The 57,671-nt window shown below is 56.0% G+C and carries 53 protein-coding genes and 1 other annotated feature (2 of these 54 only partly in view); of the genes, 17 read left to right on the top strand and 36 right to left on the bottom strand.

From position 1 onward, the window contains the following. Positions 1–500 carry the 5' portion of a response regulator transcription factor gene (locus G6L01_RS18515; RefSeq protein ID WP_070163450.1) on the bottom strand. It extends 169 nt beyond the left edge of the window, so 500 of the gene's 669 nt are visible here — the first part of the coding sequence; it begins with the start codon at positions 498–500; its stop codon lies beyond the left edge, outside the window. 247 nt (positions 501–747) lie between these two features. On the opposite strand from G6L01_RS18515, the gene G6L01_RS18510 reads away from it, so the two are divergent. Both G6L01_RS18510 and G6L01_RS18505 read left to right on the top strand, forming a co-directional pair. Further along, complete coding sequence (locus tag G6L01_RS18510) at positions 748–1,242, top strand: hypothetical protein (protein WP_070163520.1); 495 nt, start codon at positions 748–750, stop codon at positions 1,240–1,242. 101 nt (positions 1,243–1,343) lie between these two features. Further along, complete coding sequence (locus tag G6L01_RS18505) at positions 1,344–1,736, top strand: hypothetical protein (RefSeq protein ID WP_070163449.1); 393 nt, start codon at positions 1,344–1,346, stop codon at positions 1,734–1,736. Between the two features lie 82 nt (positions 1,737–1,818). Here G6L01_RS18505 and G6L01_RS18500 read toward each other — a convergent pair whose 3' ends face one another. Further along, positions 1,819–2,766, bottom strand: coding sequence for an AraC family transcriptional regulator (locus G6L01_RS18500; protein WP_070163448.1), 948 nt, complete (start codon positions 2,764–2,766; stop codon positions 1,819–1,821). Positions 2,767–2,956: 190 nt separating this feature from the next. On the opposite strand from G6L01_RS18500, the gene melA (G6L01_RS18495) reads away from it, so the two are divergent. The 6 genes from melA (G6L01_RS18495) (at position 2,957) to melA (G6L01_RS18470) (ending at position 11,900) form a co-directional block, all read left to right on the top strand. Further along, the gene (gene melA, locus G6L01_RS18495) at positions 2,957–4,429 is read left to right on the top strand and encodes an alpha-glucosidase/alpha-galactosidase (protein ID WP_070163447.1); all 1,473 of its coding nucleotides are present in this window, start codon (positions 2,957–2,959) and stop codon (positions 4,427–4,429) included. A gap of 114 nt (positions 4,430–4,543) precedes the next feature. Next, the gene (locus G6L01_RS18490; protein WP_070163446.1) at positions 4,544–6,631 is read left to right on the top strand and encodes an ABC transporter substrate-binding protein; all 2,088 of its coding nucleotides are present in this window, start codon (positions 4,544–4,546) and stop codon (positions 6,629–6,631) included. Positions 6,632–6,704: 73 nt separating this feature from the next. Continuing rightward, positions 6,705–7,718 (top strand): ABC transporter permease, encoded by a 1,014-nt coding sequence (locus tag G6L01_RS18485; RefSeq protein WP_070163445.1) that lies wholly within the window; start codon positions 6,705–6,707, stop codon positions 7,716–7,718. Beyond that, the gene (locus G6L01_RS18480) at positions 7,715–8,833 is read left to right on the top strand and encodes an ABC transporter permease (RefSeq protein ID WP_070163444.1); all 1,119 of its coding nucleotides are present in this window, start codon (positions 7,715–7,717) and stop codon (positions 8,831–8,833) included. Before G6L01_RS18485 ends, G6L01_RS18480 begins: the two co-directional genes overlap by 4 nt. 12 nt (positions 8,834–8,845) lie before the next feature. After that, complete coding sequence (locus G6L01_RS18475) at positions 8,846–10,513, top strand: ABC transporter ATP-binding protein (protein ID WP_070163443.1); 1,668 nt, start codon at positions 8,846–8,848, stop codon at positions 10,511–10,513. 25 nt (positions 10,514–10,538) lie between these two features. Beyond that, positions 10,539–11,900 (top strand): alpha-glucosidase/alpha-galactosidase, encoded by a 1,362-nt coding sequence (gene melA, locus G6L01_RS18470; RefSeq protein ID WP_070163442.1) that lies wholly within the window; start codon positions 10,539–10,541, stop codon positions 11,898–11,900. 145 nt (positions 11,901–12,045) lie between these two features. Here the strand turns inward: melA (G6L01_RS18470) and greA are convergent, their stop codons facing one another. Together greA and G6L01_RS18460 are read right to left on the bottom strand one after the other, a co-directional pair. Beyond that, positions 12,046–12,531 carry a transcription elongation factor GreA gene (gene greA / locus G6L01_RS18465; protein ID WP_070163441.1) on the bottom strand — a complete coding sequence of 162 codons (486 nt, stop codon included), beginning with the start codon at positions 12,529–12,531 and terminating at the stop codon, positions 12,046–12,048. Between the two features lie 180 nt (positions 12,532–12,711). After that, positions 12,712–13,617, bottom strand: coding sequence for a LysR family transcriptional regulator (locus G6L01_RS18460; protein ID WP_070163440.1), 906 nt, complete (start codon positions 13,615–13,617; stop codon positions 12,712–12,714). Positions 13,618–13,801: 184 nt separating this feature from the next. Here G6L01_RS18460 and G6L01_RS18455 point away from each other — a divergent pair, with 184 nt between their 5' ends. From G6L01_RS18455 to G6L01_RS18440, 4 genes are all read left to right on the top strand, one after another. Then, positions 13,802–14,626: an aldo/keto reductase gene (locus G6L01_RS18455; protein WP_070163519.1), complete on the top strand. Its 825-nt coding sequence runs from the start codon at positions 13,802–13,804 to the stop codon at positions 14,624–14,626. A gap of 74 nt (positions 14,627–14,700) precedes the next feature. Next, positions 14,701–15,480, top strand: a complete 780-nt coding sequence (locus tag G6L01_RS18450; RefSeq protein WP_070163439.1) for an SDR family NAD(P)-dependent oxidoreductase — start codon at positions 14,701–14,703, stop codon at positions 15,478–15,480. Between the two features lie 409 nt (positions 15,481–15,889). Beyond that, a complete protein-coding gene (locus G6L01_RS18445; RefSeq protein WP_420359861.1) occupies positions 15,890–16,726 on the top strand; it encodes an alpha/beta fold hydrolase in 837 nt (278 codons plus the stop codon). 134 nt (positions 16,727–16,860) lie between these two features. After that, on the top strand, positions 16,861–17,598 hold the full coding sequence (locus tag G6L01_RS18440) for a gamma-glutamylcyclotransferase (RefSeq protein ID WP_070163518.1): 738 nt from the start codon (positions 16,861–16,863) through the stop codon (positions 17,596–17,598). 4 nt (positions 17,599–17,602) lie between these two features. Here the strand turns inward: G6L01_RS18440 and G6L01_RS18435 are convergent, their stop codons facing one another. The 9 genes from G6L01_RS18435 to G6L01_RS18395 all read right to left on the bottom strand — a co-directional run bounded on the left by G6L01_RS18435 (position 17,603) and on the right by G6L01_RS18395 (position 29,228). Beyond that, positions 17,603–18,502, bottom strand: coding sequence for a LysR family transcriptional regulator (locus G6L01_RS18435; protein ID WP_070163437.1), 900 nt, complete (start codon positions 18,500–18,502; stop codon positions 17,603–17,605). Positions 18,503–19,029: 527 nt separating this feature from the next. After that, a complete protein-coding gene (gene paoC / locus G6L01_RS18430; RefSeq protein WP_070163436.1) occupies positions 19,030–21,228 on the bottom strand; it encodes an aldehyde oxidoreductase molybdenum-binding subunit PaoC in 2,199 nt (732 codons plus the stop codon). A 3-nt stretch (positions 21,229–21,231) separates the two neighbouring features. Then, the gene (locus G6L01_RS18425; protein WP_070163435.1) at positions 21,232–22,182 is read right to left on the bottom strand and encodes an FAD binding domain-containing protein; all 951 of its coding nucleotides are present in this window, start codon (positions 22,180–22,182) and stop codon (positions 21,232–21,234) included. After that, complete coding sequence (paoA, locus tag G6L01_RS18420; protein WP_070163434.1) at positions 22,179–22,817, bottom strand: aldehyde dehydrogenase iron-sulfur subunit PaoA; 639 nt, start codon at positions 22,815–22,817, stop codon at positions 22,179–22,181. The genes G6L01_RS18425 and paoA overlap by 4 nt, the downstream gene beginning before the upstream one ends. 281 nt (positions 22,818–23,098) lie before the next feature. After that, positions 23,099–23,779 carry a permease gene (locus G6L01_RS18415; protein ID WP_070163517.1) on the bottom strand — a complete coding sequence of 227 codons (681 nt, stop codon included), beginning with the start codon at positions 23,777–23,779 and terminating at the stop codon, positions 23,099–23,101. Positions 23,780–24,077: 298 nt separating this feature from the next. Beyond that, a complete protein-coding gene (locus G6L01_RS18410; RefSeq protein ID WP_070163433.1) occupies positions 24,078–24,881 on the bottom strand; it encodes a transglutaminase-like domain-containing protein in 804 nt (267 codons plus the stop codon). Between the two features lie 94 nt (positions 24,882–24,975). Continuing rightward, positions 24,976–25,869: a transglutaminase family protein gene (locus G6L01_RS18405; RefSeq protein WP_070163432.1), complete on the bottom strand. Its 894-nt coding sequence runs from the start codon at positions 25,867–25,869 to the stop codon at positions 24,976–24,978. A gap of 194 nt (positions 25,870–26,063) precedes the next feature. Further along, the gene (locus G6L01_RS18400; protein WP_234891898.1) at positions 26,064–27,449 is read right to left on the bottom strand and encodes a sensor domain-containing diguanylate cyclase; all 1,386 of its coding nucleotides are present in this window, start codon (positions 27,447–27,449) and stop codon (positions 26,064–26,066) included. Between the two features lie 582 nt (positions 27,450–28,031). After that, positions 28,032–29,228, bottom strand: a complete 1,197-nt coding sequence (locus G6L01_RS18395; RefSeq protein WP_070163429.1) for an aminotransferase class V-fold PLP-dependent enzyme — start codon at positions 29,226–29,228, stop codon at positions 28,032–28,034. Between the two features lie 99 nt (positions 29,229–29,327). On the opposite strand from G6L01_RS18395, the gene G6L01_RS18390 reads away from it, so the two are divergent. Next, the gene (locus G6L01_RS18390; RefSeq protein ID WP_420359858.1) at positions 29,328–30,152 is read left to right on the top strand and encodes an IclR family transcriptional regulator; all 825 of its coding nucleotides are present in this window, start codon (positions 29,328–29,330) and stop codon (positions 30,150–30,152) included. 11 nt (positions 30,153–30,163) lie between these two features. Here the strand turns inward: G6L01_RS18390 and G6L01_RS18385 are convergent, their stop codons facing one another. From G6L01_RS18385 to G6L01_RS18360, 6 genes are read right to left on the bottom strand one after another with little or no spacing between them, the layout of a single operon-like run. Further along, entirely contained in the window at positions 30,164–30,655 is a 492-nt protein-coding gene (locus tag G6L01_RS18385; RefSeq protein ID WP_070163427.1) for a RidA family protein, read from the bottom strand. Between the two features lie 39 nt (positions 30,656–30,694). Next, positions 30,695–31,906 carry an amidohydrolase/deacetylase family metallohydrolase gene (locus tag G6L01_RS18380; RefSeq protein WP_070163426.1) on the bottom strand — a complete coding sequence of 404 codons (1,212 nt, stop codon included), beginning with the start codon at positions 31,904–31,906 and terminating at the stop codon, positions 30,695–30,697. Between the two features lie 2 nt (positions 31,907–31,908). Continuing rightward, on the bottom strand, positions 31,909–32,790 hold the full coding sequence (locus G6L01_RS18375; protein ID WP_070163425.1) for an ABC transporter permease: 882 nt from the start codon (positions 32,788–32,790) through the stop codon (positions 31,909–31,911). After that, on the bottom strand, positions 32,790–33,731 hold the full coding sequence (locus G6L01_RS18370) for an ABC transporter permease (RefSeq protein ID WP_070163424.1): 942 nt from the start codon (positions 33,729–33,731) through the stop codon (positions 32,790–32,792). Before G6L01_RS18370 ends, G6L01_RS18375 begins: the two co-directional genes overlap by 1 nt. A 24-nt stretch (positions 33,732–33,755) precedes the next feature. Further along, complete coding sequence (locus tag G6L01_RS18365; protein ID WP_070163423.1) at positions 33,756–35,084, bottom strand: GH1 family beta-glucosidase; 1,329 nt, start codon at positions 35,082–35,084, stop codon at positions 33,756–33,758. A 51-nt stretch (positions 35,085–35,135) separates the two neighbouring features. Further along, positions 35,136–36,677 (bottom strand): ABC transporter substrate-binding protein, encoded by a 1,542-nt coding sequence (locus G6L01_RS18360; RefSeq protein ID WP_070163422.1) that lies wholly within the window; start codon positions 36,675–36,677, stop codon positions 35,136–35,138. A 377-nt stretch (positions 36,678–37,054) separates the two neighbouring features. On the opposite strand from G6L01_RS18360, the gene G6L01_RS18355 reads away from it, so the two are divergent. Next, the gene (locus tag G6L01_RS18355) at positions 37,055–37,765 is read left to right on the top strand and encodes a GntR family transcriptional regulator (protein WP_070163421.1); all 711 of its coding nucleotides are present in this window, start codon (positions 37,055–37,057) and stop codon (positions 37,763–37,765) included. A 50-nt stretch (positions 37,766–37,815) separates the two neighbouring features. On the opposite strand, the gene G6L01_RS18350 is transcribed toward G6L01_RS18355, so the two are convergent. Then, on the bottom strand, positions 37,816–38,307 hold the full coding sequence (locus G6L01_RS18350; protein ID WP_070163516.1) for a nucleoside deaminase: 492 nt from the start codon (positions 38,305–38,307) through the stop codon (positions 37,816–37,818). Between the two features lie 2 nt (positions 38,308–38,309). Continuing rightward, positions 38,310–38,543, bottom strand: coding sequence for a hypothetical protein (locus G6L01_RS18345; RefSeq protein ID WP_071205620.1), 234 nt, complete (start codon positions 38,541–38,543; stop codon positions 38,310–38,312). On the opposite strand from G6L01_RS18345, the gene G6L01_RS28135 reads away from it, so the two are divergent. Beyond that, positions 38,499–38,723 carry a LysR family transcriptional regulator gene (locus G6L01_RS28135; protein WP_234891899.1) on the top strand — a complete coding sequence of 75 codons (225 nt, stop codon included), beginning with the start codon at positions 38,499–38,501 and terminating at the stop codon, positions 38,721–38,723. The two genes, G6L01_RS18345 and G6L01_RS28135, sit on opposite strands and share 45 nt — an antisense overlap. 68 nt (positions 38,724–38,791) lie before the next feature. Here the strand turns inward: G6L01_RS28135 and G6L01_RS18340 are convergent, their stop codons facing one another. From G6L01_RS18340 to G6L01_RS18300, 9 genes are all read right to left on the bottom strand, one after another. After that, positions 38,792–39,640 carry a fumarylacetoacetate hydrolase family protein gene (locus G6L01_RS18340; RefSeq protein WP_070163420.1) on the bottom strand — a complete coding sequence of 283 codons (849 nt, stop codon included), beginning with the start codon at positions 39,638–39,640 and terminating at the stop codon, positions 38,792–38,794. Positions 39,641–39,650: 10 nt separating this feature from the next. Next, positions 39,651–40,547, bottom strand: a complete 897-nt coding sequence (locus G6L01_RS18335; RefSeq protein ID WP_070163419.1) for an acetoacetate decarboxylase family protein — start codon at positions 40,545–40,547, stop codon at positions 39,651–39,653. A gap of 268 nt (positions 40,548–40,815) precedes the next feature. Next, positions 40,816–42,135 carry a carbohydrate porin gene (locus G6L01_RS18330; protein WP_234892414.1) on the bottom strand — a complete coding sequence of 440 codons (1,320 nt, stop codon included), beginning with the start codon at positions 42,133–42,135 and terminating at the stop codon, positions 40,816–40,818. A gap of 371 nt (positions 42,136–42,506) precedes the next feature. Next, positions 42,507–42,791 carry a hypothetical protein gene (locus G6L01_RS18325; RefSeq protein WP_070163417.1) on the bottom strand — a complete coding sequence of 95 codons (285 nt, stop codon included), beginning with the start codon at positions 42,789–42,791 and terminating at the stop codon, positions 42,507–42,509. Between the two features lie 200 nt (positions 42,792–42,991). Next, positions 42,992–43,891, bottom strand: a complete 900-nt coding sequence (locus G6L01_RS18320; RefSeq protein ID WP_012653509.1) for a VOC family protein — start codon at positions 43,889–43,891, stop codon at positions 42,992–42,994. Between the two features lie 43 nt (positions 43,892–43,934). Beyond that, positions 43,935–44,453 (bottom strand): flavin reductase family protein, encoded by a 519-nt coding sequence (locus G6L01_RS18315; protein ID WP_070163416.1) that lies wholly within the window; start codon positions 44,451–44,453, stop codon positions 43,935–43,937. Between the two features lie 113 nt (positions 44,454–44,566). Then, positions 44,567–45,937 carry an MFS transporter gene (locus G6L01_RS18310; RefSeq protein WP_070163415.1) on the bottom strand — a complete coding sequence of 457 codons (1,371 nt, stop codon included), beginning with the start codon at positions 45,935–45,937 and terminating at the stop codon, positions 44,567–44,569. 447 nt (positions 45,938–46,384) lie between these two features. Further along, the gene (locus G6L01_RS18305) at positions 46,385–46,912 is read right to left on the bottom strand and encodes a nuclear transport factor 2 family protein (protein WP_070163414.1); all 528 of its coding nucleotides are present in this window, start codon (positions 46,910–46,912) and stop codon (positions 46,385–46,387) included. Between the two features lie 4 nt (positions 46,913–46,916). Continuing rightward, entirely contained in the window at positions 46,917–48,221 is a 1,305-nt protein-coding gene (locus tag G6L01_RS18300; RefSeq protein WP_070163515.1) for an acyl-CoA dehydrogenase family protein, read from the bottom strand. Between the two features lie 377 nt (positions 48,222–48,598). Between G6L01_RS18300 and G6L01_RS18295 the strand changes: the two genes are divergently transcribed. Both G6L01_RS18295 and G6L01_RS18290 read left to right on the top strand, forming a co-directional pair. Next, positions 48,599–49,234: a TetR/AcrR family transcriptional regulator gene (locus tag G6L01_RS18295; protein ID WP_234891901.1), complete on the top strand. Its 636-nt coding sequence runs from the start codon at positions 48,599–48,601 to the stop codon at positions 49,232–49,234. Positions 49,235–49,720: 486 nt separating this feature from the next. Next, entirely contained in the window at positions 49,721–51,415 is a 1,695-nt protein-coding gene (locus tag G6L01_RS18290; RefSeq protein WP_071205614.1) for a tetratricopeptide repeat protein, read from the top strand. Positions 51,416–51,584: 169 nt separating this feature from the next. On the opposite strand, the gene G6L01_RS18285 is transcribed toward G6L01_RS18290, so the two are convergent. The 6 genes from G6L01_RS18285 to G6L01_RS18260 all read right to left on the bottom strand — a co-directional run. After that, on the bottom strand, positions 51,585–52,787 hold the full coding sequence (locus tag G6L01_RS18285) for an MFS transporter (RefSeq protein ID WP_070163411.1): 1,203 nt from the start codon (positions 52,785–52,787) through the stop codon (positions 51,585–51,587). A 106-nt stretch (positions 52,788–52,893) separates the two neighbouring features. After that, positions 52,894–53,748 (bottom strand): universal stress protein, encoded by an 855-nt coding sequence (locus G6L01_RS18280; RefSeq protein WP_070163410.1) that lies wholly within the window; start codon positions 53,746–53,748, stop codon positions 52,894–52,896. An 11-nt stretch (positions 53,749–53,759) separates the two neighbouring features. Continuing rightward, positions 53,760–55,250: a SulP family inorganic anion transporter gene (locus tag G6L01_RS18275; protein WP_070163409.1), complete on the bottom strand. Its 1,491-nt coding sequence runs from the start codon at positions 55,248–55,250 to the stop codon at positions 53,760–53,762. Positions 55,251–55,344: 94 nt separating this feature from the next. Then, positions 55,345–56,601 carry a cyclopropane fatty acid synthase gene (locus G6L01_RS18270; protein WP_070163408.1) on the bottom strand — a complete coding sequence of 419 codons (1,257 nt, stop codon included), beginning with the start codon at positions 56,599–56,601 and terminating at the stop codon, positions 55,345–55,347. A gap of 215 nt (positions 56,602–56,816) precedes the next feature. Next, positions 56,817–56,869: a sequence feature (sul1 is cis-regulatory element that is thought to sense ions involved in sulfur or methionine metabolism; They are found in Alphaproteobacteria), on the bottom strand. 141 nt (positions 56,870–57,010) lie between these two features. Further along, positions 57,011–57,406: a nuclear transport factor 2 family protein gene (locus G6L01_RS18265; protein WP_070163407.1), complete on the bottom strand. Its 396-nt coding sequence runs from the start codon at positions 57,404–57,406 to the stop codon at positions 57,011–57,013. A 113-nt stretch (positions 57,407–57,519) separates the two neighbouring features. Next, positions 57,520–57,671, bottom strand: partial view of a nitroreductase family protein gene (locus tag G6L01_RS18260; protein WP_081343942.1) — the 3' end only. 448 nt of this gene lie beyond the right edge of the window; only the last 152 of its 600 coding nucleotides appear in the window; its start codon lies beyond the right edge, outside the window; it ends in the stop codon at positions 57,520–57,522.

The following is a 57,671-nucleotide window of genomic DNA, read 5'->3' as shown; positions in this document are numbered from 1 at the left end:
ATCTCCTTCCTGAGCATGAGGCACGACAGCACCCGCCATTCCAGCGCAGTCAGTTTGACTGGAAGCCCATTCAGCTCAAATGTGCCGAGTTGGGCATCAAACATCAACGCGCCACAGCAAATGCGTGAAGAAGCATGGCCGGTTGCCCGGCGCACCAAGGCACGCAGCCTAAGCACCAGCTCTTCGATTTTGAACGGCTTTGCAAGGAAGTCGTCCGCGCCGGCCTTGAAGCTCGAGACCTTGTCCGGCCAGCCGTCACGCGCAGTCAGGACAAGGACGGGGAGATTGCGTTCGCTTTCACGCCACCCTTTCAGAACCGTGACCCCATCGATCTTCGGTAACCCGAGATCAAGCACGGCAATATCGAACAGCTCGGTCAGTCCGGCATGGAGCGCGTCCTCGCCATTGCGAGCGATGTCGACCACGAAGTTTTCCGACCTAAGCGCAGTGGCGATCCGGCCACTCAGGTCGTCATCATCTTCGACGAGCAGTACGCGCATGAGAACTGACTTTCATTTGCAAGGACGAGATCCAGATTTATCGAAAATGGCTGAACTGAATCTGAACCAGAAGGTTCAGCGGGGTAACGGCAGAGGACCTGTAGATTGCCCTGGAGTTTGTAAGGGGAAGTGGAAACCGGTTTTCCCGAAAGACAAACGAACACTACAGACTCTAAGGCAGTTCCAACACAGTATGCAGCGGTTTTGCATTCGGACATGCTCTGGTCAACACCAAGGAGAATGAATGATGACGGTCGAACATCCTAGCGACGAGCATCCGGAAAAAGCCGGTAGGCCTTCTCCTCCGCACGAACGACGGAAACGATACTGGATGGCTCTTCCCGCAATCGCCGTGGCGCTCGCTATCGGCGCGGTTGGGGGAGCCGGTGCAATGAAGCTGGTGCGTCCCGCCCCCGAAATGGCTCCAATGTCTCCTGTTGCTATCTCAACGATGCCGACATCAAGCCTGGTCACCATCAAGGGAAAAGTCAGCGAGATTTACGGCAACAAGTTCATCCTGCAAGACGACAGCGGCAAGGCGCTGGTTGAAACCGGACCGGCTGGAGACGGTGGCGGCCTTGTCACGAAGGATGACGTCGTGACCATCCAGGGTCGGTTTGACGATGGCTTCGTGCATGCGAGCTACCTTGTCGATGGCAGCGGGAAGACAGCGGCTCTTGGCCCGCCAGGCCCGCCGCCGCATAGACCGTTTGGTGACTTCGCCAATAAACCTGCCCCCTGAACTGCCTGGATCATCAGCAACCTGAACCAATAGTCGCCTGAACCAATAGTCGTTTGTCACGTTAAGTGATGCGCTTTTCAACGCACCAAAGGATAAATCCTATGAAACGATACATTCTTTCCGCCGTCGCTCTTGCTGCATTGGCCGGAACCGCATTTGCCCAGCAGCCGCCAGCACCGCCGCCGCCGCCAGCACCACCCATTGCGGGCGCCATGGCTCCCGACGCCGATGCCGCAACCCCGCCGCCGCCACCAGGCATGCCAGCCGGGCCGGAAGAGCGTGCAGGGCCGCCTCCGCGTGGCCCAGAAGGCCCGCTGGGTCCCCGTGGCCATCGCCCACCACCGCCGCCGCCACCTTCAAAGGCAGCCCATTTCCGGGTTGAGGATGGCGACACCAGGATCGACATCAAATGCGCTGACGATGAGCCGATGAAGGCCTGCGCCGATATCCTGCTTCAGGTTATTGATCGGTTGAATGGACCTGCGCATCCCTAAGCATTGACGATCCTTGTTGTCGCACGGGCCGGTAGCCGTGCGACAACAAGCCCCGACGGCAATGGTGTAAAACGCCTGCACCTCATGGTTCCTGCACGTCCGGCATATGAAATCGAGCCGGTTTTGTCTCAGCCTCAACAACGCTCTTCACCATGCTTGAGTACATTCCGGTCGTTCTAAACTCGGTCGGACTGGCTCCGAAATGCCGCCTGAAAACCTTGGAGAAATAGTTCGGCTCTTCGAAGCCGCACATCGTCGATATCTCCTTTACGGAAAGATGCGAGCCCTTTGTCAGCAGTTTGACCGCTCTTTTCAGACGTTTGTGCAGCACGAATTCCGCTGGCGGCATGCCTTCGCTCGCAGCAAAGACCCGTGAGAAATGGGCTCGGCTGAGACCGGACACTGCCGCCAGTTGCTCAACGGAAAGAGACTGATCCAGATTGGCCGAGATATGGTCGATGACATGCTGCATTGTGCGATATTCCGCGCTCAAGGTCGGATGTGAGCCGAAAACATCATCATAAAGCGCCATGGCGGCCTCATAGGCGATGGCAGAGGCCCGTCCCGGCGTGTCCGCGCCCCCGGCAATGAGGCGTTGGCTGCAATCGGCAAGATGCTCGACGGTCTGCTGGTTCAGATTGATAATCGGTCCCATGGCCGTGAGGATCGCGTTATGGATTCGCAGCGCTTCCTCGCCATTCATCGAGATCCAGAAGAACTCCCAGCGCCCGCCGGGCTCCAGCCAATATCGGTGATTATGCGGCACCAGGACCAGCAATGTCTGGCCCGGCATGACCCGATAGGTGCTGTTTTCATAGCGCAGGTTTCCGGCGCCCGAGATCGTGTGCTGAAGAACGGTAAACGGTGTTTGCCCGCGCTTCCTGCCATCCCAGTCATAAGTGGCATCGCTGCGCACTTCATAGCCTGTGCTTGTCGGCATGGTATGCAGACTATGGCGCCCCCGAGGCAGCGAAACGGTGCGCATGATCGGCCCAGCGTCAATCATCGTCTTTAGCACAGAATTACCCATAAAAGCATAATACCTCTCTGGTGGTCTGAACGATTTTACAGATAATGCCGCCCAAGAGGAAAATATACATTGATCGCGGCAATATTCGCAAGCAATGCGACCGGCATCGACGGGGCGCTTCATGTCGCCTGTGCGAATCAATTTTACCCTCTCGAGACAAAACGGCCTAACACCTGTGGAGGAGCATTGTATGAGCAGCTTCAAGATCGCCATCATCGGGGCTGGCAGCGTCGGCTTTACCAAGAAACTTTTCACCGACCTTTTGAGCGTGCCGGAGTTTCACGATGTGGAATTCGCCTTGGCGGATATCAGCCAGCACAATCTTGATATGATCAAGACAATTCTGGATCGAATTGTCGAGGCAAACAGGCTTCCTGCCAAGGTGACGGCGTCTACGGATCGCCGCGACGCCATTGCCGGGGCGCGCTATATTATCAGCTGCGTGCGCGTCGGCGGTCTTGGGGCCTATGCTGATGATATCCGCATTCCACTGAAATATGGCGTCGATCAATGTGTGGGGGACACGATTTGCGCAGGCGGCATTCTCTATGGCCAGCGCAATATTCCGGTCATTCTGGATTTCTGCAAGGATATCCGCGAACTGGCCGAGCCGGGCGCAAAATTCCTCAACTACGCCAACCCCATGGCGATGAATACCTGGGCGGCGATTGAATATGGCAAGGTCGATACGATCGGGCTTTGCCACGGTGTGCAGCATGGCGCAGAGCAGATTGCCGAGATTTTGGGGGCGGGTCCGGGCGAGCTGGATTACATTTGCTCTGGCATCAACCACCAGACCTGGTTTGTCGATGTGCGCGTCAAGGGCCGCAAGATTGGCAAGCAGGAGCTGATCGATGCGTTTGAGGCCCATCCGATATTCTCGCAGCAGGAAAAACTGCGTATCGATGTTTTGAAACGCTTCGGGGTGTATTCGACCGAGAGCAACGGCCATCTGTCGGAATATCTGCCATGGTATCGCAAGCGGCCGGAAGAGATTACCCGTTGGATTGATATGTCCGACTGGATTCACGGCGAGACCGGCGGTTATCTGCGCTATTCGACCGAGACCCGTAATTGGTTTGAAACCGAGTTTCCGCAGTTTTTGGAAAGTGCGGGCAAGCCGCTGGACCCGGCCAAACGCTCCAATGAACATGCCAGCCATATTCTGGAAGCGCTGGAAACCGGGCGGGTTTATCGCGGCCATTTCAACGTGAAAAACAATGGCATCATCAACAATCTTCCCTCGGATGCCATTATTGAATCGCCCGGATTTGTCGATCGCTTCGGTATCAACATGGTGGCGGGTATCACCCTGCCGGAAGCCTGTGCAGCCACCTGCATTTCCTCCATCAATGTCCAGCGGATGTCAGTGCACGCGGCTATTTCGGGGGATATCGATCTTCTGAAACTCGCAGTGCTGCATGATCCGCTGGTGGGGGCGATCTGCACGCCGGAAGAAGTCTGGCAGATGGTGGATGAAATGGTGGTGGCTCAGGCCGAATGGCTGCCGCAATATGCCCATGCCATTCCGCAGGCCAAAGAACGCCTGAGCCGCGCCACCGTCAAGACACGCGACTGGAAGGGCGTTGCCCGCCGCGATGTGCGCTCCATTGATGAATTGCGGGCCGAAAAACAAGCGACAAAGCTGAAGGCAGCAAGCTGATCCAGACAAAAGCATGACATCCGGTTTCTGAGGAGGGACTGGATGCCATGACCCGCAAGGGAGCGCCGCGCATTTTGCGGCACAGCTATAAGAAGTGAGGAGGGAACAACCATCATGAAAAGCGTCATCCATACCGGAAAGTCCGCTGCCCTGTTGCTCGGCGTGTCGGTTTTTGCTGTTGCAGCCTTTGCGTCCGAGCCGACTGTGGTGCCCGAGGCTCCGCCCTTTCCGGGGCAAGGCAAGATCACCTATGTGCCGCGTGACTCCATTGAGGAGTTCAAGGCCTTGCCGAATTACAGCGAGCCGGATTGGGTGACGGAGAAATTCGTCAAAACCGGCAAACTGCCGCCGGTGAAGGAGCGGCTGCCGAAAGAGCCTCTGGTGTTCAAAACCGGCAATATGCCCGACGGCATCGGCGTCTATGGCGATACCTTGCGCCACGTGATTGGTGGCAGGCCCGAGGGCTGGAACTATTCGGCGGGCCAGACCCAAGGCTGGGGCGGTATCGATATTGCCATGTCCGAATGCCTGACGCGTACAGCCCCGCTGTTTCAGGTGAAGGCCGATGATGTCGAACCTTTGCCTAATCTCGCCAAGAGCTGGGATTGGTCTGCGGATGGACACAAGCTGACCATGCATCTGATTGAGGGCGCAAAATGGTCGGATGGGGTACCGTTTACCTCTGATGATGTGATGTTCTACTGGAATGACAATGTGCTGGACAGAAATGTCACGCCCTTGAATGGCGCAACGCCCGAAACCTTTGGTGAAGGCACGACACTGAAGGCCATTGATGATTATACCGTCGAATGGACCTTCAAGGAGGCATTTCCGCGGCAATATCTGTTCGCCATGGCTTACGGAACATTCTGCCCCGGCCCGGCCCATATCCTCAAAACCAAACACCCGAAATATGCCAAGGACTTCACCTATGATCAGTATAAAAACGGCTTTCCGCCTGAATATATGAACATTCCGGTGATGGGTGCCTGGGTGCCCGTGTCCTATCGTTCTGATGATATGATCGTGCTGCGCCGCAATCCCTATTACTGGAAGGTGGATGAGCAGGGGCATCAACTGCCCTATATCAATGAGATTCACTACAAGCTCTCGACATGGGCCGACCGCGATGTGCAGGCCATTGCCGGCTCTGGCGACCTGTCCAATCTTGAGCAGCCGGAGAATTTTGTTGAAAGCCTGAAGCGGGCGGCGCAGCCATCGGCCCCTTCCCGCCTTGCCTTTGGCGCGCGTCTGATCGGCTATAATCTGCGGCTCAACTATTCGGCCAATGGCTGGGGTGATCCAGATACGCGCGGTCAGGCGGTGCGTGAGATGAACCGCAATGCCGATTTCCGCAAAGCCATTACCATGGCCCTTGATCGTAAGAAGATCGGGGAATCTCTCGTCAAGGGACCGTTCACCGCCATTTATCCGGGCGGATTGTCGTCAGGAACGAGCTTTTATGATCGCCAATCGACCGCTTATTATCCCTTCGATCTCGCCGGTGCCAAGGCGCTGCTGGCCAAGGCCGGGCTGAAGGATACCGATGGCGACGGCTTCGTCAACTTCCCGGCAGACGTGGCGGGTGGTCAGGATGTGCAGATCGTTCTGCTCTCCACTTCAGACTATGGAACCGATCGCAACCTTGCCGAAGGTGTGATTGGCCAGATGGAAAAGCTTGGCCTGAAAGTGGTGCTGAACTCAATGGATGGTGTCAAACGCGATCAGGCCAATTTTGGCGGTCGGTTCGATTGGATGATCCGCCGCAATGATCCCGACATGACATCAGTGGTGCAAAACACCGCGCAACTGGCGCCGACCGGGCCACGCACTAGCGGGCATCACCGCGCGGGGAAGGACGGCACGGTTGATCTTATGCCCTATGAGAAGCAGTTGGTTGACATCGTCAACAGGTTCATTTCCTCTCAGGACAATGTCGAGCGACGGGATTTGATGAAGCAGTATCAGAAGATCGCCACCGAAAATGTCGATACCATCGGACTGACGGAATATCCGGGTGCGCTGATCATCAACAAGCGGTTCTCCAACGTTCCGGTGGGCGCTCCGATCTTCATGTTCAACTGGGCGGAAGACACCATCATCCGCGAACGCATGTTTGTCGCAGCAGACAAGCAGGGTGATTTCGAACTGTTCAAGAACCAGCTTCCCGGCAAGCCCGGTGAAAACAAACCTCTCAACTGATCAGCAGCGCTTCAGCCTGTGAATTCTGCGCAGGCTGAAGGCAACTCCCTGAAACACAAGAGAGCACGTTCCCATGTTCCGATTTCTGCTTGTGCGCATTGCCTCTGCCATTCCTGTGCTGTTTGTTCTCAGCGTCGTGACTTTTGCCATCATCAAGGCCCCTCCGGGGGATTACAGCGACTACATCCGCTCCCAGATGATCAATCAGGGCGGCGCGTCGTTTGAAGCTGCCGATGCGCAGGCGCAGGCCTATAAGATCGCCAATGGGCTGGATAAGCCGATCCCCGTTCAATATATCAACTGGATCACCGGCATCGTCACCCGGGGCGATTTTGGCCACAGCCTGTTCTACAACAAACCCGTGTCGGAAGTGGTGGGCGAGCGCTTGCCCCGAACGTTGGCGCTGGCGCTGGTCTGCCATATCCTCGCCTCCGTCATCGGCATCACCTTCGGCATTCTGGCGGCAACCCGGCAATATACCTGGGTGGATAGTCTGCTGTCCGGAGTTTCATTTCTGGGCATGACCGTGCCACGCTTCTTGATGGCGCTGATCATCGTCTACATCATGGTGTTCCATTTCAACGTCACGGAAATCAACAGTTTCAATTCCGCCAAATATGGCGGAGCGCCTTGGTCCTTTGCCAAATTCGTAGACCTGTTGCAGCATGTGTGGCCGGTGATTGCCATCGCAACCTTTGGCGGGCTGGCCTATAATATGCGCGTCATGCGCGGCAATCTGCTGGATACACTGAACGCGCAATATGTCGAAACCGCCCGCGCCAAGGGCCTCAGCGAGCGGCAGGTGATCTTGCGTCATGCGGTGCCAAATGCGCTGCATCCGCTGATCATGTATCAGGGCGTGGTACTGCCCTATATGCTGACGGGCGAGATTGAAACCGCGATTATTTTTGCCCTGCCAACCGTCGGCCCAGCCATTGTCGGCTCGATGTGGGTCGGCGATGTCTATGTCACCGCGACCTTCATGCTGGTTCTCTCTGCCACACTGATTGTTGGTAATATCATTGCCGACATGCTGCTGGTGCTTCTTGATCCCAGAGTTCGGTTAGGCGGAGGGGCGCACGCATGAAAGCCGATGTTCAAACCATAACCATGTCCTCTTCTGCCAACACTCACGGCAATGAGACCTATCTGGCACTGGTCTGGCGACGTTTGCGGCGCTCATGGACCGGAATGATGGGCCTGGTGCTCGTCTGCCTGCTGATGCTGATGGTGGTGTTTGCCGAGTTTTTCGCCCCCGTCGATCCGAAACTGACCGGCACCGCCTTTGCGCCACCGCAGACTATCAGCATCACCGACCAGCAGGGCAATCTCGTATGGCCCCGCACCTATCCGCTCGGGGAAAGCACGGCGCTTGACCCTATTACCTTCCAGCCCATTTCAGGGCCAGACTTTGAAAACCCCGTCAATCTCGGCTTTTTCGTCAAGGGTTTCAACTACAATCTGTTCGGTCTTTTGCCCACAGATTGGCATTTCTTCGGCGCAACGGATGGCACGCCGGTGAATTTTCTCGGCACCGATAAATTTGGCCGCGATGTGCTGTCGCGCATCTTTTACGGCTCCCGCGTGTCCTTGATGATCGCATTGACGGTGGTGTTTATCGTCACCGTGGTGGGCACAACGGTTGGCATGGTCTCCGGCTATTATGGTGGCCGCTTCGATATCTGGATGCAGCGTTTTGTCGAGCTGGTTCTGGCCTTTCCGCAATTGCCGCTTTATCTGGCACTGACCTCGCTGATCCCGGTCACCGCTCCCACCAACGTGTTTCTCGGCTTTGTCATCATCGTCATGTCGGCGCTGGGCTGGGCGCAGATGTCCCGCGAAGTGCGCGGCAAGACATTGGCGCTGGCCCGCATTGATTATGTGCGGGCCGCCATGGCCATCGGGGCCACGGATCGGCGCATCATCCTTCAGCATATTTTTCCCAATGTGATGAGCCATGTCATCGTGTCCGTGACGCTGGCCATTCCAAGCGTGGTGCTGTTGGAATCCTTCCTTGGGTTTCTGGGCTTTGCGGTGAAGCCGCCGTTAATTTCCTGGGGCCTGATGTTGCAGGATACCTCGACCTATTCCGTCATCGGGTCCTATCCGTGGATCCTGTCTCCCGTGGCTTTCGTGCTGATCACCGTGTTTGCGTTCAATGCGCTGGGCGATGGTCTGCGCGACGCCGTTGACCCCTATTGAGGAGGCCAAGTCATGCCAAACACCACCAATGCATTGGCGCCTGATCGGAGGCACGATCACACCAGCCTTCTGGGCACGCCGATTATCGACGCCCGCCAACTGGCCGTCTCCTTCAAGGTCGAAGGTGGCACGGTGGAGGCGGTCAAGAACGTCTCCTTCCAGCTTTATAGAGGTGAAACCATTGCTGTGGTTGGCGAATCTGGCTCTGGTAAGTCGGTCACGGCCCGCAGCATCATGGGGCTGTTGACCAAGCGCGCAACTTTGTCGGCCCGCTCCAGTATTGCCTATGATGGGCAAAACATCCTGAAGTTTTCGGATCGTCAGCGCCGGGCGCTGCGGGGAAATCGCATCTCGATGATTTTTCAGGAGCCGATGAGCTCGCTCAATCCGGTCTACACCATCGGCACACAGATCGCGGAAGCCATCCGCGTGCATCAGAAAATGAGCAGCAAACAGGCTTTTGCCCGCGCTTTGGAGCTGTTGCGGCAGGTGCAAATCCCGGAGCCGGAGGCCCGTCTCAACCAATATCCGCATCAATTGTCGGGTGGTCAGCGCCAGCGCATCATGATTGCCATGGCGCTGGCCAATAACCCGGATGTGCTGATTGCCGATGAACCAACCACGGCGCTGGATGTGACGGTGCAGGCGCAGATTCTCAACCTGATCCGCGATCTGCAAAAAAGCCTGGGCATGGCGGTGATCCTGATCACCCACGATCTCACGGTTGTTCGGCAGTTCTCAGACTATGTCTATGTGATGCAGAATGGCGAAGTGAAGGAGCACAACACCACAGCGGCGCTGTTTGAACATCCGCAGCATTCCTACACTCGCCATCTACTGGCCTCGGAACCCAAGGGCATGGCCAATCCCATGCCGGTCGGCTCTGCCACCATTCTGGAAGGCCGCGATGTGCGCGTGTCGTTCATGCTCAAGCATGGTGGTTTTTTCAAACCACAGTTGAAAGAGCTGGTGGCCGTTAACAGCCTTTCCATCACCCTGCACCGGCATGAAACGCTGGGTCTGGTGGGAGAGAGTGGTTCCGGCAAAACCACCTTTGGCCAAGCCCTCGTCAAACTCATGAGCGTTGATAGCGGCCAGATCCTGTTTGACCGCCAAGCGATAGAGAACAACAGCCGCGAACAGATGCGGCCCTTGCGCTCCCGTATGCAGGTGGTGTTTCAGGACCCATTTTCCTCGCTCAACCCGCGCATGTCGGTGGGCCAGATCATTGAGGAAGGGCTCGTCGTCAACAATATCGGTGCAAGCCGCAGCGAGCGGCTGGACCGCGTGCGCGAGGCGCTGATCAGCGCCGGAATGCCCGGCAATATCCTGTCGCGTTTCCCGCACGAATTTTCCGGTGGTCAACGCCAGCGGATCGCCATCGCCCGTGCCGTGGCGTTGGAGCCGGAATTCATTCTGCTGGATGAGCCGACATCGGCGCTCGATTTGTCCGTTCAAGCCCAGATCATCGACCTGTTGCGCAAGTTGCAGGACGAAAAGGGCCTGAGCTATCTCTTCATCTCCCATGATCTCAAAGTTGTTCGTGCCCTCTGCCACCGGGTTGCGGTGATGCAGCACGGGCAGATCGTCGAGCAGGGACCTGTTGAGGACATTCTCAGCCATCCCCAAACCGCCTACACCCAGCGGCTCGTCAGAGCTGCTTTCAACGTCGCCACATAATCCCTAAGACAGCGAGACCCCTATCATGACAAAACAGCCCAAAATCACCTTCATTGGTGCCGGTTCCACCGTGTTCATGAAGAATATCATTGGCGACGTTCTGCAACGTCCGGCACTCTCAGGTGCGCGGATTGCGCTGATGGATATCAATCCGCAGCGTCTGGAAGAAAGCGAAGTTGTTGCCAGAAAGCTGATTTCCACCTTTGGCGCATCCGCCACGGTGGAGACCTTTTCCCATCAGCGTCAAGCGCTGGAGGGGGCCAACTTCGTGGTCGTCGCCTTTCAGATCGGCGGTTATGAGCCTTGCACCGTCACCGATTTCGAGGTGCCGAAGAAATATGGCCTTCGCCAGACCATTGCCGACACACTGGGTGTCGGTGGCATCATGCGGGGCCTACGCACCGTGCCGCATTTGTGGAGCATTTGCGAGGACATGATGCAGGTCTGCCCGCAAGCGATCATGCTGCAATATGTCAACCCGATGGCCGTCAACACCTGGTCGATTGCCGAGAAATATCCGGCTATAAAACAGGTTGGCCTGTGCCATTCGGTGCAGGGCACGGCGATGGAATTGGCGGAAGATCTCTCCATTCCCTATGAGGACATCCGCTATCGCTCGGCTGGCATCAACCACATGGCGTTTTACCTCAATTTCGAGCACCGCCAGCCGGATGGCTCCTATCGTGATCTCTATCCTGATCTGTTGCGCGGCTACCGGGAAGGCCGCGCGCCCAAGCCCACCTGGAACCCGCGCTGCCCCAACAAGGTGCGCTATGAAATGCTGACGCGCCTTGGCTATTTCGTCACCGAAAGCTCGGAGCATTTTGCCGAATACACGCCGTATTTCATCAAGGAAGGCCGCGAAGACCTGATCGAGAAATTCGGCATTCCACTGGATGAATATCCCAAGCGCTGCATTGAGCAGGTGGAGCGATGGAAAGATCAAGCCGCCGCCTATCGTTCCGCAGACAAGATCGAGGTCAAACCATCGAAGGAATATGCCTCCTCGATCATCAACTCAGTCTGGACGGGTGAACCCTCGGTGATTTACGGCAACCTGCGCAACAACGGCTGCATCACCTCGCTACCGGACAACTGCGCCGTGGAAGTGCCCTGCCTTGTCGATGATAACGGCATTCAGCCTACCACCATCGGCGCCCTGCCACCGCAACTGACGGCCCTGATGCGCACCAATATCAACGTGCAGGAACTGACGGTGGCTGCCTTGATCAACGAAAACCCCCAACACCTCTATCACGCCGCGATGATGGACCCGCATACGGCAGCCGAACTCGACCTCGACCAGATCTGGTCATTGACGACGGACCTGTTGAAGGCTCACGACCAGTGGATTCCACAATGGGCCCGCATCGGTGGGGTAGCTTAACGACGACAGCCTGTCAGGTTCAGATGGAACCTGACAGGCTCTAGCGAAAACCGGTGTCCACTTTTCGCTGGTGCGATCGTTCAATTCTGTCTCATCAGCGCTGATACCGGCAACCGATGACCCATCGTTTTGCATTCGCTCCAGATCACGGCGAGATAGCCGTGATCTCAAGCTCTTGATCACCAAGATTGACGACATCACCGACAGCCTTGCCGATAAGCACCCTTGCCACCGGGGAGACATAGGAGATCGATCCCGCTTTTGGGTCTGCTTCGTCTTCGCCGACGATACGATAAGTTTGGACGCGCCCATCATCCCGGGTGAACGTCACGGTAGTCCCAAAAGCAACATGATCTGCGGCGGTCGGATCGGGCATGACCTGAGCCGTGTGAAGCCTCTCTTCAAGGTAGTTCAAATCCCGAAAAGGGCCGGCCATCTGCCGACGACGTTCATTGACGTCTTCAATTGCCCGTGCGGCATCATAGGCCTCACGTGCTTGCAAACGTTGCCGTTCCAGCGCTTTTAATCCCGATTCCGTCACAAGATTCGGATGTGGCGAAATCGGGCGCTCGGGCAGTAGCGTTTCAGCTGCCGTTTCCGCACTGTCTTCCTTGGTAAATGCAACACTCATATTCGATCTCTATTCAAAACTTTATAAGCCCCTACCGTCCAGGAGGTTCCACGTTTCCCAAGGCAAACTCTAACGGCCAATGCCGAACCCGAGGACACCGAAAAAACAACCGCGCAGCGATCACCGTACGGGACATTCTAGCGTGACACGCTGTGTACTCGTAACGCCCTCAGCAGAAAACTATCGCTGTTGCAGGAAACCTTGAAGGCGCGGTGCCATGAAATCGAGAAAGACACGGACGCGATGCGCTAGGCGGCGTCCTCCGAGATAGAGGGCGTTGATCTCCTCCTCGTCACCTTCCACCGCCGAAGCAAGAACCTCGACCAGACGTCCGGCTTCCAGATCGGCGCGGACGTGGTAATCGCCGAGGCGGGCGAGCCCGACGCCTGCAATCGCCATGCGTCGCACCGTCTCTCCGTTGTTGGCAACGAGCGATCCATGGACGGCGCGATCGACGATCCGGCCACTCTCCCTCAAAGGCCACACTGGTGCTATCCTGCGGAAGTTGAACCCGAGACAATTATGCTGCCCGAGATCCTCGATGGTTTGGGGCATGCCGTGGCTCTCAAGATAGGCGGGGGCTGCGACGATCTTGCGGCGGGCGACGCCGATGCGACGCGCCATCATCGTCGAATTCTGCAAACTGCCCACCCGGAAGGCGACGTCGGTCCGCTCCATATAGAGGTCGATGATGTCATCGGACAGCGACAGGTCGACAATGATGTTGGGATGGGCTTGCCAGAAGGCGGGCAATAAAGGTTCGAGACCAAGCACGCCAAACGCAACCGAGGCATTGACCCGCACCGTTCCGCCTGCACTGGCCGCACCCTTAGACAGTTCCTGCTCGATATCGTCGAGGTCGGCCAGCAAGACCAGACTGCGTTCGTAATAGATCTGCCCCTCGTCGGTCAGCGACAGTCGGCGTGTCGACCGCTCCAGCAATCGGACGCCCAATCGTTGCTCGATCCGATTGAGGAGTTTGCTGACCGTTGACGGCGTCATCTGCAGCAGGCGTGCGGCCTCGGAAAAACTACCCGCCTCCACCACCCTCGTGAAAACCTGCATCTCGCCAGCCCGGTTATCCATTGAGGATCTCCATCTGTGAATAGGCTTCACAGATAAAGTGGAGAATGGACCGGTTATCAAGTGCCTTTCAGGCGCATACCTATCCTGCATGGCGAAATTTTCTGCACGCGAAGGGACGCCTAAGCCCAGCCATAGGTCGACGCGCAGCGGCACGAGCCGGCAGACACAACATCAGGAGACAATGATGCAGACAGTTACGGCGCATGGCGCCCATATTCCGGCGCTCGGCCTTGGAGTATTCAGGATGTCCGACGAAGAGGTGGAAAAGGTCGTACCAGCGGCACTTGAGGCTGGCTTCAGGCATTTCGATACCGCCCACATCTACCAGAACGAGGCTGCTCTCGGCCGCGCACTTCAGGCGGCAGGTGCCCGTCGAGACGACCTGTTCCTGACCACCAAGGTGTGGGTAGACAATTATGACCCAGTGAAGTTTGGGGCGTCGGTCGAGGAAAGCCTCGATAAATTGAAAGTCGACCGGGTCGATCTGCTGCTTCTGCACTGGCCAGCCGACAAGATAGCGATTGGAGACCAGATCGACATGCTGAACGCGGTGCAGGCCGCAGGCAAAACGCGGTTCATTGGCGTCAGCAATCAGAATATCACCCAGTTGAAGGAGTCGCTCGCACGCAGCAAGGCGCCGATCGTCACCAACCAGATCGAATTGCATCCTTATCTTGATCAGCGCGTCATGGCGGAAGCGGCCAAGGCGGCGGGTGTTGCGATCACCACCTATTTCGGCATGGCTGACGGCAAGGTTCCAGGCGATCCGCTGCTTCAGGAGATCGGCAGAAAGCACGGCAAGAGCGCCGCGCAGGTCGGTTTGCGCTGGTCGATCCAACAGGGTTTTGTCGTGCTTTCCAAAACCGCCAAGCCTGAGCGGGTCGCGGAAAATTTTGCCGTATTCGATTTCCAGCTGAGCGCAGATGAGATGGCCTCGATCAGCAAATTGGCACGCCCCGATGGCCGTCTCGTCAGCCCCCCGGGTCTGGCGCCAGACTGGAACGCCTGAACCCCTTGATCCGCTACCCCAAGGATGTCCGCCATAAGCCATCCACCTAATTATCAACCAGGGAGACAAACCTCATGGATTTGCAAATTGAAGGCAAGACAGTGCTCGTCACGGGCGCAACTGCCGGCATTGGCCTCGCAATTGCTCGCAGACTGGCCACCGAAGGCGCCAGTGTCATTATCTGCGGACGCACCCAGGCGTCCCTCGACGCCGCAATGCGTGACATTGGCGGCAATGTTCGCAGTGTTCTCGCCGATCCGGCGACCGAAGCGGGGGCAAACGTGCTGACTGCGGCAATCCCGAAGATCGACATTCTCATCAACAATCTCGGCATCTACGAATCCAAGGATTTCAGCGATATCACCGATGACGATTGGCGCCGGTTTTTCGAGATCAACGTGCTGAGCGGTGTCAGGCTCGCACGGCATTACCTGCCGGACATGCTGGCGCGAAATTGGGGAAGAATAATCTTCATCTCCAGCGAAAGCGGCGTGCTGGTACCGCCCAACATGATCCATTACGGCATGACAAAGACGGCGCAGCTCGCCATCTCGCGCGGCCTTGCTGCAACCACCAAGGGCACGCGTGTCACTGTCAATACCATCATGCCGGGGACCACGCGCTCTGCCGGGATTGAGGATTTCATGCGCAGCGTGGCAAGCGATCCGAACCTGTCAGCCGATGCGATGGAAAGCGAGTATTTCGCCAAGGAGCGTCCGACATCGCTGATCCAGCGAATGATCGAGCCAGAGGAAATTGCCAGTCTCGTTGCCTATGTGGCAAGCCCATTGTCCGCTGCAACGAATGGCGCGGCCCTGCGTGTCGATGGCGGTATCACGCCGACGATCGTGTAAGCCGATGGAAACACTGGAACTTGCCGACCTCACTGGGCCTTAGCGCCAATCGGCAGGCGGCATGCACAACCGGAAAAGTCGCCGCGTTCGCATTAATCATCGCGACGCGGTTGTCGCCGTCATCTTCCCTATTATTGCAATAATCGCAATTAAATCTCAATTAATAATGCAATTGTTAGCAATGGTGTTTGGCGGCAATATGCCCTCATCAGACGAACCGAGTGGTCTGACGATACAGAAACAAGATCGCAGGACGCGGAACATGACCGACACCACTCTTCTTTCCCTGACACGTCGTGGCGTACTGCTTTCCGGATCGGCCGCCGCCGTAACGGCGCTCACCGCATCATTCAGCTTTGCAGCCAAGCTCGCTGCGCCCACCAACACCTCAACCGAAGGAAACAAGACCATGGGTACCATCACCACCAAGGACGGCGTTGAAATTTTCTACAAGGATTGGGGCTCGAAGGATGCCCAGCCGATTGTATTTCATCATGGCTGGCCGCTGTCATCGGATGACTGGGACGCGCAGATGCTGTTCTTCCTCGCCAACGGCTACCGCGTGGTTGCCCATGACCGGCGCGGCCACGGTCGCTCGGCGCAGGTTTCCGATGGCCATGACATGGACCATTATGCAGCAGATGCCTTTGCGGTCGTTGAAGCCCTGGATCTCAAGAACGCCGTCCATATCGGTCACTCCACCGGCGGAGGAGAAGTCGCCCGGTATGTCGCCAGGCATGGCCAGCCAGCCGGTCGCGTCGCAAAGGCGGTTCTGGTGTCCGCCGTCCCGCCGCTGATGCTGAAGACTGACGCCAATCCCGAAGGCCTGCCGATGGAGGTCTTCGATGGTTTCCGTTCAGCACTGGCTGCCAACCGCGCGCAGTTCTTCCGCGACGTTCCCGCCGGTCCGTTCTATGGCTTCAACCGTGACGGCGCCAAACTCCAGGAGGGCGTGATCCAGAATTGGTGGCGTCAGGGTATGATGGGCAGCGCCAAGGCGCATTATGACGGCATCAAGGCTTTCTCTGAAACCGACCAGACCGAGGATCTGAAGACGATAACCGTCCCAACTCTCGTCCTGCATGGCGAAGACGACCAGATCGTGCCTATTGCCGATGCAGCACTGAAAGCGATCAAGCTGCTGAAGAATGGTACGCTCAAGACCTATCCCGGCTTTTCGCACGGTATGCTGACCGTCAATGCCGACGTGCTCAACGCCGACCTGCTGGCTTTCGTGAAGTCCTGATCCAAAGGCGTGGCCGGGGTGGAAAGCCGTCGCGGCCACGCTTCTCTTGTTGTCGTTTGTCTTTCGGGAAGGTCGAGTTCCACTTTCCCCAAGGCAGACTCTCATCTTTCGTCGGAACACGGATTGATACGATGATGCAGTTAACGCCCGAGCTTGTTGCCCTGACCATCAAAGGCGTCCGCGACGACGGCCCGGAGCCTGGCTGGACACCCCTTACGGAAGCTGAGCTTGATGAACTCGTCGCCAGGATTGAAAACGAGGCAGGCAGTGATCCTCTCTTGGTTTTTGCTTATGGCTCGCTGATCTGGAATCCCGAATTCGAACCAGCGAGTCGCCAACGCGCCACCGCTTACGGATGGCACAGGTCGTTTTCCCTCAAAATCGAGCGCTGGCGCGCCACCAGCACACAGCCCGGATTGATGCTGGCCCTGGAGCGCGGTGGACAGTGCAATGGCATTGTCTTCGAGCTTTCGGCTGAACAATGCCGCCGGGATCTGCGCGCCCTCGTTGCTCGGGAAATCAAGTATCGGGAAGTGAAGAGCATGGTGCGTTGGGTTTACGTGAAGACGGCAAACGGAGTTCAGCGCGCCCTGACATTCTGGGCAAGCACCAGCCGACTTGGACTAACCAAACCCTTGCCGGACGAGCAGTCAGCGTCCTTGATAGCCAGCGCCTGCGGCCAGGGCGGCTCATGCGCCGAATATCTCCACAAGACCATTGTCGACCTTCAGGCCGAAGGGATTCGTGACCGCAATCTCTGGCGTTTGCAGGCGCTGGTCGCTGCGGAAATAACCGCGCGGCACAGGGCCATGGCACAGGAGGGCCTATCACAGAGAGAGCAGGAGATACGCCCGCAGATCTTTGACAGGTGATCCCTCAATCGAGCGCAACCATTTGAGCGGCGACCTGCTCCTCGAAAAATTTTGAGAAAGACGCAATCCGAGGCGGTAGAGCCTGATAGGGCGGATAATAAAGTGTCAGCCATAGATCGGGCGGCGACCACCCTCGAAAGACGTGAACCAGGCGCCCTGTTTTCAAATGTTCCGAAACATGAAATCCCGGCAGCATCGCCACCCCGGCACCATCTGCCGCCATATCAGCCAGAACCTCTCCATTGTTGGCGCTGAACGCCCCTCCGGCTGAAATCGTCATGCTTGATCCGCCATCCGACAGAACCCAGTTTTCCCGCCGGCTCTCGCCGCTATAGGCAAGGCAATCGTCGGGTGTCAGTTCGCCAGGATGCCGCATATCGACGAATTTGCTTGTCGGTGCGGCAACAAGAATACGCGGCACAATATGGATCTTGCGCCAGATGGTGAACTTATCCGATGGCTGCGAGGAGATGCGGATCGCAAGATCATAATCGTCATCAACAATGTTCACCAGACCGTCCGACAGGGAAATCTCAAAGCTCATTTTTGGATAGAGCCTCCTGAATCCGGAGAGGATCGGCGGTAGTATGGCCTTGCCAAACCAGGTCGGAACGCTGATCCGCAACCGTCCCTCGTCCGTCTTGTTTGCGTTCCTGATATCGCGCCGCGCACTATCCAAGGCGGCCACGGCTGGCTGGATCTGAGCGGCGAAAATAGCGCCATCTGTCGTCAGCGAAACCTGACGGGTCGTTCGAACGAAGAGCTGGACGCCAAGATCACGTTCCAAGGCGGCTATTGCCCGGCTCACGGCGGCTGGTGTCATGTCGAGTTCGCGGGCGACCTGCGCAAAATTCCGCTTCTCGGCGGCCAGAAGAAACACTTTCAGCGCTTTATAGTCATTCATCTCGATTGTTTCAAAATAGACGCCTTATTTGCATTGAATATTGTAATTCGGTACATCAATCAATCCAGCCGCCACCAACAGTCCGGTGTGACCGAACCGGCTATGAAGTCGTCTCTCTCGTGCTGCGTGTCTCCAAGGTGGCGATCAATACGGCCTCGTCGTCTTCGACTTCATGAGGTTGTGAAAGTCGACCATGTCCCGTTAGCCGTTTATCGACGAGGCATTACCCTGGTTTGCCCGGAAATGATCTTCTCGCTATTAGCGCATTTGGACTGTGGATCGGAACAAGGGTCGCAGCACGTATGGTTGATGCCCAGCCGTCAAAGACAAATCAGGCCCAAAGAAAGGGACACGAGGAGCCATTTCTCAATGGCTCCTCGTATGACAGGCTGCCGTGAGCGAGCTATTCAGCAGGCAAAGGTCCAGACTGACACAGAGCAGCAATCGTGCTTTTATTGAGACCCTCGCCAAGCCAAATACCCGCGCCAAAACGCTCACAAACAATGTCTGGCAAGCTGAACTAGACGTCAGGCAATATCAGGCAAGCCACCGATCAGTTTATCAAGGGTAATCGGATAGTGCCGCACCCGCACGCCCGTCGCGTTGTAGATGGCATTGGCGATTGCCGCGGAGACACCACAGAGCCCGAGTTCACCGATACCCTTTGCCTTCATCGGCGATGACATCGGATCGGTTTCGTCCATGAAGATAACCTCCTGATGGGGAATGTCCGCATGAACCGGAACCTCATATCCGGCAAGGTCGTGATTGACGAAAAAGCCCCGCTTTGCATCGACCACCAGTTCTTCCGACAGGGCGCCTCCGGCACCCATGGTCATTGCACCGATCACCTGGCTGCGCGCCGTAATCGGATTGAGGATACGACCAGCCGCGCACACCGCCAACATGCGCCGGATGCGTGTTTCGCCGGTGGCGACATCAACGCCGACCTCGACGAAGTGAGCGCCGAAGGTGGATTGCTGATGCGTCTTGGTGAGATCGCCCCACTCCATGGTGTCTTCGCCGACCAGCCCGTCCGGGCCAGCGGCCTCGGCAAGTAGGACCGAGCGGTTTCCAGCTTTGACGCTCCCATCCTCAAAAACGATGTCATCGGAGTTAAAACCAAGTTTTTGGGTGATCGCCTCACGAAGTTTGACACACGCCGCATAGACGCCTGATGTCGCCGAATTGGCTCCGAACTGGCCACCAGAGCCCGCTGAAATCGGGAACCGAGAGTCTCCGAGATGCACGGCGACTTTATCGACGCCAACGCCCATCATTTCCGCGGCAGTCTGGGCGATGATCGTGTAACTACCGGTCCCAATGTCGGTCATGTCGGTCTCAACCGTGACAATGCCCTGGCTGTCGAGTTTGACCCTGGCGCCTGATGGAAGAACCATGTTGTCGCGGAATGCGGCGGCAACGCCCATGCCGATCAACCAATTGCCCTGTCTGCGAGATCCGACCTTCGGTCGATTGTCCCAGCCGAAGCGCTCCGCACCACGCTTCAGACAGCCGATCAGGTCTCGATGCGAGAATGGGCGTTCGGGATTTTCCGGGTCGACCTGGGTGTCATTGGCGATGCGAAATGCGATCGGGTCCATGCCAACCATTTCGGCCATTTCATCCATGGCAATTTCCAGCGCCATCAGGCCCGGCGCCTCGCCCGGGGCCCGCATGGCGTTGCCCTCTGGAAGGTCGAGGGTTGCAAGGCGCATAGCGGTCATCCGGTTTGCACCGGCATAGAGCAAGCGCGTCTGGTTGACCGCCACCTCGGGACCGCCCCCGGGAAGATCTCCCGACCAGCTCTCATGCGCGATGGCGGTGATCTTTCCATCCCGCTCAGCGCCGATGCGAATGCGTTGGATCGTTGCCGGGCGGTGGGTGGTGTTGTTGATCACGAAAGGACGCGGCAAGGCGACTTTGACAGGTCGTTTCGCCGCCCTTGCCGCGAAGGCAGCCAAGACGGCGTCTACCCGGAGAAACAGCTTGCCACCGAATCCGCCGCCGATAAACGGTGACATCAAATGGATCTTCTCCTTGTCAACGCCGAGGGTTGTGGCGAGATCGGAGCGCCACCAATCGATCATCTGACTGGATGTCCACACGGTCACCTCGTCACCATCCCAAGCGGCGATCGAAGCGTGCGGCTCCATCATCGCATGAGATTGGTCAGGCGTCGTATAGGATTGCTCGAAGGCGACTGGAGCGGATCGGAAAGCTGTCTCGAAATCGCCGACAGCCGTGTCGGGCTTTTGGGAGTCATCCGGCTTTTTCGCCGTCTCTCGCGCCGCGCTGAGATCGAATGTCCCCTTCTCCTCGTCATAGTCCACCTTGACCAGGGCAGCAGCAGCCCGCGCCTGCTCGAAAGTCTCCGCGACCACAACGGCAATTGCCTGATGATAATGCTGCACCACATCGCCGCCGAACAGGTTTGCAGTGTTGAACTTGCCCTTCTCGCGCTTGCCGACATCCAGGGTCGTCACCACGGCGAGCACGCCATCAGCTTTCCTGGCTGCTGTCACATCCATGGCTTTGATCCGGCCTTTGGCAATTGCTGCCCCAACCGGGTAGCCATAGGCATAACGCGTGTCTGGATCCCGCCACTCATAGGCATACATTGCCCGGCCAGTTGTCTTCAACTGGCCATCAATACGATGGATCGGCTGGCCGACGACTTTGAGGCGGTCGATTGGATTGGTCGTTGCAGGTGTGTCGAACTTCATGGGTCACCCCTTTGCTTCGGACAGGACGGCGCCAAGCGTACGCTCGACAAGATCGACCTTGAACCGGTTCTGTTCAGTCGGACGGGCATCGGCGAGAATAGCCTTCGCCGTATCGCGAGCGCCTCTTGGCAGTTCCGCTTCTGCCGCTTCGATCCGCCAGGGCTTATGGGCGACACCACCGACGGCAACGCGTCCCGTTCCATCCGCTTGAACGACGGCGCCGACTGAAATCAGCGCAAATGCGTAGGACGCCCGGTCCCTGACCTTTCGATAGATATGCTTTCCACCGATGGGTGGTGGAAGCAGGACGGCGGTCACGAATTCGCCGCCTTCCAATACGCTTTCGATATGCGGGGTCTCTCCCGGGAGACGATGAAAATCGGCAATCGGAATAGACCGGCGGCTGCCATCTGCTTTCACTGTCTCAACTGTCGCATCGAGCGCGCGCATGGCGATTGCCATATCACTGGGATGGGTGGCGATGCAGGCATCACTCACCCCGACAACCGCATGTTGACCGCTGAACCCGCCAATGGCCGAGCAGCCGCTGCCCGGCTGACGCTTGTTACACGGCTGGTTCGGGTCATAGAAATAAGGACAGCGGGTGCGCTGCAACAGGTTACCGGCAGTGGTCGCCTTATTGCGAAGCTGCCCAGATGCACCCGCAACCAGGGCTCGTGACAACAGACCGTAGTCGCGGCGAACAGTCCCGTGCGCGGCAAGATCGGTGTTTCGCACGAGAGCCCCGATGCGCAGACCGCCATCATCCGTGGATTCGATTTTATCGAGACCAAGTCCATTCACATCGATAATATGGGTTGGTGTTTCGACTTCAAGTTTCATCAGATCGAGCAGGTTGGTGCCGCCAGCGATAAACCTGGCGTCCGGGTTGGCCGCCGCCGTCTTCACTGCCGCCTCAATCGAGGCGGCGCGCTCAAAAGTGAAAGCTTTCATGCCTTGATCCCTCCAACTTCGGAAATGGCGTCGACAATGTTGGAATAGGCGCCGCATCGACAGATGTTTCCGCTCATCCGCTCGCGGATTTCGATGGCTGTCAATTGTGCAGGCCCATTGAGGTCGGACGTTACGTGACTTGGGATATTGGCCTTGATTTCCTCAAGCACCGCTATGGAGGAACAGATTTGGCCGGGCGTACAGTAGCCGCACTGAAAACCGTCATGCTTGACGAAAGCGGCCTGCATAGGATGAAGGTTGCCAGGCTGACCGAGACCTTCGATCGTGGTGATCTCATCACCGTCATGCATGACCGCCAGGGTCAGACAGGCATTGATCCGCCGACCATCGACCATGACGGTGCAGGCTCCACATTGACCATGGTCACAACCCTTTTTCGTGCCCGTGAGATCCAGGTGCTCCCGTAGCGCGTCGAGAAGGGTCGTGCGGTTGTCGACCTCAATCTCACGGCGCGCTCCATTGACGTTTAGCGTCACAGGTGTCGTTAATTTCATCTTGTCTCCTGCAGGCTGTGCTGCCACGCTCCTCTCGCCGGCTCCTGTGACCACGGCCGTTACAGCCGATGAGATAAGAAGATCCCGGCGGGAAAGATCCAGTTGGTTGCTGTTCGACATGTCCGCTCCCCTTTTCGGTGACATGGAATGAGGTCAAGACCACAGAACTCTTGCGTCATTTTCTAACGTAGGGTTGCGGACTTTCACGGTGAGGTGCCGTTCATTGAATGAACTTATCGCTCCGTTTCCTAAATGGAGGTCCGGCAGGATAGTTCCCGCGATGGCGACATGAATGCAACGCAAAGGCGCATGCCCCGAATGTGGTCGGGTCATTTGACCTTTCGCACAGGAGCACTGAAGGGCCCGATGGTTTCCTAAAGAAGGCAGAGATTAACTGTCGATCAGGGTGTTAGGTTTTTCGCTTCAAGGCCGATGGTAATGGCCAGGAGGAACGCCACGACTGTCGCGGCCAGAAAAGCCAGGGTGAAGACGCCAACCGCCTTCAATCCTCCAATAGCCAAATCCTGCTTAAACCATCGAACCTCGGCTTGCGCGTACCAGAGTGTGGCAGCAGTCAGCGTCAGGAGACCGATCAGGACACCTTGTCCGTCGGGCATGAACATCAAGTCGAACGCCAGGCCGATGATGAATGCGAACGGCGCCGCGACATAACACTGGCTGAAAAAGGGCGGGCGTAGCGAGCTTCTGGTGATCCTTACCGACTTGCGCCGTAAAAGCGTGACTGCCATGCAAAGGGGATAGATCCCGAATAACACACCACGCGCGATGAGCAGGTTCGACACCGAACCCAGTTCCTTGGCGGCAACCGTGGTATCGTAAGTGGACGGAAAAGCCGTCGACAGCCCTTGGGACAGAAGCAGCGTGATAAGCAGGAACAAGGGAGGGCTCAGGGTATCGTCGTATTGATCCTCCGGTCTGTCGGCAAGTTCGAGATCGGCGTATCGCATCATACTCAGAGGTCTCGTCACCGAGCGCCACATGGTAAGAGGATAAAACAGCAGCCAGGACACCAACTCGTAGAGCAATTCCTCAAGCGACTTGAGCAATTTCATGAAATCCAAGGCAGCCTCCCGTTTCGCCGCGTTGCCCGTTTCACCGCGCTGTATGTCCGGTACTCTTTGCTTAACAGCGCCGAGCAATCCCGTCACGAGACGATTGTGATTTCTCAGAGAGGCCGCATTTGATGGATGGCATCAGTGGTCAATCGATCCGGTTCTAAAGTCCCCCGATTGCAGAAAACCTCGCCGAAAACTTTAGGCATCAATGATCGGCCTGCGGCAAGCGTGACATGGCAGGGCGCTGAAGACGTCGAGGTAAGGGACGATATCAAACAGCTTGCCTGCCGCTCGATACGACAATCTATAACTCGATGGTTGTCACTTCAAATTGCGTCAAGATGGCAGGGCCAAAGGCAGTTGAAAGCGCTACGTCTGTGGCATCCCGTCCGATGGCCATGAGGATGCGGCCTATCCGGGGCTTGTTATGTCGGGCATCAACCGTATGCCAGCGACCGCCGAGATAGACTTCAAACCATGCACTGAAATCCATTGGATTCGGATCATCAGGCACGCCTATGTCCCCCAGATACCCGGTGCAGTAACGCGCCGGAATATTCATGCAACGGCATAGCGTGATCGCAAGATGCGCAAAATCGCGGCAAACGCCGGTTTGATCGGTAAAACCTCCGAAAGCCGTGCGGAGAAGATCAGCCTTCTGATAGTTGAAGGTGATATGGTTGTGGACGAAATCCAGGATCGCCTTCACCCGCGGCCAGCCCAAAGGGGTAAAGGAAAAGGTCTTCCAGGCGAAATCGGACAGACGATCCGTATCGCAATACCGGCTGCCGAGCAGAAAGACGAGCACATCATCCGGGAGATCCTTGATGTCATGCTGCCACGCATTTTCTGGCACAGGATCTGGAAGACCGCCATCGTAGATCTCGAATTCCGTAGAAATCGTTGTCAGTCCCGGAGGCGCGACGATGCGGCTACAGGCATTGCCAAAACTATCGAAATAACCCCAGGCCTCGATCGGCCGGTCGAAACTCAGGACCTGATCCTGCAGCAGATCGGTGCGACGGGATGGATGGATATTGAGCACCAGCAGCATGGCAGTCTCTTGCTGGCATTCGTAACCTATGCGAAATCCCGCGCGTATCTTCATGATGAATAGGCATCCTCTGATAAAAAACTTCCGAAATGCGGGCTACGAATGTTCGTTCAGGCGGCAAAACGCTCAAGCGACCGAGCAGTTCCATTTATGCTGCGGTATTGCTCAACTCATCGGTTGTAACGTTGACCTGGACGGACATCGTGTCGAAATCCGACGCGTCGCCGTCGTAGCTTCCGGAAAGCGGCACCGCTTGTTTTGGGTCTCGCGCCACGCCGACGCGGATAAGATCGCGGTTTCCGACAATGCCGTTGGTGGGATCGAATTCCACCCATCCGGCACCGGGAAGATAGACCTGGCACCAGGCATGGGTGGAGCCGCCGCCAAGCTTCGTTGAGCCGTCGCGGTCGGGTACATAGATATAGCCGGTAACGAAACGGGCAGCGAGCCCGAGCGATCTGGCCGCCTCCATCATCAGCAGCGCAAAATCACGGCACGTGCCACGGCGAAGCCGGAGCGTCTCGAGCGGTGTCTGCGTTCCATGCTCCAGACGCCGGGCGTAGATGAAACTCTCGTGGATCGCATAACAAAGGGTCATCAGCAGGCGACCGGTTTCGGTCGGCTGACCGATCCGCACGAACTGCCGTGTCCATTTGCCAACCTCATCGTCTGGATCTGGAAAATGCCGTTTGATCGTCCGTTCCAGATCGACAACTTCCTCCGGGTCGTATGCGAAAGGGAAGTGGAGAGCTTCTGCATCGATCTGCAGATCCATTTCAACCTGCTGGGTATGATCCAGGCGGATATTCGTCCCAAAGCAGAGTTCCCGCGCCTTGCCGGTAAACCCCACCAGCGCAACGCAATTGCCAAACACATCATGGATCCACCTGATGTAATCGGGTTTTGGATTGACATCCAGATGAGAACTCAGAAGTGTCTGGTCAAAACTATCCCGCGGCCTGAACATCAATCTGTGCTCGCCGAATTCGACCGGTCTCTTATACCGATATGAGGTAATATGCCGGACAGAAAATATCGTCATTCAATCGCCAAACTGGAGTAGCGGAGGCACAGACTATCGTGGAAAGCAACACGAGTGCTGTAATACGCCCATCGTCTTGTCAGGCATTAGACTCCACTGACGGCTTTGCCGCAACGGATATTCCTGAAATTCGGAGTGTTTGCTCGTCTTTGATGTTTTATGCAAACAGGACGCGAGCGGCTGACCATCCAAAGTCAACGACTGTCGGCGCGTCTGGCGACCGGAAGGAGATCAGGCGCTGTCTGGATACAGTCCCTCCCCGCCGCCTTGGCTGCATAGAGCGCCGCGTCAGCCTGCAGAAGGAGGTCCGTCTTGCGAAGACCTGGCATCGATTTCAGATTAGCGGCCCCGACGCTCACTGTGACGATGCGCTTTTCGCTTCCAACATGCTCGATGGCCAGGGTACGCACGGCTGTACAAACGAGCTGCGCGACTGCCTCGGTTTCGGATATTGACGCGTTCGGCAATACAACGGTCAGTTCCTCCCCACCATACCGCGCCACAATGCTTCCCGCAAATGACCTGGACGTCGCATGAACCGTGTTGGCAACAATCTGAAGACACTTATCCCCGGCAGGATGGCCATAGGTGTCGTTATAAGCCTTGAACCAATCGACATCGATAAGAAGAAGGCCAATATTGGCGCTTTGATCCTTGGCCCGGTCAAAAGCCTGGTCCATGGACGCTTCCAGACCACGGCGGTTCATCAAACCAGTCAATTCGTCCGTATCCGCCAACGCCGCTAAGCGATCGTTCAACTCATGCAACCGCGCCTCCCGTTGACAATGAAGAGTGATATCCGCGTAAACGATCATCGCCTCCCCCTCGCCCGTGATCCGCGTTCTTGCCTCGATTGAACGTCCGTCGGCCAGTTGAATCAGACGATCGCTGGGCCGGAACAGGCCTTCCGCAACACGATCGATGATAGGACCGACATCCGATTCAACGTGCGCTTCTTCATTGCGTTCGAAGGATGTCCGCAAGATTTCCCGAATGTTTTTCCCGGGCACCCTGACATCCGCCGTTTCCTTGAAGATATCGAGGTATCTCTGATTGGTGAAAACCAGCACGCCATCGCCGTCGAAAAGAGCCAAGCCATCCGCCATTGTCGCAAGCGCATCGGCTAAACGGATCTGTGCCGCGGCCAAATCCCTTTCAAGCCTTGTCCGCTTCATCTCCTGCGCAATGGCAAGAGCGGATAAGAGAGTGGCTCCAAACAAGACCACCATGAATGGACCGACCGTCACGACGATCAGATTGCCCCAGACCTCAAAGGGGCGAACGAAGAAGAAGCCGGCTACACCGCTGACTGCGACCAGCAGAGCAAGCGCTGCGATCTGCGGGAAAGTCGGGATCTTGCCGCGAAGCAATCGGCTTGCGATGATACCGATGCATGCAGCCGCGATGATTTGCGGGATGCCAACCGTTATACCCACGCCTCCGATCATCAATCGCCTGATAATTCCCACAATAAGCGGTGGGATGGCCGCAATGGGGCCACCGAAGAAACCCGATATCGCGAGAAATGTATACCGGGTGTCCAGGAAAACACCGTCGGTGAAGCGAAATGGCAAGGCCATGGTCGCGACCAGCCCAACCGCCATAAGGCAGCCGAAAATCAACGAAAAGGCGCGCGATCCTTGGCGAGCGAGGTGTGGCCGGACAAATGTCCAGGTCGACGTTGTGATGGCAACGATTGCCAGGTTCGCAAGGAGTTCAGACCAAGGATACATTCAGTGCTCGCACGGTGATGCGATATTTATATCGAACTGCCCTAAATAAAGCGATAGCGTGAATGGTTAAGAAGCGCGCGACCAAGGATAGCGTTGGCGCGCGGCCCTGAAAATCAGCGGATGGAGGTTTGTGAAAGCCTGATCATTCTGTTTCCGCCTTCCGATCAACGGATTTCCGATGGAAGTGCGACGGGTAAATTTCACGCTAACGTCAAACCGTCATTCCTGCAGATCATTGGCATGACTCCATCAAAATTTCTGTGCAATGCGTCAGCAATCAAGAAAACAAGAGAGCCTCAGCCCTGTCTGGTTACAATCTAACCTGACAGGGCTGAGAGAGTGATTGCACAAAACCTCTGAATGGTGCCAGTAATCCAGTCCTGCGATGCCGTCTTCAGCAACTCACATTCGGAAAAAGGACGGCGATGCTCAGTCCGGCCAGCGCAGCATGGAATCGAAGCGATGGCGGCCCCATTCCTCATGTGGCGTGTTGATCACTTCATTGGACGCTCTCGCCTTGTCGAGTTCTTCCACCAGACGGTCACGCACAATGAGCTCTTGGCCCGGATGCAGATTGCAGGGATCAAGATAGAAATAGTGATGCTCTGCCTCGTGGTCGCGAACGATGATCGGTGGATTGCCCCGGGCCAGTGCTCCGGCCAGATCATAGGCGCTGATATGCGCTTCTTGTGGTGAGAGGATCACCCGCAGGCGATCCAGCGGATTGTGGGTTGGGTCCGGCTCAATCAGCGCCGTTACACCGGGGCGGCCATCCAGTGCTTCTTTCCACAGATGCAGATAGCTGGTTTCAATGGCGCGCACGCTCGCATGGTCACGCTTTTCCCAAGCCTCAAGAGCTGCCATGACGCCAAAGACGCTTTCCTTTCCCACTTTCATGCCACGGCCAATGCCCATGTTTTGCAAATAGGCATTGCGCACCAGATCCTTGCGCCCGGCAACAATGCCCGATGTGGGGCCGCCGAGGAATTTATGGCCGGAATAAAGAGCAATATCGGCCCCCTGATCGATGAAAATCCGCAGGTCATATTCCGATGCGGCATCGACAATCACCGGCACGCCGCGCGCATGGGCAATTTCGACAAATTCCTTCAGATGCAGAAGCCCGTAATGCACCACGTGGTGCGAAACGACATAAACGGCGGCGGCGGTGTTTTCGGTAATGGCATTTTCCATATGGTAGCGATGGGCGGAGGTCGCTTGGCCGACCAGCACCACCTTGCCACCACCCAAACGGATGGATTGATCCACCGGGGCACCGTAGCTGACCAGATGGCCCATCTGTACCAGCACTTCGTTTTTGGTCGTGCTGACATCGGGCAGTTTTTCAATGGCCAGCAGATCTGGTCCGGTAATGGTGCCTGCCACGGCAAGGCTGATGCCAGCCGAGCAAGAGGCAGTAATAAAGCCTGCTTCCGCCCCGGTTAGCCGAGCAATAATGGCGCTGGCCTTGCGCTGAAGATCACTGATTTCCACAAATTGCGGCAGAATGGCCGTCATGGCGGCAATGGCGTCTGGCACCACTATGGATGCGCCAAGGCTGGTCATGGTGCCGGAAACATTGATCACCGGGCGTAGGCCGAGCTGGGTGCGAATATCGTTGGTCATAAGCTTTTCCACTTCTTGTGGGCAAAGGCCCGTCATTTCTACAATCGACAGCTATGCCGTTATAATGTAATAGCCGATCATTCAGGTAAGGATCGCATGATGGATAGCAAGGCACGCACGGTATCGGTTGCCGCAGACAGCCAGCCCGTTGAGGCCCCGGCGGAGCGGCGCTCGCGGGTCAGCGGCATGGACCGCGCCTTGCAGGTGCTGGATCATCTGTATGAAACGGGCGCGCCCGTTGGTCCTTACGCCATTGCCAAGGCGGTTGGCGCGCCATTGTCCACCATTTACACCATCATTGATGATCTGGTGGACAAGAACATGCTGACCCGCAGTGGTGACGGAGCCATCTGGCTCGGCCCACGGCTTTACCATTACGGCCTTGCCTATTCCCGCTCGCTGGATTTCATCGGCATTGCCACGCAGGAAATGCATGATCTGTGCCGCGAAGCGGGCGAGACCGTGCAAGTGTGCGGGCGCGACAATGACCATATGCTGGTGCTGGCCATGGCCGAGGGGCCAAGCCATTTTCAGGTTGCCTCGCGGGTTGGCACCCGTGTGCCGCTGAACTGGACGGCCTCTGGCCGCCTTCTCGTTGGCCATTTGCCGGAAAAAGAGCGCGTGGAGCTGTTTGCCCATTGCGCCCGCTCGTCGCCAACCGGGCGTGCCGAGGTTGATGCGCAAACGCTCTCCGATGCGGCGGTACGGGCCTTTCAGCAGCGGCTGTCCATTCAGGCCGGTGAATCCGATTATGCGGTGGCCTGCATTGCCTCGCCGATTTGTGATCGGGATGGTGTGTGTGTTGCAACCATCTCCATCGTCTTGCCAGAGCAAAAGGCGTTTTCTGACGGCAATCCCTATGTGGGCTATGTCAAGGCCTCGGCGGAGCGCATCGAAAAGCGCATGGGCTGGCGGGGTCACTGAGAGGGCCTTTTTCATTCGTGCAATGCCACAATCACTTCGATTTCCACGGTGATATTGCCCGGCAGCGAGCCAAACCCAACCGCCGAGCGGGCGTGCTGACCCGCTTGACCAAATACCTCCATGAACAGGTCTGAACAGCCATTGATCACCTGCGGATGATCGCGAAAATCCGGAGTGGCATTGACCATGCCGAGCATTTTGACAATTTTGCGCACGCGGGCGAGATCGCCCAAGGCATCATGCATCACGGCAATCAGGTTGATGCCAGTGAGGCGAGCGTGGCGATAGGCATCTTCCAGCGGCACGTCGTCACCAACCTTGCCGGAATAGAGAAAGCCATCGGCCTCACGCGGTCCCTGACCGGATAAAAACAGCAGATTGCCTTCCCGCACATGGGTGACGAAATTGGCGATTGGCGGTGGCGATGGCGGCAGCGCAATGCCCAGAGCGGCTAGGCGCTCATAGGGTGTTGGCAATCCGGCATCGGTAGAGGGTGAAGTCATGCTCACGCGGTTTCCAATTCTAGAATTTTTGAATGCATTTCAACGCCACGAATACCCATGGCTGTGGCGCACCAGTTTGCGGGCGCGCGGAATGTAGCGGCTGGCGGCAATGGCCTCGCGGCCAATCACGGCATGGCGTGGCTCAAACAGCTGGGTGAGGCGGGCAACATCGCCATTGGAATCGGTTGCCTCGAGATCGGCATCGACCAGATCGAAAATGGTGAAATCGGCCCGCGCTCCCGGCACCAGCCGATCCTGCATCGACAGGCGGATGACGGAGGCTGGTGCATGGGTCACCGCCTCGACCACCTTCTCAAACGGCATGCCCACCGAGAGCAGTTTGGACATGGTGGTGGCCAGATCCCAGACCGGGAAATTCATCGAATGGCCATGCAGATCGGTGGAGATGGAAAAAGGCAAAAGCCCTCGTTTGATGGCCGCTTCCGCGACCTTGAACGAGAAGGACGCACCACCATGGCCGATATCCAGCCGGATTCCTTCGCCAGCGCAGCGCTCGGCGAGGTTATAGAGGTCTTCGTCTTCCATAATGCTGGACCCGGCCTTGCCGTTGAAGCAATGGGTCACGACATCGCCGGGGCCTAGAATTTCCAGCACTTCATCATAAAGCGCTGGTGGTTCGCCAACATGCACCATCATCGGAATTTTCAGGATTTTGGCGATTTTCTTGCCGAGTTTGACCGGGGTTACGCCCCATGATCCGGTGATGACGTGGCTGGCCCGAACTTTGAGGCCCACGATATGCTCGCTGTTATCGGCGTAGCATTCCAGAATGCGGTCGAGATCAATATCCTTGATGTCTCGCAGTTCCGGCACGCGGTTGCAGGCCACCAGACCAATCGAGCCGAGGTTCAAGAAGGCTTTGATCCGCTCTCGTGATGGTTCAATGATATATTCGCGAAAGCCGTGGAAATTGGCTTCTCCAGCGGAGCCTGCATCGACCAGCGTGGTCACGCCGCGCTCGGCTCCGCATTCCGATGGGCGAATGGAAATATCCGTGCCGCCATGCCAGATATGCACATGCAGATCGACCCAGCCGGGCGATATCCAGGCCCCTTTGCCGTCGATCACTTCGGCATCTTCTGTCAGAGCAATATCTTGCCCGACCTTGATGATCTTGCCATCCGCGCCGATCAAAATATCGATGGCCTGCGGGGGTGTTGCCTCGCCAAAGGCCAGAGGGCGGAGGTTTTTTAACAGCAGGAGGCCAGAGCCTTGTTCCTGAGGCAGCATGGTCAAATATCCTTTTGCAGTCTTGGGTCGAGCATGTCGCGCAAACCGTCTCCGACGATCTGAAGCGACATCACAGAGAGAATGATGGCAAAGCCGGGAAACAGCGTCATCCAATCGGCCTGATCGACATATTGCCGACCAGCCGCAATCATGGTGCCCCAGGTGGGGATTTCCGGGCTGACGCCAACGCCCAGAAACGACAGGCCCGCCTCGGCCAGCATGGCGCTGGCAAACAAAAATGTAGCCTGCACCAGAATGGGCGACATCAGATTGCGCAGCACATGCCGCACCATGATGTGTGTGGTGGAAATACCAAGCGCACGGGCCGCTTCGATATAGGGCAACTCACGGATCACCAGCGTGGAAGCTCGCACAATGCGGGCCAAGCGGGGTGCATAAACCACTGAAAGGGCAATGATCACGGTGGTGAGCGATGGCCCAAGCGCGGCCACAAGGGCGATTGCGAGAAGAATATCCGGGAAAGCCATCATCGCATCAATCAGCCGGGCGATGGGGGTATCCAGACGGTGAAAAAAGCCTGCCAGAAGCCCAAGCGTTACGCCGATCAGCGATGACAGCACCACCACGGACGCCCCAACCAGCAAAGACAACCGCCCCGCATAAATCGTGCGCGAAAATACATCGCGTCCAAACTCATCCGTGCCAAACCAGTAGATTCCACTCGGTGGTTTGAGCCGGTTCATGATCGAAAGTTTGTAGGGAGAATAAGGGGCAATCCACGGCGCCAACACCGCCAGCAGCACGAAGATGGCGAGAATGCACAGGCCAATCGCCACCGTCTTGCGGCGCAAAAGGCGGCGCAGAAAACGCATGGTTTCCGATTGCAGTGGGGGTGTGCTCTCAAACGATATGGGTTGGGTCATCAGTAACGCACCCTCGGATCAATCAGCAGATAGAGCATATCAATGGCGAAATTCACCAGCACATAGAGACCAGCAATCACCAGCAAGGCACCTTGAATGACCGGATAATCGCGGCGCAACACAGCAGAGACCACGAGACTGCCAATGCCGGGCAGGCCAAACACTGTCTCGGTGACAACGGCTCCCGAAATCAGCACCGCTGCCGTCAGCCCCACCACAGTGAGGATCGGGATCAAGGCGTTTTTCAGCGCATGGCGCAGCACCACATGCCGCTCTTGAAGCCCTTTGGCGCGGGCAGTGCGCACAAAATCATCGCCCAGCACATCCAGCATGGAGGCACGGGTAAAGCGTAGAATCAGGGATGATGAGACCAGACCCAGCGCGATGGCTGGCAAGGCCAGATGATACATCCGCTCCAGAAAGCTGGTGCCCGGCCCGCCATAACCGGAGACGGGAAAGAGTTGCAACTTCACCGCAAAGAACTGCATGAGGATCAAACCGAGCCAGAAGCTGGGAATGCTGGCCGCCAGCATGGCAATGGCCGTCACCGCTTGATCGAGCCATGAGCCGCGTCGGTATGCGGCATAAATACCAATGGGCAGAGCCAGCACGCAGGCAATCAGCAGCGCAAACAGCGTGAGGAAAAAGGTTGGCTCGGCCCGTTGCAACAGGGCAGCACCCACAGGCATATCCAGAAAGATCGAGCGGCCTAGATCACCCGTCAACAAGGCCCCGATGTAAAATACGTATTGCGAGATCAGCGATTGATCCAGCCCCAGCTTGGAGCGCAGATCAGCAACATCTTGCGCTGACGCATCCGGCCCCAGCATGACGGCTGCGGGATCGCCGGGGGTGACGCGCACGATGATAAACACAATGGTCACCACCAGAAACATCACCACAATCATGCCAAGCAGGCGCTTGACGATATAGCTGATCATGATCTGCCCTCTCGTCGCTTGGAATTACAGGGCATTGGCGGCAATCACATCGCTGAGCCAATGATAGGATTGTTTGGGAATGCGTTGCAGGGTGGGATAATCGACGTAAACCAAACCAAACCGCTTGGAAAAGCCACGGCCCCATTCGAAATTGTCCATCAGCGACCAAGCGAAATAGCCGCGAATATCATGGCCCTCATCCAGTGCATCCAACAGCGCATTCAGATAGAGGTTGAAATAGGCGATGCGGTCATTGTCGATCACCTTACGGTCTGGGCCAAGGGCATCCGGGTAGGAGGCACCGTTTTCAGTGATGTAAATGGTTGGCTTGCCATAGCGGGCGCTGGTGTCGCGGATCTGTTCCAGAAAGGCCGCCGGATCGACCACCCAGTTGACATCGGTGAGTGGTCCCATGCCTGTCGGGGGTGCTGTTTCCGATACGCCAAAAGTGGTGTTTTTATTCGGGCCAACAAACACCGGATTATAGTGATTGAGGCCGAAGAAATCCATTTTTTGCGAAATGGCGTCCATGTCACCCGATTGAATGAAGGGCTGCATGGCATCCGCAATCGGCTCCGGGTAGGTGCCGAGCCAGAGCGGATCAACAGTCACCCTGCGCCACAGACAATCACCCAGAATGCGAGCCTCTTCATGGGCCGCATCATCGTAATGTGGGCGCACGGGGCCAAGGGAGACGATGTTGCCCACCTCGGCTTGCGGCGCTTCTGCCCGCACCGCTGACACCGAGTAACCATGGGCGAGATTGAGTGTATGAATGGCCTGAAGGCTGGAAGGATAATCCTGTTTGCCGGGCGCATGACGCCCGACATTATAGGCCACCCATGGAATCACATTTGGCTCATTAATCGGCGCAAAGCGTTTGACCCGATCACCAAAATGCCGAGCGACAACAGCGGCGTAATCGGCAAAAATCTTCGCCGTATCGCGATTGCGCCAGCCGCCGTTGTCTTCAACGGCGACAGGCATGTCCCAATGGTGCAGGCAAATCCACGGCTCAATCCCCTCATGCAAGGCCAGATCGATCACCCGATCGTAGAAATCCAATCCCCGCTGGTTCACCTGCCCACTGCCGGTTGGGAAAATGCGTGGCCATGCGGTGGAAAGCCGATAGGCCTTCACCCCAAGCCCGCGCATCAGCGCAATGTCTTCCGGGTAGCGGTGGTAATGGTCGCAGGCGATATCGGCGGTATCGCCATTGGTGGTGCGGCCCGGTGTGTGGCTGTAAACATCCCACACACTTTGGCCGCGCCCATCGGCATGGACAGCACCTTCCGTTTGAAAGGCAGAGGCCGCCACGCCCCAGAGAAAATCAGGAGGAAAGGATCTCGACATGATGTGCTACTTCACTTTGAAAGGTAAAAACCGGGAAGGGTAAGAACCCGCTTATTTCTTGGAGCTGACATTCCAGAAGTAAGGCCATGGCGATGGATGAAAGCCCTCAAGCGTCTTGGCCTTGGCCGAAAGCGCATTGAAATCACCCACCTTAAACACAGGCGCATCCTCATAGAAGGTCTTTTGAATCTCCGTGAAAAGCTTCTGGCGCTTGGCGGGGTCAGATTCTGCAATGAATGGCTCAATTGCCTTGGTCTTTTCTGGCGTTGACCACCAGCCGGGATAGCTATCCGACATCCAACCGTTCAGCACAGGCTCTGGCGGGAAGGGGCCGTGGGTGATGAAAATATCCCAAAGGGCAGGATCAGCACGGCGCGTTGTCAGCGTTGCCCAATCATAGATTTGCAGATCAACCTTGAAGCCAGCCGCTTTCAGATATTCGGCTGCCACCTGTGCCATTTTGTAGTGAAACTCATATTGGCGGCTGGTGAGAATGCGCACGGGCTTGCCATCATAGCCCGCCTCTTTCATCAGCTTGGCGGCGGCTTCAGGGTCGCCACTGCCATAGCGGGCAATGCCTTCCTTGGTGTGCCAGGCATAGCCTTCAGGATAGATCGCGCCATCAACGGCAAAGAATTCAGGGTTGCCGAAGGCGGCCAGCAACATGTCCTGCGGGTTCAGGGCCACCTGCACGGCATGACGCAGGGTCTTGCTGGTCATGATGCCCTGTTTGGTGTTCATCACAAACACAGGCGCACCGTAGGGCTTGAGCACCACGGGATCAGAGGCTTTTGAGCCTTTCAGGCGGTCATAGCTCTCGGGTGCGAGAGAATCCGTGTAGTCAAACTGCCCGGAGACTGCACCCTCAAGCCGTGTGTTGGCATCTGGCACGGGAATGAAGCGGATTTCATCCAGAATGGCTTTGCGTGCGCCACCAAAACCGTTTGCGGCATCGGTTCTGGGCACATAGCCATCAAACCGCACCAGCTGGATATATTGGTCTGGCTTGCGCTCTTTCAGCATATAGGGGCCGGTACCGATGAATTTCGTCAGAGGATCGGCAATAGTGGATTTTGGAATGATCACGGCGGCGGAATTGTTGAACGCCAGCAGCGACAACAGCGGCGCATAGGGCTTTTTCAGCGTGATGCGAATGGCATTGTCGCCCTGCGCTGTTACCTTGTCGATATAGGCCACAACCTGTTTGCCGCGTGATGCGGTTGCAAGCCAACGCTCAATTGAGGCCACCACATCCGCGGAGGTCATCACCGAGCCATCATGAAATTTCACGCCAGCGCGCAAGGTGATGTCGTAGGTTTTGCCCTCATCGGTAATCGTGGGCATGGTCTCAGCTAGCAGCGGAATGACATTCCATTTGTCATCGAAGGTAAACAGCGTTTCAAACATATGCTGTGTGGTCATGCCGACCAGGTCAGCGGTTGAAGCCATCGGGTCCAGTGTAGGTGGTTCACCAATGGTGGCAACGTTGATGATCCCGCCCTTGTCTTGGGCCAGACCAGGCCCCGGCAAAAGTGCAAGTCCAGGTAAAAGTGCAAATGCCAGCGTTGCCAGCAATCCCAATTTGCGTTTCATGACGTTCCCCTTTTATTATTCTGTAATTACGCAATACAGATCATAATTAAAGACTATCGGAACGTCACGGCGTGTCAATGCCTGTTAGCGATGATGCACGAACTGAAAACAAAAAGCCGTACTGCCTGGAGGGAACGAGATCTCTGATAGGAAGATTCATTAAAAATGACTCTTCGTATTCCTTGTGAAAATATCTCAAGCATCTGATGCATTTGAGATATTTTCAATGTCTTCAAGTTGAGGATGCGTGAGCATGTCAGAGACTTGGTATGAATCGGGAGAACCAATGAAGGCCTCCGGATTGTGCGTGCTTTTAGCTCCGTATATACAGAACCACGAAAAATATATTTTCACAGAAATAAGATAGAAGTGTCGCGATGACAGTACGATCCCGCACCCTCGAAACCTATGAGGTTCTGCGCCACGACTTGCTCAACGGCCGCTTTATCCCGGGGTCGAAGCTCAAGATCGATACTCTGTGCCGGCAACTTGGCGTCAGCCCAGGGGCGGTGCGCGAGGCTTTGGCGCGTCTGACATCAGATGGACTGGTTGTCGCAGAGGCTCAGCGCGGATTTCATGTTACCCCGATCTCGATCGAAGATTTAAAGGATTTGACCGAGGTACGGATAGAAATAGAACTTCGCTGCCTTCGCCGATCGATTACCAAGGGGTCCTTAGCCTGGGAAGGTCATATCAAAGATATCAGCCATCAACTGCACCATACCTCGATGTCTGACCCTAACGGCAGCGATACCGTTAATCCGGCCTGGACTGAACTTCATGCGGCATTCCATGATGCCTTGGTTGTCGCATGCGATAGTCGCTGGTGGCTGAAGCTACGCGACTCGATGTTCTGGCAGGTCGAGCGATATAGACGCATGGCGGTCCCGTTCATGAAAGAGCCCCGTCACGTTGACATTGAGCATGCTGAAATCGCTGAAGCCGTCCTGGCGCGCGACACCGAACTCGCATGTTCTCGGCTTGAAGCGCATCTGCGCAAGACAAGTGATCTCCTTTTGCATTTAGACGGCCCCTTTGAAGCTCTTTTTTCAAAGACCGCAAATAACGACAGTCATTCACGTTCGTAAGCCGGATCACCAGCTCTCACATCAACATACCCCCCGACAATTCTCCGCCATCAACCCCAGGCATTGTCATGCAATCTGGCGGCCTCTTCTGTCAGCAAAGGGCCGATAACCTCAACGCGGCGTTGGCCCGCCTCGAAAACCATACGGCATGGCAGGTCGAGTGTCGGATTTTCAGGATGATTGCCTGTCATCGCCTTCAATTGGCTCTCGCTCAAGCCAAAAACCACCCGCCCAATCCCAGCCCAATAGGCCGCACCAGCACACATGGCACAAGGCTCGGCTGACGTGTACATGGTGCATTGATTCAGACGTTCGGGCATGTAGGCTTGCGAGGCGCGGGTCATCAGAACCCGTTCTGCATGCCCGGTCATGTCGCGCGTCGGGTTATAGGCGTTTTCCTGTTCCATCAGCACCTCGCCATCGGGCCCGACTAGAATAGCACCGAAAGGATGATTGCCTGTTTCCTGGGCCCTCAGCGCGACCTTGAAGCTGAGACGAAGGAAGTATTCGTGATCGAGACCGGTCACGGGCGAAAACGTCATTGTCATACTCCTTGCAAGATCGGCTTGAAGGTGCGCGATGAAAAGTCGAATGACAAGCACAGTTTTCCGGCTTTATCGTTCGAGAAAATGAAACGGTGGGCCGCCAAATGCAACTCATCTCCTCTTCCGTAATCTTGCTGGATGCCGTTGCCCGCGCTGGTTCTTTCCGGGAAGCCCCTTAAAAACTGAATATGTCCGCCTCGGCGATCAACCGGCAGATCATCAGTCTGGAGCACGACACAGGACTGCCCTTGCTGGAAAGGTTGCCGCGTGGTGTGCAGCCCACAGCAGCGGGGGAGCGACGGCTGGCGGTATGTAGTTTTCGCAGGAGAAATTCAGGGCTTGAGGAAAGAGGGCCTGCTTTCTCAGCTGGCATGGGGTCGTACGGTTGCAAGGGTCTGGCCGGTTCAGATTGAACCAGACAGACCCTAAAGGCAGGAGTATCTCAATCGGCTATCTGCCAATCAACGTTGATGGATTATCGCTATTCAGCAACGAACCGGTTTTCGATTGAACCCAGTCCGTTTACTTCGACGCGAACGATATCGCCCGGCTTCATGAAGGTTTCAGTTGCAATCCCAACATTCGATGGCGTTCCGGTTGCGATGATGTCGCCGGGCTCAAGTGTCATAACAGTTGAGAGATAGGAAATCTGATCCCAGATATCGTAGATCATGTCGCCCGTAGACGTGCGCTGTCTTTCCTCACCATTCAGCGAGAGAGATAGCGTCAAATTGTGCGGATCTGGAACTTCGTCTGCCGTCGTGATCCAGGGGCCGATGGGGCCGTGGGTGTCAAAGCTCTTGCCGAGCGTATAGGTCGGCGAGCGGAACTGCCAGTCTCTGGCGGTGACATCATTGGCAACGAAATACCCGGCGATCACCGATTGCGCGTCTTCGCGCTTCACATGGCGGCACCGTTTGCCGATAATGAAACCCAGCTCAGCTTCATAATCGACCTTTTCGGACACGCTGGGCAGCACCACGTCGTCATAGGGTCCATTGATGCAGGTGACCTGTTTGTTGAACCACAATTGCGACTTTGGCGTGGGTATTCCTGCGGCGGCTGCTTCCTCGGCATGGGCCCTGTAATTCATCCCAATGGCGAGAAACTTCCTGGGGTCCGTGATTGGTGCAGCAAGCTGAACATCCGCCAATACAAAAGAAGGGCCATCAAGCGCTTCCAAAGCCGGTCTCAATTCATTCAACCGCTCAATCAGCGCCTTCATTGAGCTTCCGCATTCAGGAGCCACGGAACTCAGATCAATGATCTCAGAGCCCACGACTTTACCGAGCCGAGGTTTTCCCTCGACAATAAATCTTGCCAGTTTCATTCTATTGTCCTTATTCCTGATGGCCCGGCTCTACGGGACGAATGCTATTGACCGAAACGCCTATTCCCGGACCTGAGAAGGCCACCATTTCGGTTTTGACGATTTCAAAACACGGCATATCTGCCACAGCGTTGACGATATGAAAGGTTGTCGGGAGCTGTTCAAACGTCGCCTTGTGCCAGTTGAAGCTGCCCTTGGCCCGCCAGCGCTTGAACTCATATCCATCGAAATTGATGGCATCCGGCTTGCCCGCTCCCGGCGGTGGCGCTGGCGTCGTGATATAAGCGACGTCTGCTCCCCCACCCTGAAACGGGTTCGTCCGAGGTACGTATTTATAGTACATGGCCGCGCCACCGCCGGAACCAGGCAGGCTTGGCGGGGCGTCATCCTCTTCCATTTCACCAAGCGTAATGTCGAAAAATTTAAAGCCGAACCAGGATGCTTCGCAGGATGCGGTGGCTTTTTCCTTATCCCAGGTGATTTCCGGCATATCGCAAAACAGTTTCGGAAAGCCCATTTCATCCCGCCCAGTCAGGATCGCATCGGGCGCGCCCTCCCAGATAACCGGGCAGAAAGACCCTTCCAACCGTTCGGTCTTGCCTTGATAGGTTACGGGGAAATCAATCGACAAAATGCCGTAGCCACGCCCCGCAAGCCAATAAAGGTTCTTGAACCAGGCGCAGGAGACACTGATGAGCGGCTCACCGCGCAAGCTCATCCCCGGAGGCAGAAGCGCCTCTAACTTATCCGCACTGGTGCGATAGGTAATGGCCATCCATTCGGCATTCATCGTACCGGTTTCTTCCAGCGCCCACATGCCGCCGCCCGGCTTTTGGCGAGGTCCTACGGCTGGCCCGAATACTGTCGGCATTCGATAGCGAAATTCCTGATTGAATTTGAACCCCATAAATCGATCTCCCATCAAATATGACAGATGCCGCTGAATGGCGACAAAGCCATCCAGCAGGCCTCTGATAACTGGCTACACGTCTCAACAATCCGTGCTCTCAAAGAGAGCCATCGCGGATGCGCAATGCGGGTGGCATCACGACGTTTGGGGGTAAATCAGACAAGTCATAGGAACCTCCCTTCCCATTATAAATATTTTATCATAAAAAATATATTTTTTATCGCCTCGTCAAGCAAAAAGGTTAAAGACTGTTCCCTGACTTTGCTTAGGGACCTCTCCGGGGAGAAAGCCCAAGGACGGTACTCAAGTCGAATGCAAGCGCCGCATAAATGACGACGCCATCCTTCTGCCTTGCCGTAGAAAAATCAGCGAAAGCAGAGTTGGGATTGACAATATAGGCGGCACCAAAATCGAGAATGCCATTGCCAAAAAGGCCTGTGCTTCCATGCAGGTCGAACATGAACATGTCTTGTGGCTGCCTTTGATCGACGCCAGAAAAGAACCGACGGGCATTGCGCTCGTACTGCGCCCGCTCCTCACTGATACGAATATAGTGAACGGAAGCCCCGACCCCAGCCAGCGGATTGGCTTGCCAAAAACCCGAATATTCTACGCCTGCATAGGCTTCCCATGGATAGTCGTGACCTTCACCGAAATAATGCAGGATACCACCATAGAACGCGATGTTCTCCGGATTGAAACTATCCGAAGACCTGCTCCAAACCACCTTGCGTGTATGCGCATACATTGCGGTCGTTCCGCTGTCATGCGTGACGATTTTGGTATTGGCGCCGTATGTCGGGTTCCCCCATCCACTGTTATAGAGCGTGTCTTGATAGGGCGTGGACCGGAAATAGGCTCCAGCTTCAAGTTTAAACGGCTTGTCACTGTCCATAAAGGTTTCGATATGACGAACGTTAGCAGCGGCGATATAGCCTTCGGCGTCTCCAGATCCCCAGGTCCAGCCGTCGCCATTCTGCCAGTTGTCCGGATTGTCCTCGATCAAACCGAACCCTAAAGTCGTATTGGCCGTCAATTTGTAAGCGGCCCGACCGCCCCAAACTGAACGCACATCGTCCGGAAGGTTCAGGCTCTTGCCCTGCGTCGCGTTGATACAGCTGATACCGCTGCAATAGCCCCTGATCGAGAAGTCACGAGCCAGTCCAATGCGGCCTGCCTCAATCGTCAGGCGGTCATCTAAAAAGTCAGCTTCCAGTGAAAAGCGGGCAAGAGCCGTGTCGGTATTGCCGGTGACCGGCGGAAGAAAGGCAGTCAGGTTGCCGGTGACATTGTTGTTTGGCAAATTGATCGCTTCAGTGAGCCTGATCCGTAGATCAGGCGTAATATTACCGGTCAGATCGACGAGGAACGATCCATAGCCGACTTTTCTGAAGCCATAGGCAGATGCGCTCTGAGCGATATTGATATAGTCAATTCGAAGATCGATCCCATTCTCATGGAGCCACCGTCCGGCTTCTGCGAGCGGGCCGGAATAGACTGGCGGTGGACCATCCAGAAAAGGTGGTTCTTGCGTACCGATCTCCGGATCGATGGCAAAGGCTGGAGCAGCCGTTGCAAACAGCAACGGTATAGTGATCATGTATAGAATTCGCATTATTATCCTCCCCTAAGAATCGAACCTGCTCACTCCGTTGAATTTGGTTTGATTGACTGCTCCTCATTGCGACTGTGCTGCGGTGAAGCCTCCGACAAAGCGGTGACGCAGACTGCCAAGTCGATCAGGACCACCTCCCGTATGGTCCTTATGAAGCGAAGACGGCCTTGCTGATCCGACATCGATTGCCCGCAAGGGCTGGGATCGACATCATCGAAACAATGCTCGCAACGCTGCTTATGAAAGATGAGACACAGGACGCCGAAAGGCTGGCCGTCTTTTGACCAACGCCAGCGCGGCGGGTGTGGTTACGATGCCTCTGCTGTTTCGGCCGGCAAACATCAGGCTGAAACGTAGCGCCTTTTCGTACACTCCAAGCAGGAGCGAATAACGTTCAAACACAAGGTCCCGTGCATTTGTAAAGCATGGTCACTGTGATCGAAGTCACTCTTCTTCCCAGGATTGGCGACGGCATGCGTCATGGTTCCTTGTTTCAAGGCTTCCTCCTCCTCTTCTTTTAAATGTCGCGTGCGGCCTCCCAGCGCACGCTTCTCCTCGATCGGATCGACCATCTGAGCCGGTTGATCCGCCACCCCTCCCCGAATAGCGGGGAAGAATTTACTCAAAAGCTGCTATCCGAGGTTTCCGGACCAGCATTGTCAGCAGCAATATTAAGTCACAGCATGATGATAGGTCGTCTCTCGGATACCGTGCTCCTCAACACAAGCCCCAAGAAAATCCATCGCCGAGCCGGGTAACGGCAAAATGTATAGGCCTCTTGTTTCCCGACCGCGGCTGCCAATCGATCGTCCCTCGCGCTGCCCGATCAGACCTTAGGATCAAAGGCTATGCCGGGACGCAGGAAACCGGGTGTGGGAGGCGTGCCCCAGAGATTGAGCCAGCGTCCTGCCAGACCCTCCGAGATATCCCAGGTCCGTGGCTCGTAGGTCGCGTCATTGTCGATGCGGTCAAGCTCGATGGAATTTTCCACCAGGCAACCATGCGGGTCGGCATAATAGGTGAAGATATTGCCTCCGGCCCCGTGACGGCCCGGCCCCCAAACCATCGCCCGGTCCTTAAGGGTCAGATTGTCAGCAATTGCCGCGAGATCTTCAAGCGAGTGGAGATCAAAGGCATAATGGTGCAGCCCACTTTCACCCGGCCCCATCGCAATCGTGTGATGGAAACCGTCTTCGGCGCGGTACCACCGCAAACCGTCCTCGCCTGTCATGTCCGAGAGCTTCATACCCAGCACCTTTGCGCAGAACTCGCCGAAGGCATGAGTATCGGGCGCGAAAGCGTTGATGTGCTCGATCCGGCGGGGTCTGGCACCGGGCGTCGAATAATTATACCGCCGCGGTTGATTACGGGCGATCGGCGTATGCACCTCGAAAATCGCCCCCCCTGGGGCAACGATCCGCACGGCCTTGTCATAGTGTTTTCCAAGCGGCTTGTCGTCGAGGACGGTCAACCCGTCGGACAGAGCGCGTCGCTTCACCTCATCCACGGCGTCGGCGCTGACAGCTTCCAGGCCGCAGGCCACGGCCTTACCATCGCCCTTGATGTAGGTGAGTTCGTGATGGCGGTCGTTGCTGGAGAGATAGACCGTATCACCATCCTGCTCCGTGATCCGAAGACCAACCACGTCACAAATATCTTTGGCCGCACCAAGCGGATCAGGCGAAGAGATGACAACATGTCCCATCTGCCGAATTAAATAGGTCATTTTCGTTCCTTCTATTTCACATCAAGTGCCAGGCATTTTCACATCAGGTTCCGGCCGCAAAACCACCGAAAGCGCCACGGCAGAACAGCAAGGGTGGGCGATCCCGGACCACACTCAGTGTGAGCACATTGCCCATGACGAAGAGATGATCTCCCGCCTCATGCGCGCTATGCAGGGTGCAGTCGATCCAGGCGACAACGCCGTCGAAAACCGGCAGGTCAAGGCTGGAACGGCTGTGCGCAATATCCTGAAAGCGATCGGCATCCCGTTTCGCAAACCGCCCCGGAAGGTCGGATTGATCATCGGCCAGGATATTCACGCAGAATGCGCCAGATTTCGCGATCAACGGCCAGGTTTGCGAGCTATGCGCAGGCAAGAAACCAACAAGCGGTGGGTCCAGGGACACCGACGTGAAGGAGCCAATTGTCATGCCAATCGGCTTATTGTCATGGTGTGCGGTCACAATGCAGACGCCGGTAGGGTAGTGACCCAGCGCGCGGCGAAACTCCGCCTGGTCGTGAGGGCTGAGTTGCTCAGCGGAGGCTCGTGCTTGGTTCAACATAGGATACCTCTCGTTATTGTGTCGCCAATCATGGGAAGGGCTGTATCGGGAGCGGCCTCATCCGGCTTTTGCGGTGCGATACCGGATCATCGCAGCCCTCCCCCTGGCGTTGGTTACTTTCCGGAAACTTCCGCCCCGGTCGGCCATTCTGGTGGGTAGTTCGGCAAAAGAGCGCCCAGTGCAACGGCAACCACTGTCAGTCCGGTCAGAATGGCAAACGGGACGAAATAGCTACCAGCCGCAGTCGCCATTGCGCTGGTCAGGAATGGCGTCAGACCGAAGGACAGTGAGCAGATTGCCAGTGTCAAACCTTGAATTTGAGCAAAGGCTTTGGGTCCGAAATAACGGGCAACCAGGAAGGGGCCGAGCGCAGATTCCGCACCCGTCGCAAATCCGAGAGAGCTCATTGCCACATAGAGCAGGAAAACCGAACCGTGATTGAAATAGGCAATGGTTAAGCCGATCGGAACCATGGCAAGCAGGGGCGCGATCACCCAAGGGCGTCTGCTGCGATCAAGGATCATGCCGCCAAGAAAAAGACCGACAACCGAAGCCACGAACAAAACAGATTGCGAAAATGCGATGTCGTTGAGATCAAAACCACGTTGCTGGAAGAAATCGACGGAGTTCTGTCGGACAGTCATCGGACCTGCGGCGGTGATCGCAAGAAAAAGCGTGATGAATATCCAGGCCTTGGTCCTGATCGCCGTCTTGAGTGGTATTCCGGCTGCATTCTCTAAATCCAGTGGGGAACCCGGCATGGGCAGGCGTTTGGAACCAGACGGCTTGGCGGGCTCAGAGATGAGAAAAAGCGCTGAGGGAATGCCAAGCACGGCGATGGTTGCTGCGACGACGAAGTAGGAACCGCTCCAACCGATGCCGCCCAGTTGGTGGAGGCCCGAAGCCGACCCATCCCCGTTCGTCGCTCCATAAATCAACCACTGGAACAAGGGAGAAAAGAGCGCATTGGCGAAGCTTGAAAGCACCCCAACCAGTGCAAATCCGATCCCCCGATGCTCCGGAAACCAGCATGTGATGATTTTGAAAATCACGGCTAGGCTGGACATGAAGCCGAATAATGCGGCCAGGATGATCATGGGGGTCAAGATCCAGATCGTTCCGCTGACCAGCGGGATCATCGCGGTTGTAATGGCGTATAAAATGACTGCGGGTATAGCAACTGCTCTTGCCCCCCACCGATCTACCCAGGCGCCAGCGAGCGGCAGGATCAGCGGGGAGAGCAGCAACGGCAGCGCAACAAAAATCAGCAGCGCATCGGACTGCGCCCGATGGGTCTCCGCTGAGAAGGCTGCAATCACGAAAGGTGTCATAGCCGAAAGACCGGCAGGACTAATGACCATCAAGATCAGGCATCCAATCAAAGCCATCCTGGCTTTCCTGGGCGCACCAACCAAACTTGTGAAATATGCTCGTAATGTATTTCCCTCGAAAGGTGAAATAGTCGAAATTTGCGCCTGTTCCATGGAACATATGCCCCTTTTTCTAATGCAGACGCCTGGCGATCCCTCCTCCAAAGACGGGGCTCGGCGCTGGTTTTATTTTCGACGATTGCGGCTGTCTGTTTCCTATCAATAAGAGATTATCGGGCAGCTCAGCCGACGAGCTCATCCCAGCCAGCGCGGGACGGTGCGGTGGACTTAGCGCCAAATGGGTTCGATCAAACACACTCGCGACATGTGTTCACGAGAGTGAGCAAACCTGCTGATTTCATCAGTCTAGAGCGCGCCCTGCACAATTGCTGGAACCGAAGCCTTGGTGCAAATTATGCAGGGCTATGCATGCTGGATTAAGTTTGCGTGCCTTATCACACGCAACACTCAACAGAGGTCGCCAATGGAAACTGGCGTCCTGAAAGACAAACTCTACAAAGAGCTCAAACAACTGCCTGGCTCAAATCAACCTGACAGACTTTAGTGTGGGGGCTTTGGCGGTATCATGGGTGCGCCCATTTTCTGGAAAGCACTCCAATGCTCAAGCAACTTTCCATTCCTCACCCGAAAAACGGTCAGAATATACCAGTCGTAAGTTTTACCCGGAGCGGTGGGATCAGGCATCGGATGCTTCATCATCACAGAGCCCAACTCCCCTTCGACGACGACGCTGACGACCGGAGGCGCTGGACCTCTACCCACCGGCACTTTTTTGAAATATTCAATCAGATTAGCCAGTCCATTACCGTTCGCATTCGGATCATGTTGAATATAGTCGTTATCGACATATTTCGTCATGACATCGACGACATTCTCTTCAACCGCATTGGCGCGCACCATCTTGGCAAGGTCGACCTGAAAATCAACGAGAAGGCGCTTTGTTGCAGCAACTTCCGGTGACGGCGATGCCGACACGGCCGCAATGTAATCCTCCCTGTCCAGCCAGGTTTCATAAAGTTTCGGCTCGTGAATATGAGCGACACCGTCAATGATCGTGAAATCGCTCATATACTTAAGACCCCTTCGCTTCCAGATTAACGCGTTCCGGCACGGCACCGGCAAACATTGGGAAAGGTGTAATGCCCAGGAGACGCCGACCATTCACCTCCGCTTGAGGATCAAGCCGAACGGCACCGTGGGATGCCAGTACACGAACGTCACGGACAAAGCGCTGGATAGGGTTGCTGAGCGACATGGTCGATGACCCAAGCGTCTTCTGCAGCAGGTTAATGGCGTCCTCGCAAAGGCTTGCAACGTAAGCGAGGGTCAAGCTGATTTCTGAATCCTCGTCATGCGTAAAATCTTGACCCTCCGCCGTCCTGGCATCGACCTGGTCTGCATAGCTCTCGATTGTCGCCTGGGCGACCTTGATCATGGCAAGCGCCTTGCCGGCCGCCACTTGCGCCGACGCCATGTCCGAGATTGTCGGATACGGAAGTGAAAAAGGCGGACGCTTCTTGGCCTGCTCCGCAAAACACGAAAGTGCCCCACGCGCCATACCGAGCGCAATCGACATATCACACAAGGACACGGTAGCCAGATTGGCAAGCCCACGCTGCTGATATCCAAAGCCCTGATAGCGCTCATGCAACTGCTGGAACCGCAGAGGATATTGGCTCAGGTCAAGAAACCGGTGATCGGGCACAAAGACTTCTTCGGCAATGGCAATACTATTGCTGGCGCTGCCAGACAGGCCCATAACGTGCCAATCGTCCAAAATCTCATATTTTGAGCGGTCAACGACGACAACGCCGCGTCCAGTGCCACCAGCAACCTTGGGATCATACTCTATCCCCAACATCGCCCATTTGGCATGCTTGCACCCGCTACCAAATGCCCAACGGCCTTTGATCATCCAACCGCCTTCAACCTTGCGGCTCTCTCCAACTTTTGTCGCAAAAACGGAGGCACCGACAACGGTAGGGCCAGCCCAATCCCGCGTATCTTCAAGAACTTCTTTAACAACCTCATGATCAAGCGCCAGCAGGTTCTTGACCCCGACAGCGACGAAGCCAGTCCATCCAGCCGATCCATCAGCTTCGCCCAGGGTGGCGATAATCTCGACCAGATCCCGCGCACCAAGGGCATAGCCGCCCCATTCCGCAGGCATGGCCATCTTGTAGATACCGATATCGCTGAGCGCCTTCAGAACATCCGGCGTCAAGGCGCCAATCTTCTCGCCTTCGCGAGCCTGCTCCCGAATAAGTGGAATAAGCGCTCGGGCCTTATCGCGGATATCACGACCCTTATCGGTCAGCCATTTCGACTCGACAGGAGCTGCAGGCACTGCGGGCGGCATTGGGGGAAGGCCAGACATGGGCGGCAAACCGGGCACGGGTGGCATCCCTGGAGCGGGCTGCCCACTTGGTGCGGGCGGCAGGCCGGGCATAAGCGACAAGTCACTAGAAAGTGCTGACATCCTTGAATTACCTCCATATTTCCAAGACGTGATACTGTTCTAAACGGTACAGTACAGTTGTGTCAATTGATTTTTTGCAAGGCCTCGGAGATTGCGCTTTTGTGAAGGAAGGTTAAGAAACTAAGCCTTTGATTGCCCCACTTTTTAGACAGAGATCACGCGCCACGCCAGTGACATGCCTCCTTGAGGCCTTGAATGGACCGCGGCGCTAATGTAGGAGCTGAGGTATGCCTCATCCACGAAACAAGAATTCTAGATCAAAACGAGAGTTGATCATGGCCGCTGCCGTCGATCTGCTTTTGGCCAATGGATATGAGAGAACCTCTATGGATGCGGTGGCCGCCAAGGCCGGCGTTTCAAAGACGACTGTCTATGCGCATTTTTCCGACAAGCTTGAATTATTTCACGCTGTCATGACCCATGCCGCCTCCGATTTCGCGCTGGACCTCGGTAGCGTTGTAGAAAGTCGATCCGTCGCAGATCCCCTGGAGCAACTGACAAGCGTGCTGCTTGAAGTCGTCAAGGCCGCATCCGCCCCCGAGCTGACCGCCTATTTCCGGGTTCTCATTGCAGAAATCGACCGACGCAGCGAACTGCAAGCCATGTCTGAGCAGGTCCAGTCAGATATGCCTGACGTGATCCGCATCATTGCCTCGCTCATCGTGAAAGTTGCCGCCACGCGCGGCTATGTCGTTGAAGATCCTGAACGCTATGCCACATTGCTGGTGCGCATGACCGCACCGGGAACTCAGTTCGACATCCTCGTCGCAAACTTCCGGCCCTCGGACGAAATACTCGCAGCCCATATTGGCCTCATCGTCCGCATCTTCTTCGATGGCATAGGACCGAAAGACAGCGACACCAAGGCCGTAAACCTACCCCCGCTCTATCTCTATCCAATCAGACGATAAAAGCCGGGCGCGGGTTTCTATCAGCATCAGCAGTCGACCGGCATCCACAAATCGTGCTTGCTGCCCACCGGGCTTTCCACAAGCCGATAACTGTATTATCAAAAAGATGATCATGTCGTTCTCATCGAATGAACTTGACATTTGCTAGGCCAACTGTGGCAATCTGGAGTGTGCCGCGAACGGAATCAAATGTCGAAGTGAGACCACTGGAGCAATTCGAGGAAAAGTCGCGCGCGCCTTTACGTCTAGAAATTTATAAAAACAAAGATTTAGAAAGTTTCTGCGTTATAATGAAACGCGGAAATTCTGTTACATTCGACATCAAAGGTTGTGGGAGGTTTAATCAGCCTATCGAATGATTGGGAGCAGTATATTCGCATACAAGCACGGGGAGGAGACCGGGTGGAAAAGAATACAAGTGCGACTTCGATCATCTGCGTATCATCTCGTGACGCTGCGCCAAGGGCGGTCACGGCAGACACAGAATTGGCAAGCCCGACACCGGGACAGATCCGCAAGGCTGTGGATCAGCTCTGTAACGGCAATACGTTCGCAACGGCAAAGCGCTCCCGGCAGCTGCTACAGTATCTTGTCGAGGAGGCGCTCTCAGGTCGCGCAAATGCCATTGGCGAACATGGGATCGCCCAGGACGTATTTGGCAAAGATGAGCATTTCGATCCGCGGATCGATACATGTGTCCGGACCGAAGCCTGGCGCCTTCGCAACCGATTGCAAAGCTACTACGAAAATGAGGGGCGCTTCGATGTCGTGAGGGTGGCCTTCATGCCCCGCTCACTCGTGCCGATCTTCTCCTCCCAGCCGTCCTTGCCCATGGCGGAAATAAAAGAGTTTCCGCGCCGGATTGGCATTCATCTGGACTGCGAACCCAATGCGGGAGAGAGCGAGCAGCATCTGGCGCGGCGGCTACTCGAGGAGATTGCCAGCAGCCTTTTCAAGCTTTCTTCAATAATCCCGGTTCTTCCCGGCGGAGCGAGTCGATCAGAGCTGGAGTTACGGTGCGCCATTCGCTCAGATGAGCAATGGATCAGGATCGTGACGACAATGGTCGATCTGGATGGCCTGGTTCAGGCAAGCAAAACGTTTTCCTTCCCACGCAATTCCGAGAGACCCTCTCCCACCTTGATAGCCAATGCCATCGGCGAAATGGTTTCAGATTCGCTGTCACGCAACGTCGCGGGTCAGTCCGTGGACATACCAGGCGATTCTGACGAGAACCGGTTTCTTGACCAGCTTCTGCGCGGTTCCCACATCAACCGGCGTGAGCGATTGATTGAGCTGCGGGCCGCCGTCTTGCGCTACGAACAAATCATCTCCGACGACCCCTTGGATCAATTGTCTCACCGCAGGCTTATTGGAGCATTAGGACAGTTTTTATCGCTTGCGCCAGGATCGATATCCAGGGTGATGCCCAAGCTGGCCGCCTCTGCCCACAGCGCTTTGTCGCTGAATGGCAACCTGAGCGACGTCTGGCTGATCTTGGGTTGGGCTTCGAGCTACGCCTATGATTGGCCCCAGACCGAACGCGCGTGCCGCCGGGCCATCGCCATCACCCCGCTCGATCCTTCGCCCTACATATTGCTTGCATTGACCTATCTGCAAAGCGGACAGATCGTTTCTGCGCTGCAAATAGCGGAGGAAGCGATCAATCTCGATCCTTATTCTCCCATGGTCGCCAATGTCTATGCGCTGACCCTGAATGCAGCCCGCCGTTTCAGGGAGGCGGCGAAAGTCGCACGCGACGCACTTGAAGCCGAACCCGGCTTTGTTAAGTTACGACTTACCTATGGAGAGGCCAAGCTCAATATGGGTCAGATTGATAGCGCTATTGAAGAATTTACCGCTGCCTCACACATCATGACCGAAGATGCCACGGCCTGTGGGCTGCTAGGACTTGCCTATGGACTTTCAGGCGAAATATCAGAGGCGGGTCGTCTTCTTTCCAGAGTGAAGCAGTCACCGAATCTGCGAGGCCAGGCTGTGCATGCGGAAGCGATGATCCATCTCGGGCTCGGCGCTCGCGATGAAGCCATTAGCGCTTTGGAGCTAGCGGTAACACGAAGAGGCACACCAGGGCTGTTTCTGGCAAATGCCGTTTTCGATCCCATTCGGAGTGACAGCCGCTTTTCAAAAATTCAACACCAGATGGAGCTGGCACATTAAGCCCAGGATCTCGGCAACAGAGCCGTGTGAGCAACTATCAACCACAGGAACACGGTCATGCTGCGACGGGGCAATAGCACTGTGCCCCTCTCACTGGCGCATTCCACCAAGATCCATGTTCAAGCAGACGTCAATGATACACAACCCCATGATATAAAAATCCTTTCGATCAGACTTTCACACGCTGCACGCCGATTGCGATAATGGAGGCGAGCACTGTGTAGACACAGCAAACCAGTGCCTGCCAAGACAAAGGAAAGCCGGCATCAATCAGCAATCCCATGATAACAGGTGAAGCCCCGCTTGCTATAACGGATCCGGCTTCGACCGCAGAGCGAACTCGCGCCAACTCAGTGGCTCCAAAAAGCTCGACCCAAAGGGCGGTGGCAAGCGTGGACCCGAAGGCAGAGGATATGCCCATCAGAACCATATAGACCAGCGCAACCCATGACGATGAAAGCAATCCTAGCGCAAGCATTCCAATGGCTTGCGGCAACAGAAAATACGGCAGAATTCGCTTCGTCCCAAAACGGTCGATGACGGGACCAATCACCACGACGGACACCGCCTGTACAATGGCAAAGACCACAAATCCGGCAGCGAGCCATGCGATGTCCCAATGTTTCTGCTCGGCCAGACGGCCTTGATGGAAGAAGAAGCCAGTGACGATGAAGGGGCTTGCCAGAACAGCTGGCAGTGTCATCAGCAACCGTCGGTTGATCAACAGGGATGTTTGCCGGGGCTCGGTTGAAGCCTGTCCTTTGGGCTGGCGCTGACGCAAAGGCCGATCGCCCGCCCTTGGCAAGACCGTGAGTGCTACGCCGACACCGGCGATGACAAAGAGCGCGTTGATAGCCCAGGATGCACGCCAACCGAACATGTCGTTCATCGTCACTCCGGCCAGTGGAAAAATTGCCTGCGCGACAGACATGCCCAGAGCGATTATGCCGAGCGCTTTACCCGCATCTGCTGGAAACGTGCGGGCTGTAGCAGTCAGCGCCGTATGAACCATCAAACCCTGGCCGCCCAGCCGCAGCAGGTAGAATGCAAGCAGGAGCATATAGATATTGGGACTGAACGACACCAGTCCACATGCGCAAGCCAGCAGAACGGCCACGGCCCAACTGAACGCTCTTACCGTTGTATAATCGATCAGGCGTCCAGCCCAGGTGAGGGTCAGGGCGCTTAAAAACGTGCCTATTGCATAGACAGTTCCCAAGCCGCCGTCGCTTAAACGAAAAGCCTCGCGAAAATGCGCCCCCGAGATCGAAATGAAATAGGTTTGGCCGAAGCTGGAAATGGCCAGAAGCATTGCGCCAAATGTCAGATGCTGCCAATTGCGGCTGGAAAATTCCCAATAGTTTTTGATCATTCTGGACTTTCAAGCAAGGACAATGGCGCAAGCCAGAATTCCTGCATGTTACATGACAGCGCTGTGCGTTTTAAAAACCGCACAGAAGAGAGTGTTCGATTCGAGATCAGCGGAAAATCAACACAGGCACTTTGCAGGCCCTGATCATTTCCGTTGTCGTTGACCCGAGGAAAAGTGTGCGCAGCCTGGAATGGCTATAGGCGCCCATCATGAGCATGTCATATGCCTCACGCTCGACAATGTCAGAAATCGCCTTATCCGGTTGCCCCGCAACGATGGCGGTCTCAACCGGCACGCTCACATCCGTAAACCTAAGCTTACTTTCAGCAAGGGCTTGACGGGCTTCCGGCGTATCATCCCCCACCGTCACCAGTTTGATAGAGAGCCCGGCAAACATCAGATTTCCTGATATATAGTCAACCGCCTTCATCGCCATTGCGCCGCCGTCATAGGCGATCAGCACTTTGTGGATCGGCTTGAAGGCACGTGATGCGATGGCGATCATCTTGTGACTGGAGCGGACTACCCGTTCGAGATTCGAGCCAAGGTGCAATTGCGCAAAATCGGCGCCTTCGCCACGCTTGCCAATCACGATCAGGTCGGCGCTTTCCTCCAGCTCTTGCAGGGTTTCAGCCAGATCGCCATTGCGCAGCATGGTGTTGACGCTATCGATCCCCATGGCTTGAAGGCGCGCCTTTGCGTCTTCCAGCAAAAGCCGTCCACGGTGTTGGGCGGTTCTTGCTTTTTGCGCGTCCAGTTCCGCCAGTTCCGCCAGAAGCGCCGTTCGGGCGCCCAAGCCGATATTGCCGCTGAGATTGACCGGCTCCGTGGAAAGGTCGCGACGGCCAATGACGTGCAGAATGTCCACGGACACCTCGGATCGGCCGGCAATCCATGCGATATGATCGCAGACGCTCTGGGCATATATCGAACCGTCTATCAGTCCTATGATCTTGATCATGATTGTCTCCCTCAATGCCCCATAAGGCGTTCCATAGCGCCGGGCTTGTCGTGAATTGCGAGCTTGTCAACGATTGTCTCGCTTGCCCGGTTCAGTCCGAGGATAGACACCTCGGCTCCCTCTCTGCGGAATTTCAGCACGATCATATCCAGTGCCGCGACACTGGATATGTCCCAGATATGGGCGTGGGATACGTCGATGATGATATTCTCCAAGGCTTCCTTGAATTCGAATGCCTGGTTGAAATCCTCGACGGAGGCGAAGAAGATTTGACCTTCGACCTTGTAAGTGCGCGTTTTGCCATCCGGTGAGAGGATCGAGGTTATCTGGAATATCTGGGCGATTTTCCAGGCGAAGAAAACCGCCGATAACAGCACGCCAACCAGGACACCGACGGCCAGATTATGGGTGGCGACGACGCCGATCACCGTCGCGATCATCACGAAGGAGGATGAGCGCGGGTGATCCTTCAGATTGCGGATCGATGACCAGGAAAAGGTGCCGATAGAAACCATGATCATGATCGCCACAAGGGCGGCCATGGGAATTTGACGCACCCATTGCCCAAGCACGAGAATCATGAACAGCAGGAAAACACCGGCGCACAAACTCGACAATCTGCCGCGCCCACCGGATTTCACATTGATCATCGACTGGCCGATCATCGCGCAGCCTGCCATGCCCCCCAAAAACCCGGTTATCGTATTGGCAACGCCCTGGCCGATGCATTCGCGGTTCTTGTTGCTCGGCGTATCCGTCAGCTCATCAACAATGGCAGCGGTCATCAGCGTTTCGAGCAGGCCGACAACGGCAACTGCCGCAGAATAGGGCAGAATGATCAGAAAGGTTTCAATACTCAGAGGGATATTGGGAAGGAGCAGGACCGGCAATGTCGAGGGCAACTCACCCATGTCGCCGACAGTTCGAATGTCCAACCCGAAATAGATCGAAATCGCCGTCAATATCACAATACAGACGAGAGGCGACGGAATGGCCTTCGTCACATAAGGGAACAGATATATGATTGCCAAACCCGCAACCACCAGGACATAGGTCAGCGCGGGGACATGGACCAGCTCCGGCAACTGGGCCATAAAGATCAATATTGCCAATGCATTGACAAAGCCCGTCATAACGGACTTCGACACGAAACGCATCAGGCGGCCGAGTTTCAGCAGACCGGCGATAATCTGGATGACGCCGGCCAATATGGTGGCGGCCAGCAGATATTCGACGCCGTGTGTTTTGGCCAGCGTGATCATCAACACGGCGGTGGCGGCGGTCGCGGCAGAGATCATCCCGGGCCTGCCACCCACAAACGCGATCAGCACCGAAATGGAGAAGGACGCATAAAGGCCAACCTTGGGGTCGACGCCAGCGATGATGGAAAAGGCGATGGCTTCTGGGATAAGCGCCAGGGCCACAACGACGCCAGCCAGCGCATCGCCTTTGATATTGCCGAACCACTCTGTTCGAGCTTGATGTAAACTATTGCTAGACAATGATATTTCTCCTGACCGCAAAATAGTCCGGCCAATCTTGAGCAGGGCGCTGAATGCCCTGCAGCTGTGATGATGAATGGATGAATGACCGCGCCTATTCCGCGACATGGCTCAACGGAACGGGCTTGCAGATCTCCAGCTCCCGCAGGCGGCTTTCAGCGGCATGAATATAATCGCGCCGCAGAGGAGCTGCCGACTGATCGCGCGCCAGCTGAATTTGAAAAACCATCATCCCTTGATACCGAAATGCGGTCTCCGATGACGCGAGATAAAATTCCCACATGCGGGCAAACCGCTCGTCATAAAGGGCCACCGCTTCGTCCCGCCGGGCCAGGAACCGCTCGCGCCAAGCTTTCAAGGTTTCGGCATAGTGCAGGCGCAATATCTCGATATCGCAGACCACCAGCCCTTGCCGTTCGATTGCCGCCAGCACTTCCGAAAGAGATGGAATATAGCCGCCTGGAAAGATGTATTTCTGTATCCAGGGATTGGTATGGGAGGGCCCATCGAATACGCCGATGGAATGCAAAAGCATCACCCCGTCAGGCTTGAGCAAAGCCCGGATTTTCGCAAAAAACTCATCGAAATGGCCAATCCCGACATGTTCAAACATGCCGACGGAAACGATCCGGTCGAATTGTTGCTTGATATCCCGATAATCTTGCAGCAAAAATCGAGGCCGACGCGAGGATGCAATGTCCTTGGCACGACCATTCGAAATTGCATGCTGATGTTGCGACAACGTGACGCCCGTGACGTCCGCCTGGGTCATCTCGGACAGATAGAGCCCAAGTCCACCCCATCCTGATCCGATATCGAGAACACGATGCTCCGGCTCGATCAACAGCTTGGCAGCCAGATGCCGTTTTTTAGCAAGCTGCGCTTCTTCCAGCGAACTGCCCCGCCCCTCGAAATAAGCACAGGAATACTGGCTGTCTGAATCGAGAAATAACCGATAGAGCGAGCCATCGAGGTCGTAATGGTGCGCCACATTGCTCTTTGAGCGCCCGACCGGATTATATTGCTGGATACGCCGTTTCAAGCGCGTGAACCGGCGCATAAATCGGGCGACGCCCGTCAGACGATCCACGCCCGTGTTCTGAAATACCAGTTCAAGCAGTTCATAGAGGGTGCCTTGCTCAATGCGCAACTTGCCATCCATAAACGCCTCGCCAAGCGCGAGCTCTGGATTGAACATAATGTAGCATTGGGTTGCGCGGTCTGCGAAACGGATAACGATCGGCTTGCCGCTTTCGTCTCCGATACGCGTATGTTGACCATCGCAGGTGATGACAATGAGGTTGCCCACCTTGATGTGGTGAGACATGAAACGAGTGAAAAACGAAGACATTCAATATCCTGAAATGCGTCGTCGTACCCTGAAAACATGCGCCAGAGAACTGAAAACCCCTATACGGGCTGATCAGCGCAGACTGATAACGTTAGACATGATCAAGCCGCTCTGTAGAGACGGCTATCGATCCCAACAGATATCAAGAAATTTTCATTTTCATGGGTTTAATCAACGGATAGCTCATCACGCCTAAAATGACGTTAGTGAGTTAACTGTGGCCGGGGGATAGGCGCCCGGAGAAGCCACTCGTCAAAACGAGTCCGATGCAGGGAAATTACTGCTACAAAATCTTGCGGATTGCAAGACACATATGTGTTGTTTTTGACGCCACGAGCAGGCATGCTAACGTGTCTCATTGAGAACCAGCACGTCATGACCAATCGGTGAAAACGATAGGATCGCGGCCTTAGACGGATCGATGCACCTTACCGGCGCTTCCCCAATGCTCGGCGAGCTTTCCATCAGAGATGCGGAACGCGTTGAAAACATACCGCAAGCACATCTCACCGGGGTGCTCTGGATCAGGCTGAGGCATGAGGGCCGACAGAACCACCATGTCGCCTTCTGCGACGATAAATTCCGGCGGATGCTGGAGTTGGGGTGGTGTCGGCACCGGGCCGTCGGGAAAAATATTGCGAACAAACGCTTCCAGCGCAGCCAAGCCACTCGGAAGTTGATCGGTATGCTGGATATAATCCTCGGTAACGAAATCGCGCGCGGCGTCCGGGTTGCGCGCCTCGAAGACACAGCGGAAGAAGTCAAGCACCAGGCGTTTGTTGGCAGTGGTGCGATCTTCGCTCATGGCATACCCCAATCGATGTCATTTGAGAGTGGGTTGGTAAAAATTTAAATGCGCAGCAACTGACCAAGACTGGCGCTGCTGCGCATATCTCACTCGACAGAGAGACGAGCCTTTCAGCCGACGAAACGTCCTTTCATCGCTGATTCCTGGAGCGGACGGCGCCCGTTTGGCTGCTCGCGCTCCTGCAGAGGTGGTGGCAACAAGCTCTTGTCGCCGATCCTGCCGATCGCGATGACGGCTTCAACCCGGAAGCTGTCTGGGACCC

Source organism: Agrobacterium vitis, from assembly GCF_013337045.2.
Taxonomy (GTDB): domain Bacteria; phylum Pseudomonadota; class Alphaproteobacteria; order Rhizobiales; family Rhizobiaceae; genus Allorhizobium; species Allorhizobium vitis_B.
Note: the sequence above shows the minus strand (reverse complement) of the source record. Positions and strands in the feature narration are given on the sequence as shown.

Bases quoted from the DNA above. Each gene is read 5' to 3' on its own strand.
- G6L01_RS18510 (WP_070163520.1), top strand. From the start codon at position 748: ATGACGGTCGAACATCCTAGCGACGAGCATCCGGAAAAAGCCGGTAGG.
- G6L01_RS18505 (WP_070163449.1), top strand. From the start codon at position 1,344: ATGAAACGATACATTCTTTCCGCCGTCGCTCTTGCTGCATTGGCCGGA.
- G6L01_RS18500 (WP_070163448.1), bottom strand. From the start codon at position 2,766: ATGGGTAATTCTGTGCTAAAGACGATGATTGACGCTGGGCCGATCATG.
- melA (WP_070163447.1), top strand. From the start codon at position 2,957: ATGAGCAGCTTCAAGATCGCCATCATCGGGGCTGGCAGCGTCGGCTTT.
- G6L01_RS18490 (WP_070163446.1), top strand. From the start codon at position 4,544: ATGAAAAGCGTCATCCATACCGGAAAGTCCGCTGCCCTGTTGCTCGGC.
- G6L01_RS18485 (WP_070163445.1), top strand. From the start codon at position 6,705: ATGTTCCGATTTCTGCTTGTGCGCATTGCCTCTGCCATTCCTGTGCTG.
- G6L01_RS18480 (WP_070163444.1), top strand. From the start codon at position 7,715: ATGAAAGCCGATGTTCAAACCATAACCATGTCCTCTTCTGCCAACACT.
- G6L01_RS18475 (WP_070163443.1), top strand. From the start codon at position 8,846: ATGCCAAACACCACCAATGCATTGGCGCCTGATCGGAGGCACGATCAC.
- melA (WP_070163442.1), top strand. From the start codon at position 10,539: ATGACAAAACAGCCCAAAATCACCTTCATTGGTGCCGGTTCCACCGTG.
- greA (WP_070163441.1), bottom strand. From the start codon at position 12,531: ATGAGTGTTGCATTTACCAAGGAAGACAGTGCGGAAACGGCAGCTGAA.
- G6L01_RS18460 (WP_070163440.1), bottom strand. From the start codon at position 13,617: ATGGATAACCGGGCTGGCGAGATGCAGGTTTTCACGAGGGTGGTGGAG.
- G6L01_RS18455 (WP_070163519.1), top strand. From the start codon at position 13,802: ATGCAGACAGTTACGGCGCATGGCGCCCATATTCCGGCGCTCGGCCTT.
- G6L01_RS18450 (WP_070163439.1), top strand. From the start codon at position 14,701: ATGGATTTGCAAATTGAAGGCAAGACAGTGCTCGTCACGGGCGCAACT.
- G6L01_RS18445 (WP_420359861.1), top strand. From the start codon at position 15,890: ATGGGTACCATCACCACCAAGGACGGCGTTGAAATTTTCTACAAGGAT.
- G6L01_RS18440 (WP_070163518.1), top strand. From the start codon at position 16,861: ATGCAGTTAACGCCCGAGCTTGTTGCCCTGACCATCAAAGGCGTCCGC.
- G6L01_RS18435 (WP_070163437.1), bottom strand. From the start codon at position 18,502: ATGAATGACTATAAAGCGCTGAAAGTGTTTCTTCTGGCCGCCGAGAAG.
- paoC (WP_070163436.1), bottom strand. From the start codon at position 21,228: ATGAAGTTCGACACACCTGCAACGACCAATCCAATCGACCGCCTCAAA.
- G6L01_RS18425 (WP_070163435.1), bottom strand. From the start codon at position 22,182: ATGAAAGCTTTCACTTTTGAGCGCGCCGCCTCGATTGAGGCGGCAGTG.
- paoA (WP_070163434.1), bottom strand. From the start codon at position 22,817: ATGTCGAACAGCAACCAACTGGATCTTTCCCGCCGGGATCTTCTTATC.
- G6L01_RS18410 (WP_070163433.1), bottom strand. From the start codon at position 24,881: ATGAAGATACGCGCGGGATTTCGCATAGGTTACGAATGCCAGCAAGAG.
- G6L01_RS18405 (WP_070163432.1), bottom strand. From the start codon at position 25,869: ATGACGATATTTTCTGTCCGGCATATTACCTCATATCGGTATAAGAGA.
- G6L01_RS18400 (WP_234891898.1), bottom strand. From the start codon at position 27,449: ATGGCCTTGCCATTTCGCTTCACCGACGGTGTTTTCCTGGACACCCGG.
- G6L01_RS18395 (WP_070163429.1), bottom strand. From the start codon at position 29,228: ATGACCAACGATATTCGCACCCAGCTCGGCCTACGCCCGGTGATCAAT.
- G6L01_RS18390 (WP_420359858.1), top strand. From the start codon at position 29,328: ATGGATAGCAAGGCACGCACGGTATCGGTTGCCGCAGACAGCCAGCCC.
- G6L01_RS18385 (WP_070163427.1), bottom strand. From the start codon at position 30,655: ATGACTTCACCCTCTACCGATGCCGGATTGCCAACACCCTATGAGCGC.
- G6L01_RS18380 (WP_070163426.1), bottom strand. From the start codon at position 31,906: ATGCTGCCTCAGGAACAAGGCTCTGGCCTCCTGCTGTTAAAAAACCTC.
- G6L01_RS18375 (WP_070163425.1), bottom strand. From the start codon at position 32,790: ATGACCCAACCCATATCGTTTGAGAGCACACCCCCACTGCAATCGGAA.
- G6L01_RS18370 (WP_070163424.1), bottom strand. From the start codon at position 33,731: ATGATCAGCTATATCGTCAAGCGCCTGCTTGGCATGATTGTGGTGATG.
- G6L01_RS18365 (WP_070163423.1), bottom strand. From the start codon at position 35,084: ATGTCGAGATCCTTTCCTCCTGATTTTCTCTGGGGCGTGGCGGCCTCT.
- G6L01_RS18360 (WP_070163422.1), bottom strand. From the start codon at position 36,677: ATGAAACGCAAATTGGGATTGCTGGCAACGCTGGCATTTGCACTTTTA.
- G6L01_RS18355 (WP_070163421.1), top strand. From the start codon at position 37,055: ATGACAGTACGATCCCGCACCCTCGAAACCTATGAGGTTCTGCGCCAC.
- G6L01_RS18350 (WP_070163516.1), bottom strand. From the start codon at position 38,307: ATGACGTTTTCGCCCGTGACCGGTCTCGATCACGAATACTTCCTTCGT.
- G6L01_RS28135 (WP_234891899.1), top strand. From the start codon at position 38,499: ATGTCCGCCTCGGCGATCAACCGGCAGATCATCAGTCTGGAGCACGAC.
- G6L01_RS18340 (WP_070163420.1), bottom strand. From the start codon at position 39,640: ATGAAACTGGCAAGATTTATTGTCGAGGGAAAACCTCGGCTCGGTAAA.
- G6L01_RS18335 (WP_070163419.1), bottom strand. From the start codon at position 40,547: ATGGGGTTCAAATTCAATCAGGAATTTCGCTATCGAATGCCGACAGTA.
- G6L01_RS18320 (WP_012653509.1), bottom strand. From the start codon at position 43,891: ATGACCTATTTAATTCGGCAGATGGGACATGTTGTCATCTCTTCGCCT.
- G6L01_RS18315 (WP_070163416.1), bottom strand. From the start codon at position 44,453: ATGTTGAACCAAGCACGAGCCTCCGCTGAGCAACTCAGCCCTCACGAC.
- G6L01_RS18310 (WP_070163415.1), bottom strand. From the start codon at position 45,937: ATGGAACAGGCGCAAATTTCGACTATTTCACCTTTCGAGGGAAATACA.
- G6L01_RS18305 (WP_070163414.1), bottom strand. From the start codon at position 46,912: ATGAGCGATTTCACGATCATTGACGGTGTCGCTCATATTCACGAGCCG.
- G6L01_RS18300 (WP_070163515.1), bottom strand. From the start codon at position 48,221: ATGTCTGGCCTTCCCCCAATGCCGCCCGCAGTGCCTGCAGCTCCTGTC.
- G6L01_RS18295 (WP_234891901.1), top strand. From the start codon at position 48,599: ATGGCCGCTGCCGTCGATCTGCTTTTGGCCAATGGATATGAGAGAACC.
- G6L01_RS18285 (WP_070163411.1), bottom strand. From the start codon at position 52,787: ATGATCAAAAACTATTGGGAATTTTCCAGCCGCAATTGGCAGCATCTG.
- G6L01_RS18280 (WP_070163410.1), bottom strand. From the start codon at position 53,748: ATGATCAAGATCATAGGACTGATAGACGGTTCGATATATGCCCAGAGC.
- G6L01_RS18270 (WP_070163408.1), bottom strand. From the start codon at position 56,601: ATGTCTTCGTTTTTCACTCGTTTCATGTCTCACCACATCAAGGTGGGC.
- G6L01_RS18265 (WP_070163407.1), bottom strand. From the start codon at position 57,406: ATGAGCGAAGATCGCACCACTGCCAACAAACGCCTGGTGCTTGACTTC.